The sequence below is a fragment of the Larkinella terrae genome (assembly GCF_009668025.1).
Taxonomy (GTDB): domain Bacteria; phylum Bacteroidota; class Bacteroidia; order Cytophagales; family Spirosomataceae; genus Larkinella; species Larkinella terrae.
Window position 1 is genome coordinate 1 of the sequence record NZ_WJXZ01000013.1, and the last position, 57,671, is coordinate 57,671.

The 57,671-nt window shown below is 50.6% G+C and carries 40 protein-coding genes and 3 tRNA genes (1 of these 43 running past the window's edge); 30 read left to right on the plus strand and 13 right to left on the minus strand.

Annotation, left to right across the window (positions count from 1 at the left end; translation table 11 throughout):
• Positions 1 to 263: 263 nt before the first annotated feature.
• Positions 264 to 335 (minus strand) — tRNA-Glu (locus tag GJJ30_RS20530).
• 189 nt (positions 336 to 524) lie between these two features.
• Between GJJ30_RS20530 and GJJ30_RS20535 the strand changes: the two genes are divergently transcribed.
• Entirely contained in the window at positions 525 to 3,098 is a 2,574-nt protein-coding gene (locus tag GJJ30_RS20535) for a M14 family metallopeptidase (protein ID WP_154177070.1), read from the plus strand.
• Between the two features lie 145 nt (positions 3,099 to 3,243).
• Here the strand turns inward: GJJ30_RS20535 and GJJ30_RS20540 are convergent, their stop codons facing one another.
• Positions 3,244 to 6,093, minus strand: a complete 2,850-nt coding sequence (locus tag GJJ30_RS20540) for a Kelch repeat-containing protein (RefSeq protein WP_154177071.1) — start codon at positions 6,091 to 6,093, stop codon at positions 3,244 to 3,246.
• Positions 6,094 to 6,506: 413 nt separating this feature from the next.
• Positions 6,507 to 7,619, minus strand: coding sequence for a hypothetical protein (locus GJJ30_RS20545; protein WP_154177072.1), 1,113 nt, complete (start codon positions 7,617 to 7,619; stop codon positions 6,507 to 6,509).
• A gap of 122 nt (positions 7,620 to 7,741) precedes the next feature.
• On the opposite strand from GJJ30_RS20545, the gene GJJ30_RS20550 reads away from it, so the two are divergent.
• Both GJJ30_RS20550 and GJJ30_RS20555 read left to right on the plus strand, forming a co-directional pair.
• Positions 7,742 to 9,952 carry a DUF5916 domain-containing protein gene (locus tag GJJ30_RS20550; protein WP_310588346.1) on the plus strand — a complete coding sequence of 737 codons (2,211 nt, stop codon included), beginning with the start codon at positions 7,742 to 7,744 and terminating at the stop codon, positions 9,950 to 9,952.
• A 66-nt stretch (positions 9,953 to 10,018) separates the two neighbouring features.
• Entirely contained in the window at positions 10,019 to 10,207 is a 189-nt protein-coding gene (locus GJJ30_RS20555) for a hypothetical protein (protein ID WP_154177073.1), read from the plus strand.
• 114 nt (positions 10,208 to 10,321) lie between these two features.
• Here GJJ30_RS20555 and dapA read toward each other — a convergent pair whose 3' ends face one another.
• Both dapA and ligA read right to left on the minus strand, forming a co-directional pair.
• Complete coding sequence (gene dapA, locus GJJ30_RS20560) at positions 10,322 to 11,218, minus strand: 4-hydroxy-tetrahydrodipicolinate synthase (protein ID WP_154177074.1); 897 nt, start codon at positions 11,216 to 11,218, stop codon at positions 10,322 to 10,324.
• An 87-nt stretch (positions 11,219 to 11,305) separates the two neighbouring features.
• Entirely contained in the window at positions 11,306 to 13,351 is a 2,046-nt protein-coding gene (gene ligA / locus GJJ30_RS20565; protein ID WP_154177075.1) for an NAD-dependent DNA ligase LigA, read from the minus strand.
• Positions 13,352 to 13,531: 180 nt separating this feature from the next.
• Between ligA and rpe the strand changes: the two genes are divergently transcribed.
• The 13 genes from rpe to GJJ30_RS20630 all read left to right on the plus strand — a co-directional run bounded on the left by rpe (position 13,532) and on the right by GJJ30_RS20630 (position 33,003).
• On the plus strand, positions 13,532 to 14,224 hold the full coding sequence (gene rpe / locus GJJ30_RS20570; RefSeq protein WP_154177076.1) for a ribulose-phosphate 3-epimerase: 693 nt from the start codon (positions 13,532 to 13,534) through the stop codon (positions 14,222 to 14,224).
• A 118-nt stretch (positions 14,225 to 14,342) separates the two neighbouring features.
• On the plus strand, positions 14,343 to 15,701 hold the full coding sequence (locus GJJ30_RS20575; protein ID WP_229313295.1) for an alpha-amylase family glycosyl hydrolase: 1,359 nt from the start codon (positions 14,343 to 14,345) through the stop codon (positions 15,699 to 15,701).
• A gap of 130 nt (positions 15,702 to 15,831) precedes the next feature.
• Positions 15,832 to 17,832, plus strand: a complete 2,001-nt coding sequence (locus tag GJJ30_RS20580; protein ID WP_310588347.1) for an OmpA family protein — start codon at positions 15,832 to 15,834, stop codon at positions 17,830 to 17,832.
• Positions 17,833 to 17,884: 52 nt separating this feature from the next.
• Positions 17,885 to 19,681 (plus strand): glycosyltransferase family 39 protein, encoded by a 1,797-nt coding sequence (locus GJJ30_RS20585; protein WP_154177079.1) that lies wholly within the window; start codon positions 17,885 to 17,887, stop codon positions 19,679 to 19,681.
• Positions 19,682 to 19,683: 2 nt separating this feature from the next.
• Positions 19,684 to 20,499 (plus strand): transketolase, encoded by an 816-nt coding sequence (locus GJJ30_RS20590; RefSeq protein ID WP_154177080.1) that lies wholly within the window; start codon positions 19,684 to 19,686, stop codon positions 20,497 to 20,499.
• Between the two features lie 195 nt (positions 20,500 to 20,694).
• Complete coding sequence (locus GJJ30_RS20595; protein ID WP_154177081.1) at positions 20,695 to 22,692, plus strand: NAD-dependent epimerase/dehydratase family protein; 1,998 nt, start codon at positions 20,695 to 20,697, stop codon at positions 22,690 to 22,692.
• Between the two features lie 136 nt (positions 22,693 to 22,828).
• Positions 22,829 to 23,740, plus strand: a complete 912-nt coding sequence (locus GJJ30_RS20600; RefSeq protein WP_154177082.1) for a transketolase family protein — start codon at positions 22,829 to 22,831, stop codon at positions 23,738 to 23,740.
• 69 nt (positions 23,741 to 23,809) lie between these two features.
• Positions 23,810 to 25,510 (plus strand): hypothetical protein, encoded by a 1,701-nt coding sequence (locus GJJ30_RS20605; protein WP_154177083.1) that lies wholly within the window; start codon positions 23,810 to 23,812, stop codon positions 25,508 to 25,510.
• A gap of 86 nt (positions 25,511 to 25,596) precedes the next feature.
• A complete protein-coding gene (locus tag GJJ30_RS20610; RefSeq protein WP_154177084.1) occupies positions 25,597 to 26,730 on the plus strand; it encodes an acyltransferase family protein in 1,134 nt (377 codons plus the stop codon).
• A 73-nt stretch (positions 26,731 to 26,803) separates the two neighbouring features.
• Entirely contained in the window at positions 26,804 to 28,009 is a 1,206-nt protein-coding gene (locus GJJ30_RS20615; protein ID WP_310588348.1) for an acyltransferase family protein, read from the plus strand.
• 176 nt (positions 28,010 to 28,185) lie between these two features.
• Complete coding sequence (locus GJJ30_RS20620) at positions 28,186 to 28,959, plus strand: glycosyltransferase family 2 protein (protein WP_154177085.1); 774 nt, start codon at positions 28,186 to 28,188, stop codon at positions 28,957 to 28,959.
• Between the two features lie 254 nt (positions 28,960 to 29,213).
• Positions 29,214 to 31,940 (plus strand): hypothetical protein, encoded by a 2,727-nt coding sequence (locus tag GJJ30_RS20625; RefSeq protein ID WP_154177086.1) that lies wholly within the window; start codon positions 29,214 to 29,216, stop codon positions 31,938 to 31,940.
• A 10-nt stretch (positions 31,941 to 31,950) separates the two neighbouring features.
• Positions 31,951 to 33,003: an alginate O-acetyltransferase AlgX-related protein gene (locus GJJ30_RS20630; RefSeq protein ID WP_154177087.1), complete on the plus strand. Its 1,053-nt coding sequence runs from the start codon at positions 31,951 to 31,953 to the stop codon at positions 33,001 to 33,003.
• A gap of 5 nt (positions 33,004 to 33,008) precedes the next feature.
• On the opposite strand, the gene GJJ30_RS20635 is transcribed toward GJJ30_RS20630, so the two are convergent.
• From GJJ30_RS20635 to GJJ30_RS20645, 3 genes are all read right to left on the minus strand, one after another.
• Positions 33,009 to 34,670, minus strand: coding sequence for a hypothetical protein (locus GJJ30_RS20635; RefSeq protein WP_154177088.1), 1,662 nt, complete (start codon positions 34,668 to 34,670; stop codon positions 33,009 to 33,011).
• Positions 34,671 to 34,740: 70 nt separating this feature from the next.
• Positions 34,741 to 34,815 (minus strand) — tRNA-Val (locus GJJ30_RS20640).
• Positions 34,816 to 34,838: 23 nt separating this feature from the next.
• Positions 34,839 to 36,158 carry an MFS transporter gene (locus GJJ30_RS20645; protein ID WP_154177089.1) on the minus strand — a complete coding sequence of 440 codons (1,320 nt, stop codon included), beginning with the start codon at positions 36,156 to 36,158 and terminating at the stop codon, positions 34,839 to 34,841.
• A gap of 217 nt (positions 36,159 to 36,375) precedes the next feature.
• Between GJJ30_RS20645 and GJJ30_RS20650 the strand changes: the two genes are divergently transcribed.
• Positions 36,376 to 38,448 carry a thioredoxin domain-containing protein gene (locus GJJ30_RS20650; RefSeq protein WP_154177090.1) on the plus strand — a complete coding sequence of 691 codons (2,073 nt, stop codon included), beginning with the start codon at positions 36,376 to 36,378 and terminating at the stop codon, positions 38,446 to 38,448.
• Between the two features lie 51 nt (positions 38,449 to 38,499).
• On the opposite strand, the gene GJJ30_RS20655 is transcribed toward GJJ30_RS20650, so the two are convergent.
• Positions 38,500 to 38,700 (minus strand): hypothetical protein, encoded by a 201-nt coding sequence (locus GJJ30_RS20655; RefSeq protein ID WP_154177091.1) that lies wholly within the window; start codon positions 38,698 to 38,700, stop codon positions 38,500 to 38,502.
• A 755-nt stretch (positions 38,701 to 39,455) separates the two neighbouring features.
• A complete protein-coding gene (gene ruvC / locus GJJ30_RS20660; RefSeq protein WP_154177092.1) occupies positions 39,456 to 40,055 on the minus strand; it encodes a crossover junction endodeoxyribonuclease RuvC in 600 nt (199 codons plus the stop codon).
• A gap of 33 nt (positions 40,056 to 40,088) precedes the next feature.
• Between ruvC and GJJ30_RS20665 the strand changes: the two genes are divergently transcribed.
• The 7 genes from GJJ30_RS20665 to GJJ30_RS20695 all read left to right on the plus strand — a co-directional run bounded on the left by GJJ30_RS20665 (position 40,089) and on the right by GJJ30_RS20695 (position 45,878).
• On the plus strand, positions 40,089 to 41,075 hold the full coding sequence (locus tag GJJ30_RS20665) for a lysylphosphatidylglycerol synthase transmembrane domain-containing protein (protein ID WP_154177093.1): 987 nt from the start codon (positions 40,089 to 40,091) through the stop codon (positions 41,073 to 41,075).
• Between the two features lie 6 nt (positions 41,076 to 41,081).
• The gene (locus GJJ30_RS20670; protein ID WP_154177094.1) at positions 41,082 to 42,215 is read left to right on the plus strand and encodes a glycosyltransferase; all 1,134 of its coding nucleotides are present in this window, start codon (positions 41,082 to 41,084) and stop codon (positions 42,213 to 42,215) included.
• 32 nt (positions 42,216 to 42,247) lie between these two features.
• Positions 42,248 to 42,895, plus strand: coding sequence for a polysaccharide deacetylase family protein (locus GJJ30_RS20675; protein WP_154177095.1), 648 nt, complete (start codon positions 42,248 to 42,250; stop codon positions 42,893 to 42,895).
• Positions 42,892 to 43,884, plus strand: a complete 993-nt coding sequence (locus GJJ30_RS20680) for a glycosyltransferase (protein ID WP_170299239.1) — start codon at positions 42,892 to 42,894, stop codon at positions 43,882 to 43,884. Before GJJ30_RS20675 ends, GJJ30_RS20680 begins: the two co-directional genes overlap by 4 nt.
• Positions 43,881 to 44,660: a TatD family hydrolase gene (locus tag GJJ30_RS20685; protein WP_154177097.1), complete on the plus strand. Its 780-nt coding sequence runs from the start codon at positions 43,881 to 43,883 to the stop codon at positions 44,658 to 44,660. Before GJJ30_RS20680 ends, GJJ30_RS20685 begins: the two co-directional genes overlap by 4 nt.
• 2 nt (positions 44,661 to 44,662) lie before the next feature.
• Positions 44,663 to 45,730 carry an asparaginase gene (locus GJJ30_RS20690; RefSeq protein ID WP_154177098.1) on the plus strand — a complete coding sequence of 356 codons (1,068 nt, stop codon included), beginning with the start codon at positions 44,663 to 44,665 and terminating at the stop codon, positions 45,728 to 45,730.
• Between the two features lie 60 nt (positions 45,731 to 45,790).
• A tRNA-Ser gene (locus GJJ30_RS20695) sits at positions 45,791 to 45,878 on the plus strand.
• A 170-nt stretch (positions 45,879 to 46,048) separates the two neighbouring features.
• Here GJJ30_RS20695 and GJJ30_RS20700 read toward each other — a convergent pair.
• Entirely contained in the window at positions 46,049 to 46,762 is a 714-nt protein-coding gene (locus tag GJJ30_RS20700) for an MBL fold metallo-hydrolase (RefSeq protein ID WP_154177099.1), read from the minus strand.
• A gap of 227 nt (positions 46,763 to 46,989) precedes the next feature.
• Between GJJ30_RS20700 and GJJ30_RS20705 the strand changes: the two genes are divergently transcribed.
• The 3 genes from GJJ30_RS20705 to GJJ30_RS20715 all read left to right on the plus strand — a co-directional run bounded on the left by GJJ30_RS20705 (position 46,990) and on the right by GJJ30_RS20715 (position 49,662).
• Positions 46,990 to 47,412, plus strand: coding sequence for an OsmC family protein (locus GJJ30_RS20705; protein ID WP_154177100.1), 423 nt, complete (start codon positions 46,990 to 46,992; stop codon positions 47,410 to 47,412).
• A 190-nt stretch (positions 47,413 to 47,602) separates the two neighbouring features.
• Positions 47,603 to 48,058: a hypothetical protein gene (locus tag GJJ30_RS20710; RefSeq protein WP_154177101.1), complete on the plus strand. Its 456-nt coding sequence runs from the start codon at positions 47,603 to 47,605 to the stop codon at positions 48,056 to 48,058.
• A 119-nt stretch (positions 48,059 to 48,177) separates the two neighbouring features.
• Positions 48,178 to 49,662, plus strand: a complete 1,485-nt coding sequence (locus GJJ30_RS20715; protein ID WP_310588350.1) for a helix-turn-helix domain-containing protein — start codon at positions 48,178 to 48,180, stop codon at positions 49,660 to 49,662.
• Between the two features lie 48 nt (positions 49,663 to 49,710).
• On the opposite strand, the gene GJJ30_RS20720 is transcribed toward GJJ30_RS20715, so the two are convergent.
• Both GJJ30_RS20720 and GJJ30_RS20725 read right to left on the minus strand, forming a co-directional pair.
• Entirely contained in the window at positions 49,711 to 50,901 is a 1,191-nt protein-coding gene (locus GJJ30_RS20720) for an acyl-CoA dehydrogenase family protein (RefSeq protein WP_154177102.1), read from the minus strand.
• Positions 50,902 to 51,025: 124 nt separating this feature from the next.
• Entirely contained in the window at positions 51,026 to 53,104 is a 2,079-nt protein-coding gene (locus GJJ30_RS20725) for an alpha-L-fucosidase (protein WP_154177103.1), read from the minus strand.
• Positions 53,105 to 53,434: 330 nt separating this feature from the next.
• On the opposite strand from GJJ30_RS20725, the gene GJJ30_RS20730 reads away from it, so the two are divergent.
• The 3 genes from GJJ30_RS20730 to GJJ30_RS20740 form a co-directional block, all read left to right on the plus strand.
• Complete coding sequence (locus tag GJJ30_RS20730) at positions 53,435 to 55,024, plus strand: NAD(P)/FAD-dependent oxidoreductase (RefSeq protein WP_154177104.1); 1,590 nt, start codon at positions 53,435 to 53,437, stop codon at positions 55,022 to 55,024.
• Positions 55,017 to 55,664: an NUDIX hydrolase gene (locus GJJ30_RS20735; protein ID WP_154177105.1), complete on the plus strand. Its 648-nt coding sequence runs from the start codon at positions 55,017 to 55,019 to the stop codon at positions 55,662 to 55,664. The genes GJJ30_RS20730 and GJJ30_RS20735 overlap by 8 nt, the downstream gene beginning before the upstream one ends.
• 328 nt (positions 55,665 to 55,992) lie before the next feature.
• Positions 55,993 to 57,671: the 5' portion of a DNA gyrase/topoisomerase IV subunit A gene (locus GJJ30_RS20740; RefSeq protein WP_154177106.1), read on the plus strand. It continues 982 nt past the right edge of the window; only the first 1,679 of its 2,661 coding nucleotides appear in the window; its start codon is at positions 55,993 to 55,995; its stop codon lies beyond the right edge, outside the window.

A 57,671-nucleotide genomic window follows, 5' to 3' on the forward strand; every position in this document is an offset into this window, starting at 1 on the left:
ATTTTCCAGAATGAACTCAGGCAGCAGGAACTGAATGATAGGTAAGAAACTCTCCAAAACAAATCGGTTTGATGAAAGCACAAACCTAGAAAAATCCTACGCACTCCACAACTTTTGGATTTGATCCGAAAAATCCTACGCACTCCACAACTTTTGGATTTGATCCCCTAAAAGGAAGGCGTGAGCAGCCAGAGAAGGGACAAACTGTTTGAAACACAAAAACCGCCAAATCTGAGTGATTTGACGGTTTTAAATGTTGGTCGTGACCAATACGGGAATCGAACCCGTGTTTCAGCCGTGAAAGGGCCGCGTCCTAACCGCTAGACGAATCGGCCATGTTCAGATTTCAGTTGGCTCGCCGTTGATTTGCTAACCCTGATTCTGAAATTGTGGTGCAAAGATACGGCTAAAATTGATTGCTGCAAATCCGAGATTAAAAAAAATCATTTTTCTTGCATTGAACGCAGATTTCGGGATTCGCCTTATTTTTGGGGATTGCCCGATAAATTCATTATTTGCACTTCATGAAACGATTCTCTTTGCTCGGTCTGTGCCTGTTTTCGGTTCTTACTGCACTCGCCCAGACCACCTTACAACATCCCGATCAATTTCTCGGCTATACCGTTGGCAAGCGGTTTACACCCCACCACCGGGTGCTGGCCTACGCCGAATACGTTGCCCGGACTTTACCGACCCGCGTAAAATTATTGCCCTACGGAACTACTTACGAAGGCCGTCAACTCATGGCAGTGGTCGTGGCTTCCGAAAAAAACATGTCCCAGTTGGACGAGATCCGTACCGCCCACCTGCAACGCATTGGGCTGGGATCGACCAGTGCTGCGTCAGCGAAGACTTCATCTCCCCAACCGCCCATCGCCTGGCTCAGTTACAACGTCCACGGTAATGAAGCGATCAGTTCTGAAGCATTCATGCTGGTGCTGCACGATCTGCTGAATTCTACCAATGCGGTTTCGCAAAAAATACTGGCCAATGCCGTTGTGGTTCTCGACCCCGGACTGAACCCGGACGGCCACGATCGGTACGTCAACTGGTACAACCAGATGAGTGGAGTCAACCCGGATCCGACGCCGATGGCCCGCGAACACAGCGAACCCTGGCCCGGTGGCCGTTACACCCACTACCTGTTCGATCCGAACCGCGACTGGGCGTGGCAAACCCAGGAAATCACGCAACAGCGAATGGCGCTCTACCAGCAATGGATGCCGCACCTCCACGGCGATTTCCACGAAATGGGTCCCGAAAGTCCGTACTATTTTGCGCCCTCGGCCAAACCGTACCACGAAGACATTACTCCCTGGCAGCGAGAATTCCAGCAGATTATCGGCAAGTATAATACCCGGTATTTTGACAAAAACGGCTGGCTGTACTTTACACGGGAGAATTTTGACCTGTTTTATCCGAGCTACGGCGACACCTGGCCGACCTACAACGGCGCCATCGGCATGACCTTTGAACAGGGCGGTGGCGGACGGGCCGGACTGGCGTACCGTAAAAACGACGGCGACACGCTGACCCTCCGCGAACGAATCGATCACCACCTCGCGGCCAGCTTTGCGACGCTCGAATCCGTGGCTGACCGCCCGGCTGACATTGTCAAAAACTTCAACTCCTTTTTTGAGAAATCGCAAACCAATCCGAATGGTGAATTCAAAAGCTACGTTATCAAAACCGCCAACGACGACGGGCGGATTGTAGCGCTTCGGAAGCTGCTTGACAACAATCAAATTCGCTACGGTCTGGCCGGAAAATCTCAGAAACTGATCGGTTTTAATTACCAGAATCAGAAAAACGAGTCAGTCTCGATAGAGAATAATGACTTGGTAATCAGCGCTTACCAGCCCAAATCAACCTTGTTGAAAATCCTTTTCGAACCCAAATCCGTCATGGAGGATTCCGTTACGTACGACATCACTTCCTGGTGCATTCCGTATGCTTATGGATTGAAAGCCTATGGGTTGAAAGAGAAATTATCACCCGCTTTATACGCAAACGCGGCAGGACAAGCGTCTTCAAACACGCCATCGGCCGGGCCAAAACCGTATGCCTACCTCGTGCGCTGGCAATCCGGTCAGGATGTCCGGTTTCTGGCCGGTTTATTGAAAAACAAAGTACGGGTTCGGGTGGCCGAGCGGACGTTCAGTCAGGACAACCAACGTTTTGAGCCCGGAACGCTCATCATTACCCGCGCGGGCAACGAACGGCTGGGCGACCGGTTTTATCAGATTCTGCAACAGGAAGCCGCGAAAAGCAGCATCCGGCTCATTCCGGCAACGACCGGTTTTGTCTCCGAAGGCGCCGATTTTGGTTCGGGAAGCGTTTTTTCGCTTAAAAATCCACGGGTTGCGGTCATTGCTGGTGATGTAACGTCGCCGACCTCGATGGGCGAAGTCTGGCACTATTTTGACCAGGACCTCGATTATCCGATTACTCTGCTCGATGCGAATGCCTTTGCCAATGCGGCCTTGCAGGAAATCGACGTGCTCATTTTGCCGCAAGGATACAATTACGGAAAAATGCTGAATGACCGAGCCCTGATGAAACTGAAGGATTGGGTTCAGGCGGGAGGAAAGCTGATTGTAATGGAGCGCGTCACCTCGTTTTTTGTCGATAAAGCCGATTTTGGCCTGAAGCGGAAAGATGAAAAATCGGAAGCCCGAAAAGAGAAAACCGACAAAAAACAAGCAGCGGATCTGGATGAGACCTTGAAACAATACGGCGAGCGCGAACGGGAAGCGGTTTCGGAAGAAACACCGGGCAGTGTCTACCGCGTCGATCTGGACCGCACGCATCCGCTGGCATTTGGCTACCAGAACGGCTATTTTGCGCTGGTTCAGAATGTGTATGACTACGATTTCCTGAAAGATGGCTGGAACGTCGGCTACCTGAAGAAAGACAATTACGTGGCCGGTTTCGTGGGAAAAAATGCCAAATCGAAGCTGAATAACACGCTGCTCTATGGCGTTCAGGAATTGGGCCGGGGCAGTATCGTCTACATGATGGACAATCCGCTGTTCCGCGGTTTCTGGTACAACGGAAAACTGCTGTTCGGCAATGCGGTTTTTATGGTGGGAAATTGAATGACGATTGACGATTGACCGTAGACCATTGACCAAAGATCAGAGAGGAATGCTCAGGCATTTTTATAATCACTGGTCAGTGGTCAATGGTCAATCGTCTACGGTCAATCGTCAATGGTCTATGGTCTACGGTCAATCGTCAACCTTACGGTTTCACCACCTTAAGCGTCCGGCTTTGTCCGTTGGTGCTGACTTTCAGGAAGAACAAACCGGCTGGCTGCGTCGTGATTCCGAAACGCTGGTGTTCGACTTCGGCCGCTTTGTCGATCTGGCGTTCCCCGATGATTCGACCCTGCATGTCGGTCAATGCAAACTGCAGCGGTTGTCCCATAACACCACGGACTTCCACTTCCACCTGATCTTTCACCGGATTACCCAGAATGACAACAGTCAGATTTCCGTAGGTTTCGGCCGACAGACGTCCGCTTGATGGGCAGTTCAACGGTTTACCCGAATCTTTCAAAACATAGCTGCTGCCCTGAACCCGCGCGTAAATCAACGTTGTTCCAACGCCTTTCAGGTTATCGGGAACCGTAAAGCTATAAGCATGGCTGCCATTTCCTTTCCCGGCATTCAGCAGATCGGATCGGTAAATATTGGCGACCGTACTGCCCCAAACCGTGCTTCCGGTGTAAAACTCGACCGTCACCGGCGTGTTCGGCTTCTTCCGATCCCAAACCCAGCCGCGGATGGTTCCGCATTCTACTTTGTCCAGAAATCCTTCGAATTCGCCCGATACACCACCGGAAGATGCCGGTGCAACCGTTAAAGCAAAGCTTACGCTGTTGCTGGCTCCGCCCGCGTCGGTGGCCTGGTAGGTCAGGTTAAACGTTCCCTCCTGCTCCGGCGTTCCACTGATCACGCGGGTAATGTTGTTGATTGACAATCCATTCGGTAATCCGGTTACGCCATACGACAGCGTCGTTCCTTCGGGGTCGGTAAAGGCAACGAGCGTGGCCGAAAAAGGCACCCCAACCTGCGCCGACAGGGGAGCAATGATCACCGTCGGCGTGGGCGGTTTTGGCAACTGGTTACCCGGGTTTTCACCGCTACCCTGGCAGATCAGGGCTTTGGGTGAATCTTTCAGAATAAAGCTGCCATTTGCTACGCGGGCCGACAGGTAATGCGGCAGGTTATTTTTTACCGATTCCGGAATCGAGAAAATAAATGCGTGTTTCCCGTTTCCTTTGCCAGCCGAAAGCAGGTCCTGGCGGAAAACATCCGCCGGAATCGTGGCAATCACGTTGGGGCCGTCCAGAATATCCACCGAAATAGCCGAGTTGATTTTGTTTTTATCCCAGGCCCAGCCCCGGAACGTGCCGCAGTCGGCCCCGTAAATAAATCCGTCGAAATTACCCGAAGCCGTTCCCGGAGCCACCACCACCGTGGCGCTGCCTGCCGGACTGATGCAGCTTCCCACCGTGCAGGTGGCGGAATACACCAGCGTTCCGGTAGCCGAAGTTGGTACGGAGATACTTGAGTTGGAACCGCTGCTCCCGTTCGGGCCAGACCACGAAATGGCTCCGGATTCACAACCGGTAATCGTCAGCGAGACGTAAGGCGTATTTTGAAAGACGGTTACATTACTTTGGCCCGACATGCCGATAACCGGAGCCGACGGATTTTCAAGAACGGTAAGTGTAAACGCATCCGACCAGGCTTCCCCGCCCAGACCGTTGACCTGGCAGTAATACGAATCCGAATCGCCGGGTTGAACGCCGGTCAGCGACAGCGTTGCGGAAGTTTGTCCATCCAGCAGTGTGCCGGACGTACTGGCCTCTCCCTTGTACCATTGATATGTCAATTCATCGCCCAAAGCCGAAATGGTGGAAGTTACATTGCTTCCCTGACAAACCGTCGACGAACCCGGAGATGGTTGCTGATCGATGGCGGTAGCCGTGTAAATGTCAACCCGAACCGTCGAACCACCATCCAGTAATCCAACAAAACCGGCCGCAAAAAGCGCTTTATTTCCAACGCTGGTCGAGGCCAGATCTTTCCGTTTCTTGGAAAGGGCATCCGTCGACCAGTTGTTTGTCCGCATATCAAAAACATCGACGGTCGTTACCGTTTCCGTCAGGATCGTATTGGGTATCAGCGCTTCACCACCGGCAAAGAAAACTTTATCGCCCACCGTGGTAGCCGTCAGATAGGCTCGTTTCTGGGAAAGGGAGGTCTGCGTCCAGGAGTTTAAAGCAATATCATACACGTCAATCCGGTCTGAGAAACCGCCTATCAGGCCTTTGTAGCCACCCGCAAAATAAATCTTTCCACCGGCAACAACTGCCGTCAAACCCGCCCGGGCTTCCGATAATTCTGCCGTTGACCACGTTCCATTTGCAACATTATAAATATCGACCCGTTTTGAATAACCGGATATCAGGCCTTTAAAACCTCCGGCAAAATAGATTTTTCCACCGGCAGCCACGCCCGTTAGCTCGGAACGTGATTCCGAAAGCTCGGCCGTCGACCAGTTTTTATCGACCAGATCATAAATATCCACGGTTTTGGTTGATTGCAGGGTTGGAACAAACCGTCCCTGTAAACTCATCCCACCCGCGAAAACCACTTTGCGACCCGCCTGGGCGGAAGCCAGCCGCGACCGGCTTTCGGACAAATTAGCCATTGACCAGGAATTATTCGTGACGCTGTACATGTCCACCCGTTTGGAAAGACCTTTTTCGTCATAACTGCCTCCACCCGCAAAAAACACGGAGTCGGGAGAAGCCGTTGCGGTCAACGCACCCCTTTTTTCGGATAAATTGGCGGTTGACCAGGAATCGCCGGAAATCGTATAAATGTCGACCTTATCGGTTGCTTCCAGGCCTTCAAAACCGCCCCCGAAAAAGGCTTTTCCGCCCGCGCTGGCCCCAGCCAGCTTGTTCCGGCTTTGACTCACTGAGGACGTGGTCCATTGAGCGGTCGCGTCTGATATACTCAGCAACCAGAGGGAAAATACCCCAATAAACTGGGCAAAAAGGAGAGATTTTTTCATAAAGGGTAATAAGGGTTATGGTGAAACTGACTAAATGAAAAGACTTCCTGATCAGCATTGATCAGGTTGGGTAATCGGACAAAAAAAATTAAGAAGAGTAAACTTTTCGATACGTAAAGGAGCGTTCTTCTAAGCGCAGACGATCGATTAATCGGGAAGTAAAGGCGAACGTAACCATCAGATTCAGGAATTATCGGACAGGATTGGGACTTGACATTGCAAAATATGAACAAAATCTATAATAATGCTAACTTCAAGTTAATTCATATGAAAAAAGTGGTTACCTGTAATTTTTACTCACAAAAAAACCGGACGACTATTCCTTTCGTCCGGTTTTGAGATGATTAATTTTAGAGGTTAAGTAGTAATAGCCAGGATTTGTGAAAAGCCAAATGGCTTATTTCTCCAATCGCTCATTGTACCAGTTCGGCCAGGTAACCAAGCAGTTTTTCCGCCGTTTCCGGGGTACGGCGACCCAAACCGCAGGAGGTGGAAATATCAATCAGCTGTCCTCGGATGGCTTCAATGCGGTCACGCAACTGGCGGTTTTCCTCGAGCGTCCGTTTTTCGTGGACAAAACCGGCAATGAACCGGGTTTCGGCGGGCAGTCGGACGTTTTTGAGCGGGTTATAGAAGGCAGCGTCGGCAGGTGGCGGCACCAGCCCTTCTGCCAACGGATAATGGATATACGCCAGCTTGTGTTGAATCGGCCATTCATCCACCAGCTTATTCGAAAATGCCACCATTTTCCCGAGGTGTTTGGGGTGAACCAACGCGTGGTTGTGGTAATCCCCCAGACATAAATGAATGCCAATCTGCGCCGGATTGATTTTTGACAACAAATCCTGAATCGGTTTCAAGGCCCAGCCCATCAGCGGTTTTGGCAGCATGTAAGCCGCATACAACTCCGGCGGCACTTCAAGCTGAACGATGACATCGTTACCGGCTTCGTCCAGAGCCGCATTTACCTCCCGGGCAATCACCGTGTTGAAGGCGTAGGTGTACCGAATCCACTGAAGCTGGCTGGCAAACGCAAAGCCCATTGCAAAACCAGTCGGCACGCCCAGCTGAAACTTCAAATGAGGCAGGTTCCGTTCTTCCCGCAACCGCCTGAATATTGGGTAGCTGCTTCGAAAAAAATCGTCGTAACCGAGCTTCACGTAGTCCGGCATTTCGGCGGGCGACCGCAGCGGTTTTAGCTTTTGAAAATGGTCGTAATCGGTGGCCATACCGTCTAACCCGCGAACTGGCTGTTTTACAATTTTCCAGTTGGTTGGGTCAGCCGTAATTTTTTCGATGGCATATACCACCCATGCGATGCGGTTTCCCTGCGGAAAAGCCGGTGATTTTTCGCCGATTTCGCCGTCGGGCAGGCAGAACAACGAGGAAGCCAGCGCGTCGAGGGCCCGGGTCATGCACGCTTCTTCATTGGAAAAGGGTAGGCTGCCGACCAGGAGAGACGAACGTTCAGGGACTTTTTTCAGCGGTTGCGGCTCCGCCAAACCGGACGATTGTTGTTGTTTCACAGTCGTTTAAGGATAGAGTTTCGGAAGTCCTGAAAATACGAACAATTATTTATCCTTCCCGTTACGTTTGCGTTATCTTTGTTATTCCGTCCCGAAAACTCACTAAAAAATAGCGCGCCTTTGTGAAAATTTTACGTTTGCTTCTTCCCTGTATTTTAGTTTGCACTACCCTTTTAGCCCAGAAGAAAAACGAATCCTATCAATACCACATTCGTCAAACCGTGCCGACCGACCGGGCTCCGCACCTGAAAATTGACGGTGTCATGGACGAACAAGCCTGGCTGGAAGCCGAAACCGCTTCCAATTTTTACATGGTTTTGCCGATGGACACCAGTTACGCCAAACTGCGAACGGACGTTAAAATGACGTACGATCAACAAAATCTGTACATCATCGCTGTCTGTTATTACGGCCGAAATCCGGATAGTTCGTTTATCAATCGCCCGTTTGTTCAATCGCTCCGGCGGGATTGGGAATTTGGCAAAAACGACAATTTTATCTTCTTCATGGACCCGTTCGACGACCAGACCAACGGTTTTACGTTCGGAGCCAATGCCGTCGGGGCGCAGTGGGACGGTTTGCTGTATGAGGGCGGAAAAGCCAATTTGAGCTGGGATAACAAATGGTATTCAGTCGTCAAAAATTACGAAGACCGCTATGTTTTTGAAGCAGCCATTCCATTCAAAACCATTCGGTACAAAAAAGGAATTACACGCTGGGGCATCAATTTCAGCCGTCAGGATCTGAAAACCACCGAAAAATCGAGCTGGGCACCCGTACCCCGGCAATTTCCGACGGCTTCGCTGGCCTACACCGGAACGATCGTCTGGGACCAGCCCCCACCGCAGGCCGGTTCCAATATTTCCCTGATTCCGTACGCCCTCGGCGGTTTGACGCGCGACTACGCCAATGATAAACCGACCGCGTACCGGGGTGATGTCGGTCTGGATGCAAAGGTGGCCGTTACGTCGTCGCTCAATCTGGATTTGACGGTAAACCCGGATTTCTCGCAGGTCGATGTCGATCAACAGGTGACCAACCTTGACCGTTTTGAATTATTTTTTCCGGAAAGGCGCCAGTTTTTCCTCGAAAACGGTGACCAGATTTCCAACTTCGGTTACGCCAACATCCGTCCGTTCTTCTCCCGCCGAATCGGTCTGGGAGTCCCCATCCGGTTTGGGGCCCGGCTTAGCGGCAAACTGAACAAAGACTGGCGGATCGGCGTGATGGATATGCAAACCGGAAAGGTTGATGCCACCGGTTTGCCCGCCCAGAATTTCGCCGTCGTGGCCCTTCAGCGAAGGATTTTTTCGCGCTCAAACATCGGGGCCATTTTCATCAACAAAGAATCGTTGAATTACGAACCGGGTGCCGTCGAAGCCGGGAAACCGACCTATTCCAAATTCAACCGGAATTTCGGGTTTGAATACAATCTGGCGTCGTCCAACAACGTCTGGACTGGTAAAGCCATCGTACTCAAATCCTTCGATCCACAAAACTCCAGCCGCAGCATGGTTCACGCGGCCAATCTGCTTTACAGCACCCGGAAATGGATTGTTGGCTGGCAACACGAATACGTCGGCAGCAATTACTCGGCGGAAGTCGGCTACGTGCCGCGTCGGGGCTACATCAAAGCCAATCCGACCGCCAGCTACCTAATGTTTCCCAAAGGCGGCTCCGTACTTAGCCACGGGCCGCAAATCACGTCGTATTTTATTTACGACGAAGCCTTCCGGAAAACCGACAACGAAACCGTGGCCATGTACCTAACCACGTTCCGGACCAAGAGCGTTTTTGCGGTTTGGGTAGGCCACGATTACATCCGGCTTCTGCAGCCCTTCGACCCCACCAACTCCGGGCGTGATACGCTGGCTCGCGGCTCCGAACACCGCTGGAACGCCGTGGGCGTCGATTACATTTCCAAACCGCAAAGTGTCTTTACGTACTCATTTTCAGGGAGGTACGGAGGATATTACGCCAACGGCACGCGTCTGAACCTGGTTACGGCGCTGGGCTACCGGTTTCAGCCTTTCGTAAGTTTAGCTGTAAGCGCCAATTACAACGACATTCGGGTTCCCGAAACGAATTCGAACGTAAAATTCTGGCTGGTTGGTCCGCGCATTGACCTGACAATGACCAATAAACTGTTCTTCACGACCTTTGTGCAGTATAACGAGCAGGCCAAAAACGTCAATCTGAACACCCGGTTTCAGTGGCGTTATGCACCGGCCTCCGACCTGTTCATCGTGTATACCGATAACTACCTACCCGGTTCGCTAACGGTTAAAAACCGGGCGCTGGTGCTGAAACTGACCTACTGGTGGAACGTATAATAAACTTTCTAAAAACAAATGACTGAAATCGGGAGTTTGTCAGGGAGAAACTTAATCCCACAAACCATGCGTAATTTCACTCATTTTCTCAATATGCTTGCGGTCAGCCTCTTTTTGCTGGTTGGCATGACAAGTTGCGAAGTCATTGGCGATATATTCAAAGCGGGCGCCTGGACCGGAGCGATCCTGGTCATTGCCGTCATCGGACTTATTATCTGGGGCGTCTCGCGCCTTTTCGGCGGAGGGAAGAGCTAAGAGCGGATTGGCGGTTTTTGGTATACGGTTTTCCGTTGGATCCTACAGTCAGTATTTGTTGTTTAAATACACCTGCGCCAACCGAAAACCGTATATCCGAAACCGTGAATTGTTTTACGCAACCAGTTCGACGAGATTGTCATGTTGAAGAACCGCCCGCATCCGTTCCCCCAGATCGTCGGAAGCCGCGTAAAGGGGCAGACGAACAGTTGAATTGATCAACCCAAGTATTTCCAGAATCTTCTTGATTCCCACCGGGTTACCTTCTTCATACAGCAGCGGATCGATGCGCAGGAAATGCCCCAGCTCCGTGCGGGCAAAAGCAAAATCGCCTTTCAGAGCAGCATGGATCATGTTCGAGAACTTCGCTGGGAACGCATTGGCTACCACCGACATAACGCCCACTCCGCCAATGCTGATGATGGGAACGCCCTGGACGTCATCGCCCGAAATCAACAGAAAATCCTCCGGTTTGTCGCGGGCAATTTCCATGCACTGCTCAATGACACAGGATGCTTCCTTGACACCGATGATGTTTGGATGTTCAGCCAGGGTGCAAATCGTTTCGGCCGACATGTTGATGCCGGTTCTTGGCGGAATATTATAGAGAATTACCGGCACCTGGCTGGCGTCGGCAATGCGGGTAAAGTGTTCGATTACTCCCCGTTTTCCAGGTTTATTGTAGTAAGGACAAACCGACAGAATTGCATCAATTCCCTCGAAATCAGTATCTTTAATTGTCTCGATCACATCGGGCGTTACATTGCCGCCGATGCCGTAAACGATCGGTAATTTCTTCGGGTTATTTTCCTTTACATATTGAAGCAACTGTTTCTTTTCCGATTTTTTCACCGTTGGTGATTCACCCGTGGTACCTTGTAGCACAATATAATCGACTCCTCCGTCGGAAATGTGCTGAACAATCCGGCCAAAACCATCAAGATCAATGGTCAGGTCGTCGTTGAACGGGGTAACGATGGCGACCCCAACGCCGTGAAAACGAGAATTCATGAACGAAATCTGGATTAGAAGGAATATGCAAATCGGAAATTAGAACAAAGGTACGGTTTTTCAGCGTGAAACGGTATGCCTTCTGGTCTAACTACTTAACATTGCCATAAACTCGTCCTCGCCGATCATGGTCACGCCCATTTTGGTCGCTTTCTCCACTTTCGACGGGCCGGGATTTTCGCCGACAATGAGGTAATTGAGCTTTTTGGAAACGCCCCCCAGCAAACGGCCGCCGTGGGCTTCGATCTCATTCTCAAGTTCTTCGCGGGAAAAATTAGCAAAGGTTCCGGTGTACAGAAACGTTTTGCCGACCAGCGACTCCCCTTTTCGTTCCACGGCCACGCGGTCGGTTTCCATTTGCAAACCCGCCAGCCGCAACCGCTCGACAAACGCCTGGTTATCGACATCGGCAAACCAGGCCACGACACTCTGTGCAATCCGGTCGCCGACTTCCGGAACGCCCAGCAGGGCTTCGTGCGAAGCTGTTCGGAGCGCGTCGATGCTGCCGAAATAATCCGCGAGTTTTTCCGCCGTCGTATTGCCCACGTACCGGATTCCAATCGCAAATAACACATTGGCAAACGGTTGCGCTTTCGAGCGTTCGAGCGCCGAGAGAATGTTTTCGACCGACTTTTCGCGTAAACTTACCACCCGGATTTTACCGGTTTCGGCCTCTGTGAATGTTTTTTCCAGCCCCAGCAATTTTTCAAACGTCAGTTCGTATAAATCCGCCGGGCTGCGAACCAGCCCCCGGTCGATCAGCATTTCGATTTTTCCCTCGCCCAGACTTTCAATGTTCATTGCGCGTCGCTGGATGAAGTGCTCAAATCGCGCCTGGAGTTGGGGAGGACAGCCTTTTTCGTTCGGGCAATAGAAATGCGCTTCGCCTTCTTTCCGTATTAACGGCGTCTGGCAGGCCGGGCATTCGGTCGGATACACAATCGGCACGCTGGCTTCGGTCCGTTTGCTCAGGTCGACACCGGTTATTTTCGGAATAATTTCCCCGCCTTTTTCGACGAAAACCGTATCATTCAGCCTCACGCCCAGCCGCTCGATTTCGTTGGAATTGTGCAGCGATGCCCGCCGAACGACCGTTCCGGCCAGCAAAACCGGTTTGAGATTGGCAACGGGTGTAACCGCACCCGTCCGGCCCACCTGGTAAGAAACGCTGTTCAGAACGGTGCTGGCCGCCAGGGCTTTGTATTTGAATGCAATGGCCCAGCGTGGACTTTTCGCGGTAAAACCCAGTTCGCGCTGCTGGTCGTAGCGATTGATTTTGATGACAATTCCGTCGGTAGCCAGGGGCAGTTCGAACCGCCGGGTTTCCCATTCATCGATAAACGCCATGACCTCCTGAATGGAACCGCATTTGCGCCAGGTTTGGGAGACGTTGAAACCCCAGTCTTTCATCGCGATCAGACTTTCTTCGTGCGTCTGAAAAATTTCCGGTTCCGACAAAAACGAGTAAACGTAGCAATTGAGCCGCCGTCTGGCCACCGCGCCTGAATCCTGTTGCTTAAACGTGCCGGAAGCCGCGTTGCGCGGATTGGCCAGCAACGGTTCGCCAATGTCTTCCCGTTCGCGATTGATTCGCTCAAATTCGGCCAGCGGCAAAAAACCTTCCCCCCGCACTTCAAAAAGGGGCGGAACGGCGGTACTATTCACTTTCAATGGCAAGGTACGAATCGTGCGGACGTTAGCCGTAATGTCGTCGCCCCGGGTGCCGTCGCCCCGGGTAACTCCGCGCGCCAGGATGCCGTTTTCGTAGGCCAGACTGAGCGCCACTCCGTCGAATTTCAACTCACAAATGTACTCATAGTCAGCGCCGTTCAGGCCTTTATGGACCCGGACGTCAAACTCCGTCAGGTCAGTTTCTGAATACGTATTACCGAGCGACAGCATTGGAAACCGGTGGTAAACCGTGGCAAATTCCTTGCTGACGGTGCCGCCAACCCGATGCGTTGGCGAGTCGGGGCGGCTGAATTCGGGGTATTGTTTTTCCAGGGCCGAAAGCTCCTCCAGCAATTTGTCAAATGTAAAATCATCGACCTCAGAAATACTGTTTTGGTAGTATTGGAAGTTATAATAGTTAAGCCGGTCGGTAAGTTCGGCAATGCGTTCCTGCGGATTCATTCTATTTTTGAATAAAAATTCAAGGATTAAAACAAAATACGTAAAAGTAGGGATTAGACCGTAATTCGAATAAATTCCTGTACTGACTCGACCACCAGTTCTGAAATGTTCCAACAAAAGAATTAATTTTGGTGTCAACTTTGCCAATTCGGACACATAAATTCAATTGAACGCTCTTTTATGACCCAACCACTGATTGCGCCTTCGATCCTGGCGGCAGACTTTGCAAATCTTCAACGGGATGTTGAATTGCTCAACCGAAGTGAGGCCGATTGGATTCACGTGGATATCATGGACGGCGTTTTTGTTCCGAATATTTCGTTTGGAATCCCGGTTTGCGAAGCTGTCAACCGCCACGCAACCAAACCCTTAGACGTGCATCTGATGATTGTTCAACCCGAACGGTACATCGAGGCATTTGCCAAAGCCGGAGCGGCTCATCCCGGGCGCCCCGGAACCATCACCGTTCACCTCGAAGCCTGTACGCACCTGCACCGCACCCTGACGCAAATCCGGGAAACCGGTTGCCGGGCCGGCGTTGCCCTGAATCCACACTCATCCGTTGACTTATTAACGGACGTTCTCGACGAAATCGATCTGGTTTTGATCATGTCCGTCAACCCCGGATTTGGTGGACAATCGTTTATTCCCCATACCTTGCAAAAAATTCGGAGAATGCGCCGACTTTTGGCGGAATCCGGAAACGATGCGTTGATCGAGGTAGACGGGGGCATCAGTACGGATAACGTTGCGGCTTTAGTCGAAGCCGGAGCCGACGTGCTGGTTGCCGGAAGTTCGGTTTTTCGCGCAAACGATCCCGCCGAGGCCATTCATGCATTGAAACACTTCGACCGGGCGGCCTATCCGGCTTAAGCTCCGGCATAGGAGCGCCGAACCGAAGTTTAGACCAATTATTCGAGCATACTCATTTGGCATGTATACAAAGATTTTTTGTACTCTAGTAGCGGGTGGAATGTTTTCGCTGTCCGTAATGTCCTGCAAGCAGACCCCTGCGACCAGCAACGACCCAACCACGGCAAACGATTCTACGGTTGTAGAAGCTTCGGTTCCGACGGTCGACTGGGCCAAAAATGCCACCATCTACGAAGTGAACCTGCGGCAGTTTTCGCAGGAAGGCACCTTTAAAGCCGTTGAACAGCAACTCACCCGGTTAAAGGAATTGGGGGTCGATATCCTCTGGATCATGCCGATCTACCCCATCAGTAAGGAAAACCAGCGGACGTTGCCGGGAAATCCGTACGCCGTCGAAGATTACAAAGCCGTTAACCCAGAATTCGGAACCCTGGCCGACTTTAAAGACCTGGTGAAACAAGCCCACGACCTGGGCATGCGCGTCATTCTCGACTGGGTCCCCAACCATACCGGCCGCTCCCATTCCTGGGTCAAGCAGCATCCGGACTGGTACACGAAAATCAACGGAAAAATGTCTCCGCCCATCAATGACGAGGGCAAAGTAACCGACCGGCCGGATGTGCTCAATTTGAATTATAAAAATCCGGAGGTAAAAGCCGCCATGACCGACGCCATGCAGTTCTGGGTGCGGGAATGCGACATCGACGGCTACCGCTGTGAAGTGGCCGGTTTTGTGCCGGATGACTTCTGGGCCAACCTGCGTCCGAAACTCGACAGCATCAAACCGGTTTTTATGCTGGCGGAATGGGAGGACAAACCGGAGCATTTCAAAGAATGCTTTAACATGAATTATGCCTGGCGGATGCACCAGCTGATGAAAATGATTGCCAAAGGCAAACGCCCTGCTACGTCCATCGACTCCCTGCTGGCCTTTAACCAGAAGCGGTTTCCGCGCTGGTACTACCAGATGCAGTTTACCCAGAATCACGATGAGAACGCCTGGACCGGAACCGGAACCGAACTATTCGGCAACGGGGTCGATGCCTTTACGGTTTTGGCGTTTACTTTCGACGGAATGCCGCTGGTTTACAACGGTATGGAGTCCAACCTGAGCAAACGATTGAAATTTTACGAAAAAGATCCCATATACTGGGGGAATTACAGCAAAACTGATTTCTACAAAACGTTGTTAACCTTGAAGCACCGCAACCGCGCCCTTTGGAACGGCCAGGCCGGTGGCCCGCTGATCAAAATTCCGACCGAAAAAGACGATAAGGTGTACGCTTTTTATCGCCAGCAGGAAAATGATCGGGTGGTCGTCATCGTTAATCTTAGCCCCACCCCGCAAACCATTCGGCTCAATGGAGACGGTTTCGAGGGCGTTTACACGGAAGTCTTCAGCCGCCAGCCCTCCGAATTGCGGAACTCGCTGACGTTTGCGCTAAAACCGTGGGAGTATAAAGTGTATACAAATTAAAGAAATGAATAATGAACAATGAATAACTGCCGCCAGTCACTCAGCATCTTCCAGTATTCATTGATCAGTATTCATTGTTCATTAACTTAATTGCATGATACGCGGCCTTTCACTACTGCTTGTATGGATTTTGCTTTCTGTACCCAGCGTGTCGGGGCAAACCGTGCAGTGGGCCAGCTCGGTCGTCGGTTTTTCGTCCGAAGGCCGAGGGGAAGCGTATTCGCAGCAATACCGTGCCAACCAGATTTTAGGAAAGCCCAACCGATTGCCGCAGGCTGGCGATAATGTCTGCGCCTGGTCACCGCTCTACCCCGATGGGCCCAACGACGAATGGATCACCGTCCGGTTTGCAAACGTCATTCCGATTCGGCAGATCGCCATTTTTCAGAGCGGCAATCCCGGCGCGGTGAGTCAGGTGCTGGTCATCGACGGTTCGGGGCGGGAAATACCGGTTTACAAAGGAACCCTTACCTCTTCGAGTGCCGAACCCGCAGCAACTCCCCTGCTCCGAATTTTTCCAACCGATCCTTCGTTAACTTCCAATACCATTAAACTGATTGTCAGCCCCAACCGGGTTAAAGGTCCGAACCAGATCGACGCCATCGGAATCTCGTCCGATACGCAACCCATCAACATTTCCATCAATGTTTCCAAAGACGCTCCGAAGGACCTGGTGAAGGAAAACATCGGCCCGCAGGTTAACTCAAAAGGTCAGGAAGTGGCACCGGTTATTTCGCCTGACGGAAAAACCCTGTATTTCACTCGTGGTCAGCACGAACGGAATACCGGCGACCCACGCAGTCAGGACGTCTGGTATTCGGTTCTTCAGCCTAACGGGGAGTGGGGCAGCGCCATCAACATTGGTCCTCCGATCAACACCACCGCCGACAATGCCGTCAGCGGAATGTCGCCGGATGGCCGGACAATTTACCTCATCAACGTTTACAAACCGGATGGTTCAATTACGTACGGTTTATCTAAATCGACTTTAGGTAAAAACGGCTGGTCGTTTCCGGTGGAATGCGTGATTGCAAACAACCACAATCTGCACAAAAACGCCTACACCGAATACGCCATTGTGCCCGACGGCAAAACCATGATTTTATCGGTTCAACGCAGGAACTCGCTGGGGAACAAGGATTTGTATGTTTCATTTCTCCAACCCAATCAAACCTGGAGCGAACCGCAGAGCATGGGTCCCATGTTGAACACGGCGGATTACGAAGGGGCACCCTTCGTTGCTTCCGATTCCCGAACGCTCTATTTTACGTCGGCCGGGCGTCCTGAATACGGCAACGGGGATATTTTCGTCAGCCGCCGTCTCGATGACACCTGGACCAATTGGTCGGAACCGGAAAATCTCGGCCCGGACATCAACACCCCGGAATGGGACGGTTATTTTACCATTCCGGCCACCGGCGACTACGCCTACCTGAGTTCCATCCAGAATTCGATGGGTGGCGAAGACATTTTCCGATTGAAACTTTACCCGGCCATTAAACCCGATCCGGTCGCGATTGTGTCCGGTCAGGTCATTGACGGCGTCAACAAAAAACCGGTTGCTGCGGAGGTCATTTCGACAATCCTGCCCGACAACAAAGAAAACAGCCGGGTCAGTTACGATCCCGAAACCGGTGATTACAAGTTGCTGCTGGCCATGAAAGATAGTTATAACCTGACGGCCAAACGGGAAGGCTATTTCACGACAACGGAGCTGGTCGACCTCAGCAAAGACAAGCGGTTTAAGGAAATTCGCAAAAATTTGACACTATTCCCGATCAAAACCGGTCAGCGCGTGGTCCTGCGTGAGGTGCTGTTCGAGCAGAGCAAAGCTGTCCTGATTGAGGGTTCCAACGCCGAACTCGACCGGGTTGTTCAGATGCTGAACGACTACCCGACGATGGAGATTCAGGTAGATGGACACACTGATAATCAGGGTGTTTGGGATTTAAATATGAAGCTATCGCAGGATCGGGTGCGGGTGGTGAAAGAATACCTGATGGAAAAGGGGATTCCGGATGCCCGCATCCAGACGAAAGCCTGGGGGCCGAGCAAACCCATTGCCAGCAACGAGACGGAAGAAAAGCGTCGGCTGAACCGGAGAGTAGAATTTACCATTCTTAAAATGTAAAGTCCCACAAATCGGTTTATTTTTGCCCACCAAAGCTAGTTTTCTCTACTTAATGTCTTTTTCGCCACACCGTCGAACGCATATCTTCATCCTGGCCGGAATCATGCTTCTGGCATTTATTCTCCGAATTTACCGCCTGGATACGTACGGTCTCTGGTTTGATGAAAAAGCGACCTTGCTGGTGAGTCAGGGTATTGTAATGGAAGGTTCCAACCAGAAAGACGTATTTGACAAGGCGGCCGTCGGCTATTTCACCCCGCAGGAATTCTGGAAACCCAAGACCTTTGCCGATTTTATCGAGGCCAATATCAAAAGCGACATCGGCAACAGCCCGGCCTATTACGGCCTGATCTGGCTCTGGATAAAGCTGTTCGGCCTGAGCGATTTCTCCCTCCGGTTCTTTTCCGTCATTTTCAGCCTGTTAACCATTCCGTTGCTGTACCAGTTCGTAACCCGGCATTTCCGGATGCCGCCCCAACAGGCTTCCCGTCTGGCATTGATCAGCTGCTTTCTGGCCGCTATCGAACCTTTTTTTGTCGCCCAGAGCCACATTGCCCGCAACTACACCATGACGTTCTTTCTGACGTTACTGGCTACCCATATTTTCCTGATTATTCTTGAAAAAGAAACCTCCGGCAAACGGGACTCACCCGTTCGGCTGTATGTTTTCTATTCTTTTCTGGTGGCGGTTTCGCTGCTCTCCCACTACCTGACGCTGACGGTTTTTCTGGCCCACGGTTTATACGCTCTGCTGTACGTTCGTAAGCTGGGGATCTGGACCCGATTGGCGTTTTCCGCGATTATCGCCGTTGGGTTTGTATCGCTCTGGTTTATCTACGGCGGTGGCAAATACACGTTTTTCAGCCTGAACCATCAGGCAAAACTGTACCTGAGCATTGCCCTGACCAATCCAGTCAACAACGGTTTTGGGCTGATTTTACCGGCCACGGTTCCCAATGTTTTCTGGCGGTCCTTACCGGTTTTTAGCGACTTGGTGCTTTTCACCAACGGCCTGGCAACAACGGTGGTCGGCTACCGGAATGCTGCGCTGGCGTTGGGAATCGGATTGATCGCAACGGCTTTGCTGATCCGGTATCGCCAGCAACAACAACCACCGGTTTGGGTTAAAATCGCCTTTCCCGTACTTTTTGCAGCTGGATTGCCCCTGTATAGCATCAATCAGGTCCAACACCTGGTTTTCTCGGCAGCAATTCCGTTCTTTTATCTCATGGTAACAGCCCTGCTGGAAGACGTGGAACGCCGGAATCGGCCGCTTCTGGTTTTCCTGGTGATTCTGGCGCTGGTTCCAACGCTTTTTTTATTACTGATGGCCTTCCGCTCGGGTCATACCTACGGGATTACGCAACGGTATTCGGGCTTTTCGTTTCCGTATGTTTTTATTCTAACCGCTTTATTATTGATCAAAATCGGGTCACTTCCCTCCTGGTTTCGAAACCCGTTATTCGCGATTCTGGCGCTGCAAACCATCTCTCTGATAACCTTGCTGGGACGAATCTATAACGATGTGGAACCCAAATATTCCATGGCGCCTTTAACCCGGAAACCCAACCCGTTTCGGGAATCAGCCATGAAAATTCAGGAGCTATACGCGGAAGGCGATACGGTTTTGTATCCGTCGTTACGGCGGCATGAATACACCGAAATCGACAAAATTGGGCGTAATTTTTCCGTGATCGACGCCCAGATGGCCAATATCTATTTACCGAAGGACGCGACGTATTACCAGCGCATCGACCCTGGGGAACCCAATAAGATTGTACTCGTCAAAGGCAGGACCGGCCAGAAAATCACTATCTTTGACCTTGAAGGAATGAAATACAGGTATTAAAAATGACTTCAACAGCCACAAACACCGATATTACGACCCTCAGCGGCCAATTGCGCCTGAAGGTTCTGGAATTGTATAATATGGCGCACGCCGGTCACATCGGCTGTTCGCTGAGTTGCCTCGATATGATGATTGCCACGCTGATTCTGCGGAAACAGGCGGAGGATACGTTCATTCTGTCGAAAGGTCATGCGGCAGCGGCCTTGTACACCTGTCTGAATCACCTGGGCGAGATTTCAGACGAACAGTTGCATACATTTTACAAGAACGGCACCACGCTGCCCGCCCACCCGGCTCCCAACAAGCACAAGGGCATTCCGTTCGCAACCGGCTCCCTCGGGCACGGTTTTCCGATTGCCGCGGGAATTGCCCACGCTAATAAATTGCAAGGCAATCAGCATGCCGTTTATGTGCTGATGTCGGACGGCGAAACCAACGAAGGAACGACCTGGGAAGCAGCCCATTACGCATTGCAGCAAGGTCTGGATAATCTGGTGGTGCTGATCGACAAAAACGGTTTGCAGGGGTTTGGCCACACCGCCGACGTGTTCGGCGATACCGCCGATGTTGCCAAATGGACAGCCATCGGTTTTGAAGTGGTAGAAGCCGACGGCCACGATGTCGAAGGCTTGCTGGTCAAACTCGATACGCTCCGGCTGCAAACCAACGGCAAACCGAAAGTGATCATTTCGCACACGGTCAAAGGAAAAGGTGTTTCCTACATGGAAAACCGGCTCGAATGGCACTATTTACCGATGACGGCCGAGCTGTACGAGCAGGCGCGCACGGACATTCACGACCGGTATTTTGCTGTTTAACCTGAATAGACCTGACAGGTTTTTAAAACCTGTCAGGTCCTGGTCTTGTCAATTCACCTATTCATCAACAGTAACCATCTGATTCCAAATCGCATACGGTTTTTATCCTGCTATTTATTTTCGTTGCACCGAATCCTGGAAAAAACCGGTTCGGCAGAATGAAAACCAAGGTGCTACCGCTCTATACAACCTCTAATGTCTGAACAAAACCTACCATACCGGGATAAAATTCTCCAGCTAAAAGGGCCCATTTTCGTTTTCGGAGCCAGCGGCTTTATCGGCGCTAATTTATTCGACCAGATTTTTCAACTCCGCAAGGATTGTTACGCGCTCACCCACGATGCGACGAAAGCCTGGCGGCTGAAACTGCTCGATGTTCCGGCCGAAAATGTCGTTCACTGCGATATCCTCTCCAACAATTCGGTTCAGGGAATTTTTGAACGGTATAAACCTCGCACCATCTTCAATCTGGCGGCTTACGGGGCATATAGCAAACAGAAAAACGTCAATCTGACGTACGAAACCAATGTCAACGGTACGGTCAACATTCTGGAGAATTGTACTCCCGAAACCGTTTATATTCACGCCGGGAGTAGTTCGGAATACGGTTTCAACTGCACGGCGCCGAAGGAAACCGACCGCGTCGAACCCAACAGCCATTACGCCGTTTCGAAAGTTTCAGCGGCCTACATGCTGGAATTTTACGCCCGCGTTCACGGCCTGAATACGCTGAATCTGCGGCTATACTCGATTTATGGCGGCTGGGAAGAACCCGACCGGCTCATTCCCCGGCTGGTAGAAGAAGCCCGGAAGAACAATTTGCCTCCGCTTGTTTCGCCCGACATCAGCCGCGACTTTGTCTATATCGACGATTGCGTCGAAGCCTTCGTTCAGGCGGCTTTGCAAGTCAACAAAACCATTAGCGGCCGTTCCTACAACATTGCAACCGGTCGGAAAACGACCATGCGGGAGTTGGTAGAGGAAACCCGTCAGGCTTTCGGCCTGTCAATCGAACCCGTCTGGGGCAGCATGGGAAACCGGAACTGGGACCTCAGCGACTGGTACGGCGATCCCGTAGCGGCCAATACCGACCTTGCCTGGAAAGCCCGCACCCCACTCGTCGTCGGGCTGCAAAAAACCGCCGAATGGCAGGTTCAACAAGATTATGCCGATCGCGTGCTTCCGGCGTTCGCCAACCCAACGTTGAATCCGGTAATTACGGCAATCATTGCCTGTTACAAAGACGCCCAGGCCATTCCGTACATGTACGACCGACTGGTGAAGACATTCAATGAAATGAAAGTTCGGTACGAAATCATTTTCGTTAACGACAATTCGCCGGATAATCAGGAGGAGGTCATCGACGGGATTTGTGCGCGAGATCCGAATGTTATCGGCATTACGCATTCGCGCAACTTCGGTTCCCAGTCGGCGTTTCTGAGCGGTATGGAAATATCGTCGGGCGACGCGGTGGTGTTGATGGACGGCGATCTGCAGGACCCACCCGAAATCATTCCCCGTTTCTACGAAAAATGGCAGCAGGGATTCGACGTGACGTACGGCGTTCGGGTGCAGCGCGAAATGCCCGCGCACGTTCACTTCTTTTACCGGACGTTTTACCGGCTTTTCAAGAAAATGTCGTACATCAACATCCCGGTCGATGCCGGTGATTTCTCGATGATCGACAAAAAAGTGGTTCGCGAACTCGTTGCCCTGCCCGAAACGGAGCAGTTTCTGCGCGGACTGCGGGCCTGGGTTGGTTTCAAGCAAACCGGTGTCGATTACGTCCGGCCGGAACGGATGTTTGGCGTTTCGACCAACAACTGGACCAAGAACATCTGGTGGGCAAAAAAGGCCATTTTCTCGTTCAGCTTTGCCCCGCTCGAACTGATGTCCTACGCCGGTTTTATCCTGACGGGACTTTCGCTGGTCGGCATTCTGTGGCAGATTCTGGCTAAATTTGTATTCTTCCCGAACACGCCCGCCGGTTTGTCAACGGTGATCATTCTGGTGATGCTGTTCGGCGGTATTAACCTCCTGGGCGTATCATTCCTGGGGGAATACATCAGTAAGATATTCGAGGAAACGAAAAAACGGCCCAAGTTCATCCGGACGAAAGTTCGTAAAGGCGGGCAGCTCTACAAAACCGCATCCGAAATCCGGGCGCTGGTGGAAGCGAGAAAAACAAAATAGGGATTTAAAGTTGTTTCGCGGACGGGGCCGCCCATGCGGCTAAACGGAGGAAAACAGAGTTAAGCAGAGTTCTGAATATGCTCCGCTTAGCTCAATTGTTCTCCGCTTAGCTCCGCGAAACTAAAAACTTACCAAAATGCGGAAAGAATTTTCAGCTGCCATCGAGCGCCTGGTTGCGAGCGATGAGCAAATCATCTTCATCACGGGCGATCTGGGCTATGCGGCCCTTGAAAATGTCGCGGCTGCCATGGGGCCACGCTTCATCAATGCGGGCGTTGCCGAGCAAAACATGGTCGGTGTTGCCGCCGGAATGGCGTATAAAGGTTATAAAGTGTTCTGTTACAGCATCGCACCGTTTGCGGTTTATCGCTGTCTGGAGCAGTTTCGGAACGATGTTTGCCTCCATAATTTACCGGTTTTTCTGGTCGGCAACGGGGGCGGTTACGGTTACGGCATCATGGGTTCAACTCACCACGCCATTGAAGACCTGGCCTGCCTGAGCGGTTTACAGAACGTGAAAACCTGGATCCCGGCCTTTGCCGACGAAATCGATTCCATTGTTGATTCGATCGTCGCCGAAGGTCGACCGGCTTATTTGCGGCTGGGCGCGGGTCCGAAAACCCCTGAAGGCAGCGAAACCACCGGTTCGTTCAAGAAAGTGGCCAGCAGCGAAAACCCCAAAGGAACCGTCGTGGCGCTGGGTCCGGTGGCTGCGAATGTCCTGAAAGCCCTGCAAACCTCCGACGCGCTAGGCAATCAGTTCGACGTTTACACGGCCCTGAACCTGCCGCTTGAATTGCCCGCGAACTTGGGTAAACAATGGGCCGAAACGCAGAATCTGCTGATTGTGGAAGAACACGTAAGCATCGGCGGATTAGCGCAGCAGCTCTCCGTTAAATTGCTGGAAAATGGTTTGTCATTCCGGCAGTTTGTGAGCCTGTCGGCGCAGGGATACCCTGACGGTTTATACGGCGACCAGAGTTATCACCAGCAGCAATCCGGTTTGGATACGGCCAGCATTCAGGCAAAACTGGCTGCTTTTCTGTAGGCATGTTAGTACACAGCGTTTATCAGGACGTATCAGGGTTCATCAGAGTGGATTTGTATAGTTGACCGTATGGAACCGAAAACACAATCATTCCCGGTTAAAAACATCCGATCTCAGGCGGTTTCTTCCGCATCTCTTCTGCTGAGCGGACTGGCTTTGCTGGTCCCCGTTCTGGTTTATGGTTTGGTTTTCAGTCGCTACGCCATCAATGTTCCGAAGTTCGATGACCACGCGTTAAAGGCATTTCTCCTGAAACTGGATCAGGCCGAATCGTTGCGCGACCAGATTTACGAATTTTTCGCCCAGCACAACGAACACCGAATTTTTTACGACCGCCTGATTTCCTGGCTGGATTATCACCTGACCGGCAAACTCAATTTTGTGCACCTCATGCTGGTAGGCAACCTGAGTTTGGTGCTGCTCTTACTGGTGTTTATCAGGGCTTTGCGCCAGGCTGGAGTTTCTCTCTGGATGGCTTTGCCGGTGTCGCTGCTCCTGTTTAATCTCTCCCATTGGGAAAATACGTTCTGGGGCATGGCGGCTCTGCAAAACTTCACCGTCGTGGCGCTGGCCGTGGCAACGTTCTACGAACTTTCGTTCAAAAACCGGGTTGGCTGGCTGGCCATTGCGCTGGCGGTTTTAGCGACCCTCACCAGCGGGAACGGTTTGCTGATCTGGCCCGTCGGACTGATTCTGATTTTTCTGCGGCAGGATTACGTTGGCGTCCTCCGCTGGTTATTAGCCCTGGCCATTACCTTCCGGCTCTATTTTTTGGATTATCAAAAACCGGCCGGGAATCCGCCCGATCCGGGTTCGTTGCTGGCTCAACTCCACGGCTGGCTGCTTTTCAACGGCGCGGCCGCCGAGGCTTTTCCGGTCCGGAACTTCCTGCTGACCTGCCTTTTGCTGGGTGGAATTATCATCGCGCTGGCAGCTTTTTTTGGAATCCCGGCGGTTGTGGAAAAATTCCGGGGAATCAAGCTGACCGAATGGCAACTGTTCTTCCTCGGCGGAGCGGCTTTTACCATTGGGACCGGTTTAGTTGTGGCTTTCAACCGCGTCGGCTTCGGACTGGGAACCCTGACCACCAGCCGGTACAAGATTTACTCTCTTACGCTGTTGGCTTTTTTGTTCACTTACGGGATTGTTCGCACGAATCCCTCAAAGCGGTTTTTGACCGCCGGACTGGCGACGGTATTCAGTTTTCTGATCGCTTTTTTTTCCTACAGCACATTCCTCGACGAAGCGGTTTACCTGCGGCAGTTCATGAGTACGTACCAGTTCAATTTCACGTTTACTAAGAACTCGACCCAGCCCGCCATCGATCCGGTAACCCGGCAATACGTGCAGAACGCCCCGGCTTTTTACGACGAGCATTTAGCTGAATTACTCACCAGTATCCGCCCGGCTGACCCTATTAAAATTGACTCCGTTTTTAAGTCCGGCACGATTTTCACGGTAATTCAATCCACAATTTCGCCATTCGGTTTGCGCGATGAAGGTTCTTATTTGCTGGCGCGTTCTGCCCAGCGAACGTATTTATTTCCGGTGAAACAGAACCTGAGTCGGAGCCCCCGGGGCTGGTTTTGGCCCCAGCGAATCTTTTCGGGCGGTTTTATTGCCGAAATACCCGAAACCGACCTTGCCCGGGGAAATTACGGACTGTTTGTTCTCACGGTCGAATCCGGTAATTCGGTCAAGCTTCATCCTACGGGACGTACCATCACTGCCTCCGGAGTCAAATACCAACGCCCGGAGTCGAACTGGTAAACGGGTTTGTTGTTTATTGTTCAGCGTTTATAGTTAGCGCGCTTTAAGAAAAATAAACCCTAAACAATAAACTATAAACTCATCCCATGACCCCCACCGCAGCCAAGTCAGGGAATTATTTCGGCCAACTGGACGGGCTGCGCTTTGTGGCGGTTTCGCTGGTGATGGTCGATCACTGGCTGAGCGATCAGGTTCATATTCCGATTGGGTATTTTGGGGTCAACCTGTTTTTTGTACTGAGCGGTTTTCTGATCACCCGAATTTTGATCAACAGCAAACGGCTCGACGAAAAGCTGAATCGCTCGCATGGTTTATCCTTGCGGCAGTTCTACATCCGTCGAAGCCTGCGGATTTTCCCAATCTATTACTTCACGATCTGCATTCTGGCGCTGGTCGGTTATTCCGCCGTGCGGGACCATCTGGGCTGGTTCCTGACGTATACGCCAAATATCTGGATGATCCTGCATCACACCTGGTTCGGGGCCGTCGATCACCTGTGGTCGCTGGCCGTCGAAGAGCAGTATTATCTATTTTTCCCCTTTCTGATTCTTTTTCTCCCCTTCCGGTTTTTTTACCGGATGCTGGTTGTGTTGATTATCTTTTCGATCTTACTGCGGGTTGTCCTGTTCGCGACCGGCGCTTCCTGGATGGTGCAGTTTATGCTGATGCCCACCTGCCTCGACGCTTTTGGAATGGGCGGCATTCTGGCTTACCTGCTGGTTTTCAAGCGGGAGCGGTTCGAAAAAATAAGCAGCAACACGGTTTTCTTCCTGATCAGTTTTGGTTTATACGCCCTCAACCTGTACCTGATGACCGTCACGACGCCCGCCCGAAACGTCTTCACGGATATTTTTGACCGGTTTTTCACCTCCATTTTCTGCTTTTTTATCATCGGTAAAGGTGTCATCGGCTATGAAGGTATTGCCAAACGATTTCTCGAACATCCGGTTAGTAACTATCTCGGCCGAATCAGTTACGGTTTATACCTCTTTCACAATCTGGTTTATAACTTTTACCACACTCCGCCCGATTTCATTACCGTACGGGCCTTCAATCGGCTGTTGCGGGAATTGCCATTCCTGACCGAATTCGGGCTTGTGAGCCTGGCAAAAGTGGTGTTCTTTTATGCCATTACCGTTGCCGTAGCCACGTTTTCGTGGTTTTTGATCGAAAAACCGTTTAATAACCTGAAAGACCGGTTTGCCTACAGTCCTTCCTGAACAATGCGTTCGGTAGCTGGCAAATCTGGGGGAATGTTTGTACTTTTGGCACTTTCCATCAATATATTCACACGTGGACGCAGGGCAATTGGGTTGGTTCAAGCGAGAATCTAAGGACGCAGTTTCACCGAACACCTCTTCTATTTCGACGGATAGCCCGTCGGTTCCCAGCCAGTCGAAAACGGCCATTTCGTACCTGACCCAACTGGATGGCGTCCGGTTCATTGCCGTTGCGCTGGTACTCTACGATCACTGGATGGCCGAGCGCAACTCCATTCCGCTGGGTCCGCTGGGCGTTACCATTTTCTTCGTTCTCAGCGGTTTTCTGATCACCCGGATTCTGCTCAGCAGCAAGGATAAACTAGCGGGTCGGCCCGATCGGTTAAGTTTTTACCTCAAAACGTTCTACATCCGCCGGACGATCCGAATCTTTCCATTATACTATTTTTCGCTGTTCATTCTGTTCGTGTACAATGTGCCGCCCGTTCGCGAAAAACTGGCATGGTGCGTTTTGTACGCAACCAATATTTACATTGCGTATTACCAGGAATGGATGGGTGTGATCGACCATTTCTGGTCGCTCGCCGTCGAAGAACAGGTTTATCTGATTTTCCCGCTTTTACTCTTTTACGTACCGCGTCGGCACGTTCCGCTGACGATGTGGTCTCTGATTGTCTTCAGCGTTATTTTCCGGTATTTCCTCTACGCGCAACACTATTCCTGGGTAGTGGCTTACGTATTCACCCCCGCCTGTCTGGATTCCTTTGGCCTCGGTGCGCTGCTGGCCTATTTGTGGCTTTATCAGAAAGAATGGCTGCACCGGTTGTTCCGCAATTCGAATGGCGTCGTTATCAGTCTGCTGGTTTACATCCTGTTGGTCATCCTTTCAAAGACTTTCGAGGCTCCGCACAACGTGGTTTCGGAAGTCTGGGATCGGCTGGCCGGTTCAGTGCTGGGCTTTTTCCTGATTGGCCGGGCCGCGGTCGGTTTCAAAGGCTGGATGCGCTGGTTTCTGGAAAATCCGGTAAGTCGGTATCTGGGGCAAATCAGTTACGGTTTATATATATTTCATAACCTGGTTTATAACTTTTACCATACGCCCCCCAGCCATCCGACCCTCCGGATCTGGAATAAACTGGCAACGTACGTTCCGGCGATTGATCAGTTCTTTGTATTAAAATTTTTCTATTTTGTGGTTCTGACAATTATCGTAGCTTCGCTGTCGTGGTTTTTGCTCGAAAAGCCCATTAATTCGCTAAAAGACCGGTTTTCTTATTAATCATTTTGGCGGGCAGAGTGGCCCGAAATTCCATTCGATAAATGTTATGGTCTAGGTATTAGAATAAATACTCCCTGTTTCCCTATCTTTGTTTCGTTATGTAATTCATCAAACCGGCAATACGAACTTATCCACAGCATTTTGCTCAACGTTGCCACTATGTTTGCTACCTACCAATGAGTTTACAATTATCAATAGTAATGCCGGCCTACAACGAGGAAGAATGTATCCACGAAGTTGTAGAAACCTGGGTTGATCTGCTCACCCGCCAATTCCCGACCGGAAATACCCGTCTGATCGTCATCAATGATGGTTCCAAAGACCGCACCGGTGCCATTCTGGATTCGCTGAAACCGAAGTATCCGACCAAGCTTGAGGTGGTTCATACGCCCAATGGTGGACACGGTAACGCCGTGGTTCGGGGGTACCGGCACGCCGTTGCGCTGGGTTCGGAATACGTTTTCCAAACCGACAGCGACGACCAGTTCGTTACCGATGACTTTGCGAAATTATGGGCCAAGCGGCACGAGTCGAATTTCATTCTGGGCTATCGCCAGATCCGTTTCGACGCCTTCGCCCGTCTGGTGATTACCCGGATTCTGAAACTGAGCCTTTTCCTGATCTACGGCACGTACATCAAAGACAGCAACATTCCTTTCCGGCTGATCAACGGGGCTTACCTGAAGAAACTGCTGGAACAACTGCCAGATCCAACGCCATTTGCTCCCAATATTTTTCTGGCGGTAATGGCAAAAAAAGCCGGTCAGAAAACATTCGATATTCCCATCGTTCACAAAGAACGCCTGACGGGTACGGTTTCTATTTTACGCTGGAAACTGATCAAGGTTTGTTTGCAGAGTTTCCGCGAACTGGCCGAGTTCCGGATGGATCTGGGTGCGAAAGTGAAGGCCCTGAAAGCCGTCGACGTTAAGCAACCCGTAAAAATATAAATTGAGCGTAAGCGAAAGCAGCGACTCGTTGCCCAGGCGATGACGCAGATTGAACGGATCTCCTCAGATTTTATCTGCGAAAGTCCGCCCGGTCTGCGTTTTGTTTTTAATGACGATTGACTGTTGAAAATTGACCATTGACCGCTGACCATTGACCATTGACTAAAGGATATCAATAGTGGGCCGAGATCAATGGTCGATCGACAATGGTCAATGGTCAAATCTTTGGCCACAACAAACTCAAACCCACTTACATGTCCAAAAAGCAGCTCTGGATTGGCATTGGTGTTTTAGCCCTCATTCTGGGGAGCTATTTTGCTTACCGCTGGTGGAAAGCCCCCGTGCGGTCGGCCTGGATGCTGATTCCGTCGGATGCCCTGCTGGTCATGGAAAGTTCTTCGTTGCAGGATACCATTTCGAAACAGGTCAAGCTGAACGAAATGGCACTGCGGACAACCCCGGTTTTCCAGGAAGCCGTCCGGAATCTCGAAAAATTTGTCTGGTCGCCCCTTGATACCGCCAGCGCACTTCAGTTTTTGCGAGACAAACCCATCTGGTATTCCCTGCATCCTACCTCCAAAGATCGGCTTAACTTTATCTTTTACATTCCCGTCAGTTCTTTGCAGGACCAGCCATTTGTCAACCGGATTCAAAACCCCAATGCCGACCGGTTTCGGGTGCTCAGCCATCCCTACGAAGGAACGCGGATTCATGAATTGCTCACCGTTCAAAACGAATCACTCGGCTCGTTTGTGGTTTTGGATGATTACCTGGTTTGCAGCCCGTCCACCATTTTGATCGAAAGCGTGATTCGACGTATGCAGCAGCCGTTTACAGAAACACCCCTGCAGCGGGCCGATGTTTCGCTCGTCCGGCCGGGAACGCTGGCAGGCATTTACGTGCGCAGTTCAGTGTTAACGGCTATCCTGTCTCCGAAGGATGAAAGCACGGATTACCAGTCCAAATATATTAAGGCGCTGTTACCGACCGAGTTACTGTCCCGATTCCGGCAATCGCCTTCCCACTCCCACCTCATCGGACTTTCGACGGATGACATTGGCGCCAAAACCGCCCTTGCAAATCTGTTCGATCGGCAAACGCCTTTACGAATAAACTGCGGTAATCTGATACCGGACCAAACCACAACATTTTTCCACTTCAGCCTGAGCGACGGACCGCGATTTGGCAAAGCACTCACGGCTTTCATTAATTCAGAAGACGAAGCCGACACGCGGGAAGGCCGCCGAAAACTGCGACCACTGCTTCAGAACGAGGAAAACGGCATTTATAAATACATCGGCAACGAGATTGCCCTGCTCCGTTTAGACGCGCCTTCGGCCGACCGGCGGCTGGTGATGCTGATTCATTCGCCGAACGTCGACCGCTTGTGGGACCGGTACCAGCTCGCGGCCCTGCTGACTTCCGGAACCGACCACGTTTCGAATACAAAACCGTTTCTGCGCTATCGGATTTCGTCCATCGACGCGCCCAATTTACCGGCTTACCTCTTTGGCGGTTTGTTTCGCGGTTTTGAGCAAAACTGGCTGGCCCAGGTCGGTGATTATCTGGTGATTGCGAATGGTCAGGGCGTTTTACAGGAATATTTACAATCCGTCGATCAGGGCACGGTCTGGTCGGAATCATTCCGGCAACGGGATTTGCTGAGCCAAACCCTGCGGCCATCCAACTTTACGGCCTACACCCGGTTTTCACGGGCCGGGGAATCGGTGGCGGCCAACTGGCCTCAATCGTGGCAATTCCTGCTCAATCATGACGAAACCGCCCTGGATAACGTGGAAAACCTGATTTACCAAAGCACGTACGGGCGCGAGCGGATTTACTCCACGCTCATTCTGGGCCACACCACCCGGCGCGCCAGCGAAGCGGTTTTGAACCGGGTTTTCCTGCAACGCAAAATCTCGCTGGATGCTCCCCTGCTGAGTCAGCCGATGGTAATTGGGGATTTTATCGGCAGTTCGGGAGCTATTTGGGCGGTTGATAATGCCCGACAATTTATTCTGATCACGCCCGAAGGCGAAAAACACACGCTGGGAACGGTTAATGGCCCGGTCGTAAGTGCGCTGGTGCCGGTCGATTTTCTGACCAATGATCGTTTGCAATACGCTTTTACCACGCCGAGTTCGCTGTATATCGCCGATCCGGTCAATGGTTTGGCCAAGCTTCAGTCGATTCCATTGCCAGAAGGACTCTTGCCAAATACCCTGATGGCCCCCCGTCGCGACCAAAACCGGAACCTGATCCTGCTGTTGATGCATCAGAATGGGAGCGTATACGGTTACGACCGCCAGAAAAAGCAGTTTGTCCGGCAATTTGCGGTGAACAATAGCGGTGTTGAGGGCGTCTCTGACTTTCACGCCACGGTTCGCAATCAATCGCTGTCGGTGGTGTCGGCTCAGAAAGAGGGGCGGCTGTTTTACTGGAATGAAAACGGAGGTTCGGTCAGCGGTTTTCCGCTTGATTTAAAAACAGAATTGATCGGTCCGGCCTGGCTCGAAAACGGCAACCCGGCAACCCTGACCACGCTAACGAAACAAGGGGAATTGATTCACGTAGGTGCCGACGGACAGATTCAGGAACGAACGCAGCTTTTCCGCCCCATTCGGCGCGGTTCGTTCCGGTTGTTACCCGAGGTCAATCAGAACGGTTATTTGTTACTGCGGTCATCGGACACGGAAGCCGCAATTCTGGATCGAAAAGGCAATTCGTTGTTTGAAGTCCGCGGATTGCGCCCCGGCCAGACGACCATCCGGTATCACGTTTTAGGCTCTGGCATTAACCTGATCAGCGTCAAATCCGGTAATTTTACCAGCCTGTACGACCTGGCCGGTCGTCCGGTAGGTGACCGGCCCATTCCTGGAGCCTATCCGGTGGGTCTTCAATTTTCGCCCACCCGAAATAAATTGTTTGTGTACAGTACGGATAACAAAGCCGTCCAGATCTGGTCGGTCAAGTTACGATAAAAGCATTGGTATGAAGATTGGCGTCATTGCGCGGTATTTGATATTGCTGGTTTCCATTCTCATTTACGTCGGAAGTTGTTCGACCGATGTGATGAATTCGGTTCAACGTGAGGGACTTATCCCGGACGATTACCGGTTTGGGGATTTGTACCGGATGGCGAATTTACCCCAGTTTAAAGCGCGGCAAATTCCCTGTCCACCCGCTTATCCGGCCAACGCGCCCCGCAAACCCATTCATTTTTACATCATTGGCGACAGTTTTTCCGAACCGCCCCGCGTGACGATCAAGGATTTACCGGTGGAACATTTTCACCGCACGAAATGGGGATTTAACCGACGCGTTCAACTGGATACGACCCGAACCAATGTGTTGGTTATCGAAACGGTTGAACGCCATTTTCGGGATCAGTTCGGCCGCTACATCAACGATCTGGAAGTGGTGCCGGATACGACTACCATCGCGCCCAAACCCGAAAACCGCCTGACCTGGCAGGCATTTTCAAAAGGAATGGAAACGCTCTTTTCCCGGGATGCCGTTGAGGCCCGTTTGGAAACCATTCTTTTTTTTACAGATTGGGCGCTCTGGTTCAAAGACCTGAAAGGCCGGCTGACCCTGGACTGGTTTGGTCGGGTGAACCCCAAAACTACTCTCACACCCGATGGAAAGCATCTTTTGTATTACCTGGATACGGATACTTCCCTAACCAATTCTTCCTTCAAACCGATGCCGGAGATGTTGCTGAATCGATACATCGACAGCGTCAATGTGGTGGCCGATCGCTATAAAAAAGCCGGTTTTGATCAGGTTTATCTTTCCATTATCCCCAATAAAACCAGCATTTACGCTCCAAACATGGGACCATTGCCGTACAACCACCTCATCGAACGTGTACAGCATAGCCCCCGCTTAACGATTCCAACCATCGATATCTACACGCCCTATAAAGCCAGCCGGATTCCCTTGTATGAAACCAGCGATGCCCACTGGAACTGCGCTGGCCGGGCCATCTGGATGAAAGCCGTAACCAATCGGTTAAATGAAATAAGCGCGACAAAGCAGTAATTTTCTCAATTGACGAGCAGGTCACGCCGGATAAAACTGTAACCGCCCGGTTTGGGTCCATCCTTTTTTATAAAAGCCGGAGGTGGATTTTGAATAAACCGCTGAAGACTGGTATCGGCTTTGTAATAATCCAGAATAATAGGTCGGAAAACGATCAGATTGATGTCTTTCTGGTCCACAAATTTGAAGAAATCGGTATTGCGGGGATAGTCGGCGTAGGAAACCGCATTGCCCCCGATATAGGTAATTAACTGGTCTTTGTTATCGAAAATCCGGATACGATCTTTGTCTTTTACCGGCGCCGTCAGGTCTTTTACGTATTCAACCAATTCATTGTCGCCCGGCATTTTTGGAACCTGCCGTTTCCACCCCCACAGGAGAAATAAAGCGATTCCAGTTAGGAAGATAAATTGCAGGCCATATTTCACGCCCGGTCTGGTTAAAGCCTCCCACGACATCCGATGAACGAGCCAGGGCCGCAGATGAATGCTTGTTACAAGCAAACCAATGAAAAGCGGAAAGAAAAAATAAAACGGAGGCAAATACCGGATTTTTGTTCCCATTGAATACACCGAACTGATGCAGGGAGCCAGAATTGCCAGACTCGACATCAAATAGGGTAGCGGGTTTTTAGTCACTTCGGCAGCCAGATTCTGTGCGGTTTTCCGGAAAGAAACTACAGCTATTCCGATAATTAAAAGGAGAATCCAGGCTAATTTAATATAAAAAACACGCTCAATAAATCGCAAACCTGGCAGCTTACTCACCGGTTCAACGTACGAATAAATGATGTTCAACAGTTGCTTACTCAGGTTGGTAATATTAAAAAGGATGTGATTTTCAATCACTAAAGCCGGATGTTTGACCAGAGCATCGGCGAAACCCTTGACGGGTTCGCCAAAAATAATGCGCGACATAACTTCGTAATCCACCCAATTATTGTAGGGTTTCAACCGTTCATCTTCCATGTGCTGCATATTGTAGTTATAGGAAAAATCCTGCTTGAAGGCACTTTGACCTTTATCAGACAGAGGACTTCCTATTCCGAAGAAAATAAGTAAGATTCCAACGGTTATACCGGCCAGCGGAAGAGGTGATTTTCGGAATCGAATGGTGGCCCCGATTAAAACCGCCATACATAAGCCGAACGAGACAATAACTTCGGGCCGGATGTAGGTAAAAACGAAGTAGCTAAACGTGGTGATCACTAAAGCCTTGTAAATCTGATTTCTGAAATATCGATCGCAGACGATGTATAAAATCAGGGTCGACAGAAACAGAAAAATCGAAACTTTGACGCCCTGAGGGAAATTAATTTGAGAAAAATGGAATACCAATGCGCTGTATAGGGCCCACCACCAGCGAAAACCGGCGAGTCGAATGGCTATATAAATGGCCAGCGTCGTCAACGATGACATCAGCACCATATTCAGGTAATAAAGCCGGACGGTATCGCTTTCAAAAAAGGAAAGAAATTTATACCAGAGTGAATAAATTGGGCCCCAGTCGGTTTGCAATCCCAGTCGAAAACCGGTTATTCCCTGGTACATATAAAAACCCTCATCGCCCATTTCGATGTTGGAAATGGCCGTTATCTGGTGGTTTAATACGTAGCTGGCCAGGGCAATTAAAAACAGGCTGATTCCATCGAAATAGCGGTCTTTCATTCGTTGCAGATAACTAGTAGATACGAAATAAAAAAAGCCTTTTATCGGATCGATAAAAAGCTTTGGAATGTAGGATGTAGCGGGCTCGAACCGCTGACCTCCGCCCTGTCAAGACGGCGCTCTGAACCAACTGAGCTAACATCCTGTCGTGGTTTCAGGGTCACAAAATTAGGAGATTTCTTCGGTTTCCAAACGTACCCGGTAAACTTTTTGTGAAGGAATTCGCCACAATAGCAGTAAACCAGCCACAAAAAGCACCAGCAAAGCCAGGACGCTGTTGCGCATGCTGCCGGTGATCTGCTCGATCAATCCGTACATGAGCGTGCCGATGACAATGGATAATTTCTCAGTGACATCGTAAAAGCTAAAATAAGAAGCCGTGTCCTGCGTGGTGACTGGAATCAGTTTGGAGTAAGTGGCCCGCGAAAGTGCCTGGATACCGCCCATGACCAGTCCGACCACCACCGCCAGCGCATAAAACTGATTTTCGCTCATGACGTAATAGGCGCCAACACAAATCCCGATCCAGACCGTGACCGCAATCATTAGAGCGTAAATGTTACCGAACCGTCCGGACAAACGCGCGAACAGGATGGCCCCCGGAATCGCAATCAACTGAATCAATAAGATCGTGATAATCAGGCTCTGAGCGGGCAGTTTCAGTTCGTCGCTGCCAAAAATGGTGGCAATGTACATCACAGTTTGAACCGCCATGTTGTAAATAAAAAACGCGAGCAGGAATTTCTTTAAAAGCCGTTGTTTCTGCACGTCCAGGTACACTTTTTTCAGTTCCCGAAAGCCATTGAAAATCCAGCTGTTGGAGGTCGACGTTCGGATTCGCCGTTCGGCGTTGGGCAAATACCGGAATGAAAGCTGGGCAAATCCAAACCACCAGAGTCCGACGGTCAGAAATGAAATGCGGGAAGCCGTTGCGCCGGACATGCCGCCGTACCATTGCGGAAACAAAATCATGGTCAAATTGAAAACCATCAGGAGCACACTGCCAATGTAGCCCATCGTATACCCGCGCGCACTCACCCGGTCGATCTGGTCTTCGGTGACAATTTCGGGCAAATACGAGTTGTAAAAAACGATACTTCCCCCCCAGCCTACCAAACTCAGAATGAAACAGAAAACCGCAAAGGTGGTCGTTTCCTTGGTGAAAAAATACAGAAGTGAACAACTTATTGAACCCAGCAGACAGAAGAATTTCATGAACGACTTTTTCTGACCGCTGTAATCCGCCAGAGCCGAGGAAAACGGACTCAGCAGCGCAATCAGCAGGAAGGAAACCGAAACGGAATAGGAAAACAAAACCGAATTTTTGACCGAAAATCCCAGAAAATCGATGACGTTTCCGCCGGACTCATTCAGGGCTGTTGCACTGAAATAAACCGGAAAGATGCTGGAAACGATGACCAGAGAATGCACGGAATTCGCCCAGTCATAGAGACACCAGGCATTGATGGTACGGGGGTTGTTCTTCATGGGCGGAAGGATTCCGGAAATTTAGGGGTGAATATAAGGATGTTCCGGCAAGCCTTCAATGCTCCACTCTTTTTTATCCTGCTTCGCAGCGTCTTAAAAGCACCAATATCCCCGGTCCAAACCCTGGAATCACGATCAAAAATAACCGTCAGCCTAAACTTCTGGCAATTATTGCCGGTTAGACAGTAAGTTTGCTCCGTTTTGACGCTATTCAATTATGAACCGACTTGCCCAGGAAACCAGCCCTTATTTATTGCAGCACGCTCACAATCCGGTCGACTGGTTTCCGTGGGGACCCGAAGCCCTGCAAAAAGCCGAGCGTGAGAATAAACCGATTCTGGTCAGTATTGGATATTCGGCCTGCCACTGGTGTCACGTGATGGAGCGCGAATCCTTTGAAAACGAGCAGGTTGCTTCCGTGATGAATGCCCATTTTGTCTGCATCAAAGTGGACCGCGAGGAACGGCCTGATGTCGATGCAATTTACATGGATGCCGTCCAGTCGATGGGCGTGCAGGGCGGCTGGCCGCTGAACGTCTTTCTGATGCCCGACGCCAAACCGTTCTATGGCCTGACTTATTTGCCACCCCGGCAGTGGATAAATTTGTTAACCAGCGTCCGGTCGGCTTTCGAGGAACACCCGGATCAGTTAGCTGAATCGGCTGACGGTTTTGCTAACCAGCTGAATATGAGCGTCAAAGAGCAATATTATCTGACGGATGCTGTTCCGGTTTTTACGCGCGATTTCCTGGAGACTATGTACCAAAAATTAGCCGCATCGTTCGATCCGGTGAAAGGCGGCCCCCGCCGGGCTCCCAAATTTCCGATGCCGAGTATTTACGGTTTTCTGCTGCGGTATTATCACATTACGAAAAATGAGGACGCGCTGAAACACATTCGCCGGACGCTGGATTACATGGCTTTGGGCGGAATTTATGATCAGATCGGTGGCGGTTTTTCCCGTTATTCCGTTGATGATCAGTGGTTTGCTCCGCACTTCGAAAAGATGCTTTACGATAATGGTCAGTTACTGACCCTGTATTCCGAAGCCTACAGCCTGACGCAGAGTCCGTTGTATCGAAAGACGGTTTTTCAAACGATCCAGTTTCTGCAGCGGGAATTGACCAGTCCCGAGGGCGGTTTTTATTCCGCGCTGGATGCCGACAGCGAAGGAGTGGAAGGCAAATTTTATACGTGGACGACAGCGGAATTACAAGCGGTTCTTGGCGATGATTTCAACTGGTTCAGCGAGTTATACCACATCGCGCCCGACGGCAATTGGGAGGAACACGAAGGTGTTGATCGAAACATTTTACATCGGGTGGTTTCGGACGAAGATTTCGCCCGGATGCAGGGTTTGTCGGCGGCCGAATTCGCGGAGAAACTTTCCAGAACGCACCAAAAATTAATGGCCACCCGGGACCAGCGAATCCGGCCCGGCCTGGATGATAAAATTCTGTGTTCCTGGAATGGCCTGATGCTGAAAGGCCTGGTTACGGCTTACCGGTTTTTTGGCGAAGCATCCTTTTTACAACTCGCCGAACGGAATGCCCGCTTTATTCAGGAGAAACTGACCCACCCGGAATCTGGCCAGCTCTGGCACAGTTACAAAACCGGCAAAGATAGTAAGCCAGGACTGTCCACGATTACTGCTTATCTGGAAGATTATGCGGCCGTGATTGATGGTTATCTTGCGCTGTACCAGGCCACATTTCAGGAATCGTATCTGACCGAAGCCGATCGGTTGGTCCGCTACACGCTTGATCATTTCTGGGATGAACAGGACCACTTATTCTTTTTCACCGATCAGGCAGCCGAAACCCTGATTGCCCGAAAAAAGGAGGTTTTTGATAATGTGATTCCGGCATCGAATTCGATGATGGCGCATAACCTCCACACACTGAGCCTGTTGCTGGAACAACCGATTGACGGATCACCCGCATACTCCGACCTGCTCGAAGCCATGATGGGCCGGGTGCAGCCTTTACTTCAACAAAATGCGGATTATTTGACCCATTGGGCCGCCCTTTACGCCATGCGGGTGCAGCCAACCGCGGAAATAGCCATCGTTGGGCCGGAAGCCAGCTCGTACCGTAACGAAATTGATCAGCGGTTTTATCCGAATAAAGTGTTGGCGGGTACGGAATCGGAAAGCAAATTGCCTTTATTGGAAAACCGGAAGGCAATTGGCGGGAAAACCGCCATCTACGTCTGCTACAATCGGGCCTGTCAGCTGCCCGTTACCGATGTCGGAGAAGCGTTCCGAAGTTTAGGAGAGAATCAATCGTAATGAGTTTGCCAGCATCATCCCGGGCCATCCTTTGATGATGTTGGGAAAAGATTAAATTACCTTAATCGTTTTTAAAACCGTATGAATCACGTTTGGAGCGGCTGTCCGGCTTTTCTGACTAAATATGGTCTTGCCGCTGATAATCTCCATATTTTTTGTCCGAAAATGCGTGCGACCTAATGAAGTGAGGATCAAGCCAACAGCAAGATAAAAACCGGCCAACATCAATCGATTTTTGAGTATCTTTTTCATATTAACTTCCAACGTAGCTCTACAATTTCCCGACTATTGGTTGGTTCGTCTCTGAACGAAATTGTGATTCAGTTTGGATAGTCAAAAGTAGTAGAGCCATATGAATATCTACTACGTAGTTTCCCCTGTTTTTCGGAGTGAAATATACCTTTTTTGCCCAGTCTTCCTCATTTGGTCTCAAAATGGACCCGTTCAGCAAAGTTTCTGACGTATCCTGCGAAGCCATTGACAGGTAAAAAGTATCTCTATCAGTCGACACCGATCAATCTTCTATCATCCAAAAATCTTGTACGTTATAATTAAAATTATGTAAGAAAATGATGGTAGATACCGTTTAAGTTTGTACCCTGATAATTGGGTTCGTAGATAGGATTGTCGCCATTTTCAGGCGAATTAATTACCAGACAACACCAATTCCAACTCACCCGTACCGAACGATTAACTGCTAACAATTATATGCTCCAATACACGGATTATTACTCCAATATGTGTTGTGTTGAAAACATGTTCGTTCGGTTAAGTTACCGACCAAACCCTAAAGCAGTTCTCGTTTTGACTAGTAATTCCAGCGAGGTGATTTTTGTATTCAATTACAATTAAGGTGCGGCTTTCCGGATTGCGCGGTTTTCTCCTTTTCAGCAATCGAATACGAACCAGTAAAGGTGATTTCTAAGTGATTGATCATTAAGCACAAGTTCGCGAATCGCATTCGGAAGTATCATGATCTACTGACAAATAAAAGTGAAACGCAAAGTCTAGGAAATCCGGTTTGGATTTTCGTTGATGAAGGCCGACCAGTCGCCTTTTTTGGATTTCTTGCCGGTCGATTTAGTGCCTGGAAGTGCATTTTTGTGAAAATGGTGGCAAATCGCAATCGCCAGTGCATCTGTCGCATCGAAAAACTCGGGATTCAGTTCGGCATTCAGCAAGTGGCTCACCATGTGCGAAACCTGCTCTTTGGAGGCATTCCCGTTTCCCGTTACCGATTGCTTCACTTTTCGGGGGGAGTACTCCACAATCGGAATACCCCGCGACAGAGCCGCTGCCATCGCCACGCCCTGCGCCCGGCCCAGTTTTAACATGGCCTGCACATTTTTTCCGAAAAACGGATCTTCAATCGCCATTTCATCGGGCAGATGCTCTTCGATGAGTTGAATCATCCGATCGAAGAGTTTCTTCAATTTCAACTCGTGGGTGCTATATTTGCTGAGGTGAATGACCCCGTATTGCATCATACTCATCTGATCCTTGTGGATTCGGATGACGCCATAGCCAGCAATCTGGGTACCAGGATCGACGCCCAGAATAATTTTGTCGTACGAATCTAGTTCAGAAGCAGCGAGTGGAATAGGCATGGAAATGTCGTACGGTATTTTATAAATAAGGTTATGCAAAGTAACGGGTTCGTCCCTCAAAGAACGTATTCAGCAACCAAAAAAATCGTTTTTTGGTCGAAAGTTGCCATTTTAACCCTCATTGTCAGTTACATAATTATTTCGCTGAATCGCCAGGAACACGACCTGCGCTCAGTTTGGGCGTATTGGCAAGCCGCCGACTGGTTCAGTTTCTCCGCTTTTGTCTTAATGCTGCTCACCCCGCTGAACTGGCTGCTGGAAGCCCTGAAATGGCAAATTCTGGTCCGACGGGTTGAGCCCATTTCTTTATTAGAAGCCACGCAGGGCGTTCTGGCGGGTCTGGCGATGGGTTTTGCGCTGCCGGCCCAACTGGGCGATACTGCCGGCAGATTGCTTTCCCTCCGCTCCGACCAACGCTGGCAGGGCATCGGGGCTGCGCTCGTATCGGGCGGCATGCAGTTTTTCGCAGCTGTTTTTTTCGGAACAATTGCACTTTATTTTCAGCTCCAGTCCGGCGTTCAGGATCTTTCGATGGCGCAATGGGTTCTCTTTTACGTTTTGGTCGCCCTAATGGGACTGGCCGTTTTGGTTGCCTGGCAACGGCATAAACTGGACGGGATTCAACACACCTGGTTTCGGCGCTGGGAAAAATACTGGGCCGTCGCTTCGCATTATACCGTCTTTGAATTGCTCCTGGCCTTCGGGGCGGCCTCGCTTCGGTACCTGACATTCTCGTTCCAGTTTTATCTGGCACTCGGCATTTTCGGAATCCACTTGCCGCTTCGCGAAACCGCTACGGGTATTGGGCTGGTGTACCTGGGAAAAACCATTATTCCGGCGTTCAATCTGCTGAGTGATTTAGGAGTTCGGGAGGCAACATCTCTTTATATATTCGGCCAGTGGCAGGTTCCGGCTCCTCAAATTTTGTCCGCGACCCTGACGCTCTGGCTATTCAATATCCTGGCACCGGTTTTTGTTGGTTTGTTCTGGGTCTGGAAGTTAAAGCTATCAAATAATTGATTTGCAATGTTTTATGCGCTCTTAAGTATATCAATAATTTATGCTTTATTCACCCTCATCCTCGCTATTAGCTGGTGGAGGATGCCGGTTTTTACCGTATTATCACCGGCTCATCTGACAAAACACCCCAAAATCAGCGTCATCATCCCGGTTCGCAACGAAGAACAAACCTTACCGCTTTTGCTTCGCGATTTACAGCAACAAACGTATCCATCTATCTATTTTGAGGTAATTGTTGCCGATGACTCATCCACCGATAACACGCTGAAAATCACACAGTCACTTATCCCGGATATGCCCTATGCCTTGCACCTACTGCCCCTTGCCAACGAACCGACGAGTTCGCCCAAAAAACGGGCTATCCGGCAGAGCATTTCCCGGGCAAGCGGGGATTTGATCGTCACCACCGACGGCGATTGCCGCGTTGGCCCAAAGTGGCTGGAAACTATTGCGGTTTTTTATTTGCAAACCGGCGCCCGATTGATCAGCGGTCCCATCAGTTTCAACCGCGATCATTCGTTTTTTGGCGACCTCCAAACCGTCGAAAGCAGCAGCCTCATCGGCGCCGGTGCCTGCACAATGGCAATGGGCTCGCCTACTATGTGCAATGGTGCCAATTTAACTTACGAAAAGCGGGTTTTTGAAGAGGTAGGCGGTTTTGACGGCATCGACCACGTAGCCTCAGGCGACGACGAACTGCTTATGCACAAGGTCGCCATTCGGTTTCCTAACAGTGTTAAGTTCCTTAAAAGTCCGGATGCAATTGTGCATACCGCCCCGCAGCCAACCTTGAAATCGTTTTACCACCAGCGGAAAAGATGGGCCAGCAAATGGCGGGCTTACGAAAGCATTTTACCTTCGCTCCTGGCGGTTTTTATCTTTGCCAGTAACATCGCCTTACCTGTTGCGGTCTTGAGTTATTTTTTTTCGAGCCTGACGGCTTATCAACTTATCGGCATCCTGGCCTTGAAAGCTGTTCCCGAGTGGTTATTTTTGGGTTCTGTTTTAACGTTCTTGAAAAAAGAACGGGTTATTTCCTGGATTCCGGTCACGCAGTTGATCTATCCCTTTTACGTTGTTTTTTTTGGATTGGCGGCTCAGCAAAAAGGTTTTCAGTGGAAAGGCCGGGCATTGCGTTAACCACACCCAAACCGCATTGGCGAACGGATTCTATGTTTTTACATAAAACCAATTTTCTCCTCCGGGCCTTTTTCCCCCGTTACGAATGGCGCGTTCGGACGACGGAGAAAGTGATTTACCTGACGTTTGACGACGGCCCGATTCCGGAAGTCACTGAATTTGTGTTGGAAAACCTCCGAAATCATCAGGCCAAAGCAACATTTTTCTGCATTGGCGATAATGTGAAGAAGCATCCCGGCATTTTCAATCTGGTTAAAAATGCCGGACATTCAATTGGTAATCATACCTTTAATCATCTTAACGGTTGGAAAACCGAAGACCAGCCATATCTGGCTAATTTTCACCAATGTCAGCAACAACTGGGCGTTCCGACCCGGCTTTTTCGCCCGCCTTACGGCCGCATGAAGGGGAGTCAGGGCACCGAAGTTCTGAAAACGCACGACGTGATTATGTGGGATGTGCTGACGGGTGATTTTTCCCAGTCCCTGCAGCCGGAGTTAATTTTGCAGAAAACGCTGAAATATACCGAACCGGGTTCTATTGTCCTGTTTCACGACAGCATTAAAGCCTGGCCCCGAATGAGTTACGCACTCCCTCGGGTCCTTTCCCACTTTTCCGAATTGGGTTACCGCTTCGACGGACTACCACAAATGTCCGGTCTCAGGACCCCGGCCCCGTGAACATTGACGTAAGCATTCTGATTGCTGCCCGCAACGAGGAAGAAACTATTTTGCGTTGCCTTCAAGCCATTGACCGACTCGATTACCCGACGGATCGCTACGAAGTATTGATTGGAAATGATCAGTCGGAAGATAAAACCGGTGAATTGATCGCCGATTTCATTCGGAACAAACCGCACTTCCGCCTATTTACGATTACCGAACGCGTTGGAAAACAGGCTGGTAAAGCCAATGTGCTGGCGCAACTTGCACAGCACGCTCAAGGCCGGTTTTTCTTATTTACCGACGCTGATTGTGAAGTGCCATCCGGATGGATTTCCCATATGCTAAAACCCTTCGAACGAGATCAAATCGGAATTTTAACAGGTTCCACGCAGATTTTCGGGCATAGCGTTTTTCAAAAACTACAGGCTGTCGACTGGTTTTACGGCCAGTATCTGATCTGGCAATTCGCCAATCTGGGCATTCCGATTACGGCGATGGGCAACAACATGGCGGTTCGCCGGACCGCTTACGATACGGTAGGTGGTTACGAAAACCTGCCATTTTCGGTCGTCGAAGATTACCAATTGTTTACCGAGATTATTCACCAGCGGTTTTCGTTTGCCCATCTGTTCAACGCCGAGGTGCTGGCAACAACCCGACCGTTACCAAACTGGAAGAGTTGGTTGCAACAACGAAAACGCTGGATGGTTGGGGCGCTGCAACTACCAGTTTATTTTATCGTTTTATTTCTGTTGCAACTGCTATTTTATCCGTTCATGATTACCCTGGCCATTTGGTATCCATCCGTGGCTCTCGCGGTCTGGATGGTCAAATTTGGTACGCAAACGGCCCAATTGCTCTGGATTCTGAATCGGTTTCGGCGGTGGGACTTGCTTCCGTACCTGATCGGTTTTGAGTTTTACCTGCACATTGGTTATTTCATTTCGTTAGTTTTCTATTTGTTACCGACTAAAGTGGTCTGGAAAGGCCGAACTTATTCATGATTGACACCCACGCCCATATTTACGACCTTCAATTTGACGATAAGGAAGCCATGCTGACGGCCGCCGAACAACAGGGCGTTTCCCAGATCTGGATGCCTAATTGCGCCAAAGAAACCATCGAAGGCATGATGGCGCTGGCCGGGCAATACCCGGATCGATGCCTGCCGATGATGGGCTTGCACCCCTGCTATGTTTGTGAAACCGTGGATGACGAGCTGGCGGCCGTTGAAGAGTGGCTAAACCGCTATCCATTCATTGCGATCGGCGAAATTGGGCTGGATTTTTACTGGGATCTCACGCACGTCGATCGCCAGTTTGAAGCGTTTACCACGCAATTGCAGTGGGCTTCCCGGCGAAATTTATCGATTTCCATTCACAGTCGTTCGGCGGCCAACGGCGGTCGGAATGCCTTCGCCGAAGCCGCCGATCTGATCGAAAAACTGGCATTGCCGAACCTGAGCGGTATTTTTCACTGCTTTGTCGGCACCGTCGAAGAGGCTCGGCGAGCCATCGATCTGGGTTTTAAACTTGGAATCGGCGGGGTTTCTACCTTTAAAAACGGCGGTTTGGACAAAGTTCTGCCGCACATCGATCTCGAACATCTGGTGCTCGAAACCGATGCCCCCTATCTGGCGCCCGTTCCCTATCGCGGAAAACGCAATGAACCGGCATACCAGAAACTGATTGCCCAGCGGGTGGCCGATTTGAAGCAATTACCGCTAAGCCTCGTCGATGAACAGACCACCCGAAATGCTCAACAATTATTGAAACGTTAACGATGTATCGAACCATCCATATTAATCCGGTTTTGCCGGGTCAATCGCGCTCGTCGGTCCTGGTGATTTACACCGGGGGCACCCTGGGAATGGTATACGACCGACAAAACGACCAGCTTGTGCCCTTCGATTTTGACCAGGTTTTGGACCGCGTACCCGAAATCCGGCGGCTGGATTTTGAATTGACGGTTATTGTTCTGAACGAATTGATCGATTCGTCGAACATGAAACCGACGAACTGGATCAATCTCGGGCGAATTATTCGGGAAAATTACGATGCGTACGACAGTTTTGTCATTTTGCACGGAACCGATACGATGGCCTACACGGCTTCGGCGCTCAGTTTTTTACTCGACGGTCTGAACAAACCGGTCATCCTGACGGGCGCGCAATTACCGATTGGGGTAGCCCGTTCCGATGCGCGTGAAAATTTCATTACGGCAATGGAAATCGCGGCTGCCCAGGAAAACGGTCGTCCGATGGTGCCGGAAGTCTGCATTTACTTCAACTCACTTTTGCTGCGCGGAAACCGGGCCAAGAAAAAAGAAAGCGTTCATTTCAATGCTTTTCACTCCGAAAACTACCCGCACCTGGCGATGGCCGGAGTCAACATTGAGTACAATACGCCATTTATTCGTTCCTACTCACCAGATTCCGGGTTGATGGTTTACGAAGAGATGGACACCCACGTGGTCGCTTTGCCGCTTTTTCCGGGAATCAATCACAAGATTATCAGTTCGATTTTGGGCATTCCGGGCTTGAAAGGGCTGGTTCTCGAAAGTTATGGTGCCGGAAATGCACCGACCGAAACTTGGTTTTTACATGCACTGGAACACGCCGTTGAGCGCGGATTGACCATTTTTAACGTCTCCCAGTGCGACGGCGGTCGGGTGACGCAGGGTCGGTACCAAACCAGCAAGCATCTGGACAAAATCGGTGTGTTGAGTGGCAGTGACATCACGATGGAAGCCGCCATTACGAAGTTGATGTTCCTGCTCGCCAATGAAGCGGACCCTGAACGGCTGAAAAAACGCCTGATTGAACCGATATGTGGCGAAATGAGTCTGTAACGTTTCAAAACCGGTTGTAATTTTCAGGAATTACCGACATCTTTGCAACCCGAATTACCCAGAGAGGTGTCCGAGTGGTTGAAGGAGCACGCCTGGAAAGTGTGTATACGTCTAAAGCGTATCGAGGGTTCGAATCCCTTCCTCTCTGCAAAGGTTTTAAATAATCGATTAACCCGCCTGTAACCAGCGGGTTATTTTGTTTTAAAGTCAATAACTTCCGATGCCCTGAATTTGCAGGCACCGTGGCTTTGCCGAAGCAGTTTTGATCGCCGGTACCAGTTTTTAATTCAGTCTGTTCTATGATCGAAGATAAATCCGCTATCGCCACTGCATCAAGGCGGAATTGAAGGCTTCCTCAACCCGACGGCGGGGGTTGTGAAAATAAATCATTCCGTGGCCGGGGAGCATCAGATCGGTGTCAACTTTGGCAAACCGCCTTAACGATTCCGTGTAGATTTTTTTGTTGAAATCGATCGAACCGCTCCAGCCAAAATCGCCACTCAGCAACGTTCCAATTACATCTCCGCTGATAACCACCCGTTTCCGTTCCCAATTAAAGAGAAAAGCCGTACAGCCCATACTGTGACCGGGTAAATGCATCACTTCCATTTCAACGCCCAGGAGCTCAATCCGCTGGCCGTCCACAACGATTTGGTCTACCGTGAATGGCTGGAATGTTTTATGATACAGAAAACCGCAACAACGTTCGTCGCCGGACGCAACGGCTTCGGCGGTTTCGCCGATGGCGATAAACTTTACCCCTCGTTCCTTCAGCAAATGACCACCCCCGGCATGGTCCAGGTGAGCGTGGGTCAGGATGCAATAGCGAATCTCGTCGGGCGACAGGTCCCAGTACCACATGTTAGCAAATAGTTGATCCAGCGTGTCACCGCAGCCGCAATCGAACAGAATCAAGCCTTCCGGGGTCTTCAAAACGTACGAGTTCGCGTCGTTCCACAATGCCCCCGGCTGATCGAAAGTAATCCCGTTTAAATCACCGCCAACCTGATATAAATTTTTAAGTATCTGCATGAACTGAGGTTTACATTTTAGGGGTTCACGAGTACAATACCGATTAGCAGGCTACATCAGGCTATTCAGCGGGCGGAAATTGTTTTAATCGTTCCTTGCCCCTCAGCCAAAAACCGGATCGGACGGTAGGATCCTATTATTTTTGTCCCAAAACCTAAGATAGTTGTCCGGCTCTGCCCAACATTTCTTACTTTTCCGCCTTCAACTACAAAATTCACCCATTACCTATGGAAATCAAACGGAATGCCTCCGCTCATTGGGAAGGCTCAGGTAAAGAAGGAAAAGGTACTATCACGACGGCCAGCACGGTTTTGAAAGAAACCCAGTATTCGTTCAACACCCGGTTTGCCGACGGCGTTGGTACCAACCCGGAAGAACTCGTTGCGGCCGCTCACGCGGGCTGTTTCTCCATGAAACTTGCCTTCAATATTCAGGAGGCCGGTTTTACCGCCACGTCCATCGACACAAAAGCTGTCGTCGCGCTCGACACAAACTCCGGCAGCATCAGCAGTTCTAAATTGACGGTAACTGCCAGCGTCCCTGATCTGACAAAAGAAAAGTTTGATGAACTGGTTGCGGATGCCGAAAAAAACTGCCCGATTTCAAAGTTGTTTAATACCGCCATCAGCGTCGAAGCAACCTTGGCTTAGGGTATACAAGCAAACTAATGGCCCCGGGCGAGGAGTGAAATCGACTCCTTGTCCGGGGTTGTTATTTATTGAATATTTCCAATTTTTGGCCTGTCATTTGCTGTTCGCATATAATAAATCGGCCGGATTTCGTTCTATAGCGTAAAGTCCCGAATATTCCATTTTATCTATAATAACCCCCAATGACCCAATGAGACTAATCGCTATTTTTTTCGTCCTTGTGTTAGGTTTTTCTTCCTGTAAAAAAGGAGGGTCTGGTGCGGAGGATGTTGATCCGCGAGAGCAGTATGTAGGCATTTACGACATTGATTATTCATCAAAAACCATTATTGGCTCCATCGATTTCAATGAAGACAGTGGAAAAGGTACCGTTACTGTCAGCAAAGGTGACGCAGCGAATGAAATCAAATTAGCCATTGCCTTTCCAGGTGTCAGTTCAACGGAGGTCGCCAAACTGTCGGGAACCAAGTTCACCCTAAACCGCACGCGCGATCAGCTGGCTTTAGGAAATAAATCTTACGATGCGGAATTTACCGGTAGCGGCCTGTTCGAGGGGAAAAATATGACGATTACCTCCGTCACCAAAATGAATCAGAACGGCACGGTGGTTCAATGGACCCGCGCTTACAAGGGAAGCAAACGATAAGCAGCTTTCACTCTACGAAAAGTCCACCTGGTCCGTTTGTTACCGGGTGGACTTTTTTTGTTTACCGTCTAATTTAGCGGTATTTTTACTTCCAGCAGCATTTTAACCATACCATCCTAGTGGCAGTGTATCCCGACCATATCCGATTGCTTTTTGGACTGAAACTGAAACAAATCCGGTTGGATAAAGGATTGTCGACCAGTGAACTGGCCCAGATTTCGGGGCTTTCCGTATCGTACCTGACCGAGATCGAAAAAGGCCGAAAATACCCCAAAACCGATAAGATTGCCGCCCTCGCCAGTGCGATGAATGTTGAGTACGATACCCTGGTTTCGCTGAAATTAAGTAAGAAACTGGAACCCATTTCCGAGCTCCTCCGCTCCCGGTTTCTGACCGAAATTCCGCTCGAACTCCTCGGTATCGATCCTTCCGACCTACTCGAATTGCTGGCGGAGGCACCTGCGAAAGTAAGTGCCATGATTTCCACGGTGATGAACATTGGACGCAGTTACCATGTCAGCGTCGAACGCCTGTACATGGCGGTTTTGCGGTCGTATCAGGAAATGCACGACAATTATTTCGAAGACATCGAGCTGGAGGGCGACCGGTTTTTGACGGAATTTGCGTCGAGTCATTCGCAGGTTGACGAAATCCTGTTAACCAGTATCTTACGAAATCATTACAATTACACGATCCACTATTTTAGCCGCGAAACCAACCCGGAGTTGGCCGGGTTACGCTCTATTTTTCGTCCCGAATCCGGCATCTTGTACCTCAACCGCCACCTTTCCGCCGAGCAGAAAACCTTCATTCTGGCGCGCGAAGTCGGGTTTCAATACCTCAATCTCAAAATCCGGCCTTACACGTATTCGTACGTGGAAGTGGAATCGTTCGAGCAGATTCTCAACAATTACAAAGCGTCGTATTTTGCCGGAACGATTCTGATTCGGCGGGAAGACCTAATCACCCGCCTGAAGGTTATTTTCGATCAGCCCGCGTGGAGCAATGAGGCTTTTCTACAATTGATCGAGTCGTTTCATGCCACCCCTGAGCGTTTCTTTTACCGGCTCAGCAACCTCCTGCCCAAACACTTTGGAATCGACCAGTTATTTTTCTACCGATTCAACAATACCTCGGGGCAACTCAATTTCCACCTGACGAAAGAAATGCACCTGACTCGCCAGCAGGGACCTAAAAGCATGGTCGACGAGCATTATTGCCGCCGGTGGGTAGCCCTCACGATTTTGCAGGAGCTGGCATTTCTACAAAAAAACAAAAATTACGACGGGGCACTGTGCCAATCGCAGCTTTCGACTTACGCCGACACCGGAAATACTTTCTTTATCGTTTCGGTAGCACAGTCCTATCAGCCTCATCAACAGCAGAATATGAGCGTATCGATGTGTTTTAAACTGACCGATACACTCCGGAGTAAGATGCGATTTTTGAATCCGCTGGCTCCCAATATTTCCCAGCGCATCGTCAACGAAGCCTGCGAACGATGCGGTATTTTCGACTGCCGCGAACGCGTTGCCGCCCCAACCGGCCTCCAGAAAAAGCGCCAGGTCGACGCGATGAAAAAAGCGCTCGAGGAGCTGAAATGACGATTGACCATTGACGATCGACAACGGACAATGGTCAATGGTCGATCGTCATTTAAAAGCCCCTATTCCGGTGATTTCATTTCCCAAAATCAGCAGATGAATGTCGTGGGTACCTTCGTAAGTTACGACGGATTCCAGATTCATCAGGTGACGCATGATGGGATAATCGCCGGAAATGCCCATCGCTCCGTGGATTTGGCGGGCTTCGCGGGCTACCTTTAACGCCATTTCAACATTATTCCGCTTTGCCAGCGAGATTTGGGCTGTGGTGGCCTTCCCTTCGTTCTTTAAAACGCCCAAACGCCAGCAAATCAATTGCGCCTTTGTGATTTCGGTGAGCATTTCCGCCAGTTTCTTCTGAACCAACTGAAATGACGCAATGGGTTTACCGAATTGCTGACGTTCAAGGGAGTACCGCAGCGCGGAATAGTAACAATCCATCGCTGCCCCAACGACACCCCAGGCAATCCCGTAGCGCGCCTGATCGAGACATTGCAGGGGGCTTTTCAGGCCATCGGCCAGGAGCAGGCGGTTTTCCTTCGGCACTTTTACATCCTGAAACACCAGTTCGCCCGTTGCACTGGCGCGTAACGACCATTTGTTGTGAATTTCGGGGGCCGAAAAACCGCCCATTCCGCGCTCAACGATCAGCCCCTGAACGCGCCCCTGTTCGTTTTTAGCCCAAACCACCGCCAGGTCAGCCACCGGCGAGTTGGTGATCCACAGCTTTGAACCATTCAAAAGGTAATGATCTTCACGTTCGACGAACGAGGTCTGCATACCGGCAGGATTGGAACCGTGATCCGGCTCGGTCAGGCCAAAACATCCCAAAAGCTCGCCCGAAGCCAGTTTGGGCAGGTATTTTTGCTTCTGCTCTTCCGAGCCAAAGTTGTAAATCGGCCACATAACGAGCGAGCTTTGCACCGACACGCAGGACCGCATTCCCGAATCGCCCCGCTCAATTTCCTGCATCATTAGTCCGTAGGCAATGGCATCGAGTCCGCCCCCGCCGTATTGAGCCGGAATGGTTGGCCCGAACGCGCCGATTTCTCCGAACTTCCGGGGCATGAAAGTCGGAAATTCGGCCCGCTGCGCCCAGTCCTCGATTTGCGGACTGATTTCGCGATTTACAAAATCCCGGATGGCCGAGCGAACCAGCTTCTGGTCTTCCGTCAGCAAGTCGTCAATGCCGTAAAAATCCGGGGGCCCAAAACCGGTTGTTTTCGAATGAGTTGACATGGTACACAGAAAACTAAATCTGCCAGGTCTCTTTATGATCTGGCAGATTTGATGATGTAAACTTTAGATAATGGCGAAACCTGTCAGGTCTTTAAGACCTGACAGGTTTTTAAATTTTGCTGCTTCAGTTCAGCAGAACACCAACTTCGGCCGCCGAAGCCCAGTTCTCATTCTCATTCACCGACGAAAGCGCAACCAGCTTGATAAACCGGGCTTTCTGCGGACTGGCAAACGGGATTTCCTGCTTCACCGGGTTGTTTTTAATGTTGGCAAACGAACTGTTCTCCAAAACCGGTTTCCATTCTTTTCCGTTTTCACTCACGAAAAAGCTGTACTGGTAAATCGTTCCGCCCGATTGCCCGTCCTGCCTTGGTGTATACGTAAAGCCTTTCAGATTCAGGTTTTCGCCCAAATCAATCACCAGTTCGTGCGGGTGCTTTTTACTTCCCTCCTGCCGGGCGGTTTGCCAGATGGTTCGGGGATTCGAATCGATGGCGCGGCTGGCCAAACTCCGGCCGCTCTCCTCACCAACAACCGACCATTTCTCCGGGGCCAGATCGAACGAGGCCGGAATGATTTCCGACGATTCGGTGCCGTTTTTGATAAACGCCCGCGCCTTGATTGTCCCACCTTTCGCGTAGTTGAAGGGTGCGGTATACCGGGTCGATGCCAGCGTTGGTTCGCTGCCATCGGTTGTATACCGAATGATCGGGTCGGCTACTTCGGACGAGATCGTCACCACGCCCTGTTTGTTGCGGGCAATTTCGGGGTTGGACAATAACTCAGGCGCTTTGTAGATTGCGATTTCCGACAAAACCGGGCAAGCGTTGGCTTCCAGAATACTAACCCGCACTTTGGCGGTTTTTAACGTCGGAAACACCAGAATGCGCTTGTAACCAATGGTCGTTTGCTGGTCGACCAATACGAACTGGCTGCCGTTCCAGGCTTCAACCTTGAACGATTTGACCCGTTGCCCCAACGGGATGTATTCCTGCAAAACGACCCGGTTTATTTCCGTCGGTTTACCCAGATCAATCACAATAGAACCTTGACGAATAGCGTCATCCGTGGTCCAGTACGAGTCGAATTTTCCATCAATTAAGTTGCTGGCGGCAAACTGCGTATCCTTTCCCCGAACCGACGAAGCGGTGGCTGTTTTGCCGATTGCCAGATTGGTTTTGAATGATTCAACGACGGTTTTCCGGAATTCCATCAGGCGCGTCGAATCGTTGGGATGAATCAGCCCTTCGCGGGAAACCGGTACGTTCAGCAGCAAATTTCCGTTCCGGCCCACCGACGAATAATAGATTTTCATCAGGTGCGTCAGGGTTTTTACCCGATCGTCGGTATCGGGGCTGTAAAACCAGCCCGGCCGAATCGACACATCAACCTCCGCCGGAATCCAGTATTTCCCGTTTTCGTTGCCGGTATTGAGCACCTGCGTCGACGGAGCCGCGCTGCCCATCCCGAAACCGTCGGTGTTCAACGTCGACCAGTTGGTTTCTCCAGCTATACCGGACTCATTCCCCATCCAGCGGCAGCCCGGGCCAATGTCGCTGAAAATGATGGCTTTGGGCTGGTGTTTGAAAACCACTCCCCGAAACAGATTCCAGTCGTATTCCTGCCGTTTGCCGTTCGGCCCTTCGCCGTTGGCGCCGTCGAACCACTGTTCGAACACATCGCCGTAACTACTCAGCACTTCGTTGAGGGTATTGGCAAAAATCTGGTTGTATTCCGGCGTTCCGTAGGCCGGATGGTTCCGGTCCCAGGGCGAGAGGTAAACGCCAAATTTCAGCCCGTATTCCTTACAGGCATTCGACAATTCACGCAAAACGTCGCCCTGTCCATTTTTCCACGCACTCTCCCGCACGGTATGTTTGCTAAATTTGCTCGGCCAGAGACAAAAACCGTCGTGGTGCTTAGCGGTAATAATAATGGCCTTCATCCCGGCAGCCTTGGCCGTTCGCGCCCACTGACGGGCATCGAGACGCGTCGGATTGAAGACCTTGGGATCCTCATCACCGTGTCCCCATTCCTTGTTGGTAAACGTATTAGGCCCAAAGTGAATAAACATGTAGTATTCCATTTGCTGCCACTGCACCTGCTGCGGACTTGGAACCGCGCCGTAGGGCGCAGGCGGAGCGGTTTTTTGGGCGACTAATCGAACCGTACTCAATAAAACGAAAAGAAGTATTTTTTTCATTGAAAATGGGGTTAACCCTGTCAGCGCCGGGCCGTCGCTACGGTCGCAAACCCTGACAGCGGTAAAATTAATGCGGTAGAAATAATAATGTAGCAAGCACTCAAACGCACCCACCACAGGGATAAAAGTAGTTCACTTTTCTGCAATTGGTAAAGGGAACTACCGGTTTTTTTGAGGAGTTTAAAGCGAAATTCTGGCGGAACCCCCGTCAGGGCCTTTGGCCGCTGACGGGGGTTGAACTAATTTTACCATTAATTACTCAAATAATATAAGAAATAACGGCGAACCGGGAACCACTTCCCGTTGTTACTTCAGAAGGATATTTCGTTTATGATTCATACGCTTTCATTAACCCTCGAACCGGATATCGCGTTGGACGATGCGGCTTTCGAGCGGGAAGTTTATAACCGGTTACAAATTCCGCCCGATCTGCTCAACGAAGCCGCGTCGGAACGGCCCGTTGTACGGAAACTGCGCCAGTCCATCGACGCGCGGTCCCGGCAGGTCAAGGTTCATGTTGATGCGGAGGTGTATGTCGGCGAAACGCCCCGGCCATTGATTGCGTACCAGCGTCAGTATCCGAATGTCAGCCGGGCTCGTCAGGCCATTGTGGTCGGCGCAGGTCCGGCGGGTTTGTTCGCGGCATTGCGATTGGTCGAGCTGGGTATCAAACCGGTGGTTCTGGAACGAGGCAGCGATGTTCGGGTCCGTAGGCGCGATTTGGCCGCTATTAACAAAGAGCATATCGTCAATCCGGAGTCCAACTACTGCTTCGGGGAAGGCGGTGCCGGAACGTATTCTGACGGCAAATTGTACACACGCTCCAAAAAGCGGGGCGATGTGCGCCGGATTCTCGAAATTCTGGTTGCCCACGGCGCTACCGACCAGATTCTGGTTGACGCTCACCCGCATATCGGTACCAACAAGTTACCCGAAGTAGTCGTGGCATTGCGGCAGAGTGTTGTCGAAGCGGGCGGAGAAATCCGGTTCAACACCCGGATGGTCGACCTGCTCATCGAACAAAACGAAATTAAAGGAGTTGTAACCGATCGGGGTGACGAACTGACTGGTTTGGGAGTGATCCTGGCCACGGGTCATTCGGCTCGCGACGTGTTTGGTTTGTTACACCAAAAAGGAATTACCATTGAAAGCAAGCCGTTTGCGATGGGCGTCCGGATTGAACACCAGCAGTCGTTCATCGATCAGGTGCAATACCACCGGCCCGATCGCGGGGATTATCTTCCGGCGGCTTCCTACAGTCTGGTGACGCAGACCCGGTTTAAAGGAATTGAGCGCGGGGTGTTTTCTTTTTGCATGTGTCCGGGCGGTTTTATTGTTCCGGCGGCTACGGCACCGGGCGAATTGGTCGTTAATGGCATGTCTCCTTCACGTCGCGATTCGCAGTTTGCCAATTCGGGCCTGGTGGTGGCGATTCATGAAAACGATCTGAACGTGTACCGGGATTATGGCCCCCTGGCCGGCATGCAATTCCAGAAGGAAGTGGAGCAGCAAGCCTGTCAGCTGGCCGGTGGCAACCAGACCGCCCCGGCACAGCGGGTTTCTGATTTTGTAAACGGACGGCTTTCCAGCCGCTTGCTGGAAACGTCTTACCAGCCCGGTTTAAAACCGGTCGATATGACGGCGGTTTTACCGGAAACGATTGCCGCTCCGCTGAAAGCCGGTTTGCAACAGTTTGGTAAATCGATGCGTGGTTACGTCACGAATGAGGCCCAGATGATTGGCGTCGAAAGCCGGACTTCCTCGCCCGTTCGGATTCCGCGCCTGGCCGACACGCTCGAACACGTGCAGATCCGGCGGTTATTTCCGTGCAGCGAAGGTGCCGGATACGCCGGTGGAATCGTTTCTGCCGCCATGGATGGGGAAAAATGTGCTGAACAACTTGTTAAACGCTATGCTTGATTATTCGTTTCATAGCTTCGCCAACGCCCTGCGGGAGCGCCTGGCCGAACCACTGCCCGGTCCCGATGCTCATTTGAAGATGGCTTCACGGTCGCGGTTACGAATGGCTATGCAACCGAATGAACGAACCCGGCGGAGTGCGGTTTTGATTGTATTTTATCCTTACCAGAATTCCATTTATTTACCCCTGATTCTGCGGCCCCAGTACGACGGCGTTCACGCCGGGCAAATGGCGTTTCCCGGCGGGCGCATGGAACGGAGCGACGAAAGTCTGATTCGCACGGCCCTGCGGGAAGCCCAGGAAGAAGTCGGAATTCGGGTGACGGACGTAACGGTTTTGGGTAAACTAACCGAGATCTACATTCCCCCGAGTAATTTTTTCGTGCAGCCGGTGGTGGGCATTCTTCCCTACCGCCCGGATTTCTACCCCGATCCCCGCGAGGTCGAGCACGTTGTCGAAGTATCGTTAGACGAATTAATGGATGAAACCATCGTTGGCGAAAATGCCATTGAAGTGCGCGGTGTGGCCATCGACGCGCCCTTTTACCAGCTTCAGGGTTTCAAAGTCTGGGGCGCAACGGCCATGATGATCAGCGAGTTATTGACGGTAATCAATTCCGTCCCGAAGCAAAATAGTTAGAAAAAGGGTGCCATTCTGTTACAAAATTATTATATTTGTGATACAAGTATTATATAGTTTTTTTCTGGATTATGAATACAACCCAAATCGCCCAAAAACCGGTAGTCGGACCTTTTCAGGTATTTCTACAAAACCGGCACCTCTTTTGTTAATTCAAACTGGCAGCATAAAGAAATTTGTTTTTCGGTCTGAATCCCGCTTTTAAACCAATCAGGGCGGTTTTCTCGAAAATAATTGTATCTTTATGAAGCTATCGACGGTTCATTTCTTCCCGCCGACCCAGTCAACACGATAGCATTTACCAAAGCATTTATCCGTAACCATTCGAATGAGCGAAATTCTGGACCCAACTGATTTACCGGAAGATCAAAATGAAAATACCCTGCACGAACAAACCGTGGTATCGGGTCTCTACGAAAACTGGTTTTTAGAGTATGCGTCTTACGTAATTCTGGAAAGGGCAGTTCCCGCCGTTGAAGACGGTCTGAAACCCGTACAACGCCGGATTCTCCACGCCCTGAAGGAAATGGACGACGGTCGTTTTAATAAAGTTGCGAACGTCATCGGGCAAACCATGCAATACCACCCGCATGGTGACGCATCGATCGGCGACGCAATGACTACCATTGGTCAGAAAAACCTGGTTTTCGACACGCAGGGCAACTGGGGCGATGTCCGAACCGGTGACGGCGCAGCGGCTCCCCGTTACATCGAAGTCCGGTTATCAAAGTTCGGAAACGACGTCATTTTTAACCCGCAAACCACCGAGTGGCAGTTATCGTATGACGGTCGGAAGAAAGAACCGGTCACTTTACCGGTCAAATTTCCGCTGCTGCTGGCGATGGGTGTCGAAGGAATTGCGGTGGGCTTATCCACCAAAATCCTCCCCCACAACTTCATTGAGTTGATCGAAGCATCGATTAACATTCTGAAAGACAAACCAGTAACTTTATATCCCGACTTTCAAACCGGCGGTTACATCGACGTCAGCAATTACAACGATGGGGGCCGCGGTGGCAAAGCCCGCATCCGGGCAAAAATTGAGGAATTTGATAAGAAAACGCTGATTATCCGCGAAATACCGTTTGGCACAACGACGACTTCGATCAAGGATTCGATCATCAAGGCCAACGACGACGGTAAAATCAAGATCAAGAAAGTGGAAGATCTGACGTCGAAAGATGTTGAAATCCACGTTCACCTCGCCCCCGGTGTTTCGCCCGACATAACTATCGATGCGCTCTACGCCTTCACCGAATGCGAAGTGTCGGCGTCGCCGAATGCCTGCGTGATTATTGGCGAAAAACCGCATTTCGTTACGGTTACCGACATTTTAAAGATCAATACCCAGCAGACCGTACAGTTGCTGGAGAGGGAATTGCAAATCCGTCGGGCTGAGTTGATGGAAAAACTGCTGTACAGCTCGCTGGAAAAGATTTTTATTGAAAACCGCATTTACCGCAAAATTGAAGAATGCGAGACTTTCGAAGCCGTTCTGGAAACCATCGATAAAGGGCTAAAACCCTTTAAAAAGCAGTTTTACCGCGAAATTACGCAGGATGACCTGTTGCGTTTGACCGAAATTCGGATTAAGCGGATTTCGAAATACGACGGTTTCAAAGCCGAAGAATTGATGCGCCGACTTGAGCAGGAACTGGCCGAAGTTGAGGATAACCTGGCTAACCTGACCCGTTTCGCGATCAATTACTTCAAAGACCTGCTCAAGAAGTACAGCAAGGGCCGGGAGCGTAAAACCGAAGTTCGGGCTTTCAACACGATTGCTGCCAATGTGGTGGCCGCGGCTAACGCCAAGCTTTACGTCGATCGTGAGGGCGGTTTTGTGGGCTCTGGTCTGAAGAAAGACGAGTTCGTTTCCGACTGTTCCGATATCGACGATATCATCGTTTTCCGGCGCGACGGCAAATGCCTGGTTACAAAAATTCAGGATAAAACGTTTGTCGGGAAGGACATTATTTACTGCGCCGTCTTTAAGAAAAATGATGAGCG

Coding starts and splice junctions, on each gene's coding strand:
- GJJ30_RS20730 (WP_154177104.1), top strand. CDS start 53,435: ATGATTCATACGCTTTCATTAACCCTCGAACCGGATATCGCGTTGGAC.
- ruvC (WP_154177092.1), bottom strand. CDS start 40,055: ATGCCTATTCCACTCGCTGCTTCTGAACTAGATTCGTACGACAAAATT.
- GJJ30_RS20690 (WP_154177098.1), top strand. CDS start 44,663: ATGTATCGAACCATCCATATTAATCCGGTTTTGCCGGGTCAATCGCGC.
- GJJ30_RS20635 (WP_154177088.1), bottom strand. CDS start 34,670: ATGAAAGACCGCTATTTCGATGGAATCAGCCTGTTTTTAATTGCCCTG.
- GJJ30_RS20655 (WP_154177091.1), bottom strand. CDS start 38,700: ATGAAAAAGATACTCAAAAATCGATTGATGTTGGCCGGTTTTTATCTT.
- GJJ30_RS20620 (WP_154177085.1), top strand. CDS start 28,186: ATGAGTTTACAATTATCAATAGTAATGCCGGCCTACAACGAGGAAGAA.
- GJJ30_RS20650 (WP_154177090.1), top strand. CDS start 36,376: ATGAACCGACTTGCCCAGGAAACCAGCCCTTATTTATTGCAGCACGCT.
- rpe (WP_154177076.1), top strand. CDS start 13,532: ATGACCCAACCACTGATTGCGCCTTCGATCCTGGCGGCAGACTTTGCA.
- GJJ30_RS20675 (WP_154177095.1), top strand. CDS start 42,248: ATGTTTTTACATAAAACCAATTTTCTCCTCCGGGCCTTTTTCCCCCGT.
- GJJ30_RS20590 (WP_154177080.1), top strand. CDS start 19,684: ATGACTTCAACAGCCACAAACACCGATATTACGACCCTCAGCGGCCAA.
- GJJ30_RS20735 (WP_154177105.1), top strand. CDS start 55,017: ATGCTTGATTATTCGTTTCATAGCTTCGCCAACGCCCTGCGGGAGCGC.
- GJJ30_RS20670 (WP_154177094.1), top strand. CDS start 41,082: ATGTTTTATGCGCTCTTAAGTATATCAATAATTTATGCTTTATTCACC.
- GJJ30_RS20725 (WP_154177103.1), bottom strand. CDS start 53,104: ATGAAAAAAATACTTCTTTTCGTTTTATTGAGTACGGTTCGATTAGTC.
- GJJ30_RS20585 (WP_154177079.1), top strand. CDS start 17,885: ATGTCTTTTTCGCCACACCGTCGAACGCATATCTTCATCCTGGCCGGA.
- GJJ30_RS20700 (WP_154177099.1), bottom strand. CDS start 46,762: ATGCAGATACTTAAAAATTTATATCAGGTTGGCGGTGATTTAAACGGG.
- GJJ30_RS20605 (WP_154177083.1), top strand. CDS start 23,810: ATGGAACCGAAAACACAATCATTCCCGGTTAAAAACATCCGATCTCAG.
- GJJ30_RS20540 (WP_154177071.1), bottom strand. CDS start 6,093: ATGAAAAAATCTCTCCTTTTTGCCCAGTTTATTGGGGTATTTTCCCTC.
- GJJ30_RS20645 (WP_154177089.1), bottom strand. CDS start 36,158: ATGAAGAACAACCCCCGTACCATCAATGCCTGGTGTCTCTATGACTGG.
- GJJ30_RS20685 (WP_154177097.1), top strand. CDS start 43,881: ATGATTGACACCCACGCCCATATTTACGACCTTCAATTTGACGATAAG.
- GJJ30_RS20555 (WP_154177073.1), top strand. CDS start 10,019: ATGCGTAATTTCACTCATTTTCTCAATATGCTTGCGGTCAGCCTCTTT.
- GJJ30_RS20600 (WP_154177082.1), top strand. CDS start 22,829: ATGCGGAAAGAATTTTCAGCTGCCATCGAGCGCCTGGTTGCGAGCGAT.
- GJJ30_RS20575 (WP_229313295.1), top strand. CDS start 14,343: ATGTCCTGCAAGCAGACCCCTGCGACCAGCAACGACCCAACCACGGCA.
- GJJ30_RS20720 (WP_154177102.1), bottom strand. CDS start 50,901: ATGTCAACTCATTCGAAAACAACCGGTTTTGGGCCCCCGGATTTTTAC.
- ligA (WP_154177075.1), bottom strand. CDS start 13,351: ATGAATCCGCAGGAACGCATTGCCGAACTTACCGACCGGCTTAACTAT.
- GJJ30_RS20610 (WP_154177084.1), top strand. CDS start 25,597: ATGACCCCCACCGCAGCCAAGTCAGGGAATTATTTCGGCCAACTGGAC.
- GJJ30_RS20595 (WP_154177081.1), top strand. CDS start 20,695: ATGTCTGAACAAAACCTACCATACCGGGATAAAATTCTCCAGCTAAAA.
- GJJ30_RS20625 (WP_154177086.1), top strand. CDS start 29,214: ATGTCCAAAAAGCAGCTCTGGATTGGCATTGGTGTTTTAGCCCTCATT.
- GJJ30_RS20535 (WP_154177070.1), top strand. CDS start 525: ATGAAACGATTCTCTTTGCTCGGTCTGTGCCTGTTTTCGGTTCTTACT.
- GJJ30_RS20665 (WP_154177093.1), top strand. CDS start 40,089: ATGCAAAGTAACGGGTTCGTCCCTCAAAGAACGTATTCAGCAACCAAA.
- GJJ30_RS20710 (WP_154177101.1), top strand. CDS start 47,603: ATGAGACTAATCGCTATTTTTTTCGTCCTTGTGTTAGGTTTTTCTTCC.
- GJJ30_RS20705 (WP_154177100.1), top strand. CDS start 46,990: ATGGAAATCAAACGGAATGCCTCCGCTCATTGGGAAGGCTCAGGTAAA.
- GJJ30_RS20630 (WP_154177087.1), top strand. CDS start 31,951: ATGAAGATTGGCGTCATTGCGCGGTATTTGATATTGCTGGTTTCCATT.
- dapA (WP_154177074.1), bottom strand. CDS start 11,218: ATGAATTCTCGTTTTCACGGCGTTGGGGTCGCCATCGTTACCCCGTTC.